This window comes from Umezawaea beigongshangensis (genome assembly GCF_016464305.1).
Classification (GTDB): domain Bacteria; phylum Actinomycetota; class Actinomycetes; order Mycobacteriales; family Pseudonocardiaceae; genus Umezawaea_A; species Umezawaea_A beigongshangensis.
Genome location: NZ_JAEIOJ010000007.1, coordinates 111,599 through 169,269 on the forward strand (window position 1 = coordinate 111,599; position 57,671 = coordinate 169,269).

General features: G+C 72.2%; 50 protein-coding genes and 3 tRNA genes (1 of these 53 cut by a window edge). 21 read left to right on the top strand and 32 right to left on the bottom strand.

The genetic code is table 11. The features are described 5' to 3' along the window. The first annotated feature begins 151 nt into the window (after nt 1–151). Nucleotides 152–2,443 (top strand): FdhF/YdeP family oxidoreductase, encoded by a 2,292-nt coding sequence (locus tag IMZ35_RS18520; protein WP_199442377.1) that lies wholly within the window; start codon nt 152–154, stop codon nt 2,441–2,443. Nucleotides 2,444–2,565: 122 nt separating this feature from the next. Here IMZ35_RS18520 and IMZ35_RS18525 read toward each other — a convergent pair whose 3' ends face one another. From IMZ35_RS18525 to IMZ35_RS18530, 3 genes are read right to left on the bottom strand one after another with little or no spacing between them, the layout of a single operon-like run. Continuing rightward, on the bottom strand, nt 2,566–4,125 hold the full coding sequence (locus tag IMZ35_RS18525; RefSeq protein ID WP_199442597.1) for a phytoene desaturase family protein: 1,560 nt from the start codon (nt 4,123–4,125) through the stop codon (nt 2,566–2,568). A 15-nt stretch (nt 4,126–4,140) separates the two neighbouring features. After that, entirely contained in the window at nt 4,141–4,257 is a 117-nt protein-coding gene (locus tag IMZ35_RS32270) for an MFS transporter small subunit (protein ID WP_438816883.1), read from the bottom strand. Next, nucleotides 4,254–5,654 (bottom strand): L-lactate MFS transporter, encoded by a 1,401-nt coding sequence (locus tag IMZ35_RS18530; RefSeq protein WP_199442378.1) that lies wholly within the window; start codon nt 5,652–5,654, stop codon nt 4,254–4,256. Before IMZ35_RS18530 ends, IMZ35_RS32270 begins: the two co-directional genes overlap by 4 nt. 101 nt (nt 5,655–5,755) lie before the next feature. Between IMZ35_RS18530 and fdhD the strand changes: the two genes are divergently transcribed. Next, nucleotides 5,756–6,580 (top strand): formate dehydrogenase accessory sulfurtransferase FdhD, encoded by an 825-nt coding sequence (fdhD, locus tag IMZ35_RS18535; RefSeq protein ID WP_199442379.1) that lies wholly within the window; start codon nt 5,756–5,758, stop codon nt 6,578–6,580. Between the two features lie 328 nt (nt 6,581–6,908). Continuing rightward, nucleotides 6,909–7,850, top strand: a complete 942-nt coding sequence (locus tag IMZ35_RS18540) for an alpha/beta hydrolase (RefSeq protein WP_199442380.1) — start codon at nt 6,909–6,911, stop codon at nt 7,848–7,850. Here IMZ35_RS18540 and IMZ35_RS18545 read toward each other — a convergent pair. The 7 genes from IMZ35_RS18545 to IMZ35_RS18575 form a co-directional block, all read right to left on the bottom strand. Continuing rightward, nucleotides 7,828–8,622 (bottom strand): class I SAM-dependent methyltransferase, encoded by a 795-nt coding sequence (locus tag IMZ35_RS18545; protein WP_199442381.1) that lies wholly within the window; start codon nt 8,620–8,622, stop codon nt 7,828–7,830. The two genes, IMZ35_RS18540 and IMZ35_RS18545, sit on opposite strands and share 23 nt — an antisense overlap. Before the next feature lie 19 nt (nt 8,623–8,641). After that, entirely contained in the window at nt 8,642–9,235 is a 594-nt protein-coding gene (locus IMZ35_RS18550) for an RBBP9/YdeN family alpha/beta hydrolase (RefSeq protein WP_199442382.1), read from the bottom strand. Between the two features lie 17 nt (nt 9,236–9,252). Continuing rightward, nucleotides 9,253–10,533 carry an ATP-dependent Clp protease ATP-binding subunit ClpX gene (gene clpX, locus IMZ35_RS18555; protein ID WP_199442383.1) on the bottom strand — a complete coding sequence of 427 codons (1,281 nt, stop codon included), beginning with the start codon at nt 10,531–10,533 and terminating at the stop codon, nt 9,253–9,255. A gap of 200 nt (nt 10,534–10,733) precedes the next feature. Further along, complete coding sequence (locus IMZ35_RS18560; RefSeq protein ID WP_199442384.1) at nt 10,734–11,363, bottom strand: ATP-dependent Clp protease proteolytic subunit; 630 nt, start codon at nt 11,361–11,363, stop codon at nt 10,734–10,736. Nucleotides 11,364–11,392: 29 nt separating this feature from the next. Next, the gene (locus tag IMZ35_RS18565) at nt 11,393–11,977 is read right to left on the bottom strand and encodes a ClpP family protease (protein WP_199442598.1); all 585 of its coding nucleotides are present in this window, start codon (nt 11,975–11,977) and stop codon (nt 11,393–11,395) included. Nucleotides 11,978–12,135: 158 nt separating this feature from the next. Then, nucleotides 12,136–13,536 (bottom strand): trigger factor, encoded by a 1,401-nt coding sequence (gene tig, locus IMZ35_RS18570; RefSeq protein ID WP_199442385.1) that lies wholly within the window; start codon nt 13,534–13,536, stop codon nt 12,136–12,138. A gap of 227 nt (nt 13,537–13,763) precedes the next feature. Further along, nucleotides 13,764–13,837, bottom strand: a tRNA-Pro gene (locus IMZ35_RS18575). Nucleotides 13,838–13,924: 87 nt separating this feature from the next. On the opposite strand from IMZ35_RS18575, the gene IMZ35_RS18580 reads away from it, so the two are divergent. After that, nucleotides 13,925–13,995, top strand: a tRNA-Gly gene (locus tag IMZ35_RS18580). A 214-nt stretch (nt 13,996–14,209) separates the two neighbouring features. Then, entirely contained in the window at nt 14,210–14,992 is a 783-nt protein-coding gene (locus IMZ35_RS18585) for a hypothetical protein (protein WP_199442386.1), read from the top strand. A 49-nt stretch (nt 14,993–15,041) separates the two neighbouring features. On the opposite strand, the gene IMZ35_RS18590 is transcribed toward IMZ35_RS18585, so the two are convergent. Next, entirely contained in the window at nt 15,042–15,851 is an 810-nt protein-coding gene (locus IMZ35_RS18590; protein ID WP_199442387.1) for an Fpg/Nei family DNA glycosylase, read from the bottom strand. Beyond that, nucleotides 15,851–16,324 carry a ribose-5-phosphate isomerase gene (locus IMZ35_RS18595; protein WP_199442388.1) on the bottom strand — a complete coding sequence of 158 codons (474 nt, stop codon included), beginning with the start codon at nt 16,322–16,324 and terminating at the stop codon, nt 15,851–15,853. Before IMZ35_RS18595 ends, IMZ35_RS18590 begins: the two co-directional genes overlap by 1 nt. A gap of 28 nt (nt 16,325–16,352) precedes the next feature. Between IMZ35_RS18595 and IMZ35_RS18600 the strand changes: the two genes are divergently transcribed. Genes IMZ35_RS18600 through IMZ35_RS18610 form a run of 3 tightly spaced genes read left to right on the top strand, consistent with a single transcriptional unit; the run spans nt 16,353 to nt 18,477 of the window. Further along, the gene (locus IMZ35_RS18600) at nt 16,353–17,033 is read left to right on the top strand and encodes a 2-phosphosulfolactate phosphatase (protein ID WP_199442389.1); all 681 of its coding nucleotides are present in this window, start codon (nt 16,353–16,355) and stop codon (nt 17,031–17,033) included. Continuing rightward, nucleotides 17,030–17,662, top strand: coding sequence for a DUF429 domain-containing protein (locus IMZ35_RS18605; protein WP_307868354.1), 633 nt, complete (start codon nt 17,030–17,032; stop codon nt 17,660–17,662). The genes IMZ35_RS18600 and IMZ35_RS18605 overlap by 4 nt, the downstream gene beginning before the upstream one ends. Further along, nucleotides 17,653–18,477 carry an MBL fold metallo-hydrolase gene (locus IMZ35_RS18610; protein WP_199442390.1) on the top strand — a complete coding sequence of 275 codons (825 nt, stop codon included), beginning with the start codon at nt 17,653–17,655 and terminating at the stop codon, nt 18,475–18,477. Before IMZ35_RS18605 ends, IMZ35_RS18610 begins: the two co-directional genes overlap by 10 nt. Here IMZ35_RS18610 and IMZ35_RS18615 read toward each other — a convergent pair. Both IMZ35_RS18615 and IMZ35_RS18620 read right to left on the bottom strand, forming a co-directional pair. Beyond that, a complete protein-coding gene (locus tag IMZ35_RS18615; RefSeq protein ID WP_307868357.1) occupies nt 18,449–19,804 on the bottom strand; it encodes an aldehyde dehydrogenase family protein in 1,356 nt (451 codons plus the stop codon). The two genes, IMZ35_RS18610 and IMZ35_RS18615, sit on opposite strands and share 29 nt — an antisense overlap. A 71-nt stretch (nt 19,805–19,875) precedes the next feature. Then, nucleotides 19,876–20,499, bottom strand: coding sequence for a mycothiol-dependent nitroreductase Rv2466c family protein (locus tag IMZ35_RS18620; RefSeq protein ID WP_199442392.1), 624 nt, complete (start codon nt 20,497–20,499; stop codon nt 19,876–19,878). Nucleotides 20,500–20,711: 212 nt separating this feature from the next. On the opposite strand from IMZ35_RS18620, the gene pepN reads away from it, so the two are divergent. Then, nucleotides 20,712–23,273 carry an aminopeptidase N gene (gene pepN, locus IMZ35_RS18625; RefSeq protein WP_199442393.1) on the top strand — a complete coding sequence of 854 codons (2,562 nt, stop codon included), beginning with the start codon at nt 20,712–20,714 and terminating at the stop codon, nt 23,271–23,273. A gap of 65 nt (nt 23,274–23,338) precedes the next feature. Here pepN and IMZ35_RS18630 read toward each other — a convergent pair whose 3' ends face one another. Next, on the bottom strand, nt 23,339–23,821 hold the full coding sequence (locus IMZ35_RS18630) for a DUF5130 family protein (protein ID WP_199442394.1): 483 nt from the start codon (nt 23,819–23,821) through the stop codon (nt 23,339–23,341). Next, nucleotides 23,808–24,059, bottom strand: coding sequence for an aa3-type cytochrome oxidase subunit CtaJ (ctaJ, locus tag IMZ35_RS18635; protein ID WP_199442395.1), 252 nt, complete (start codon nt 24,057–24,059; stop codon nt 23,808–23,810). Before ctaJ ends, IMZ35_RS18630 begins: the two co-directional genes overlap by 14 nt. A gap of 258 nt (nt 24,060–24,317) precedes the next feature. Between ctaJ and IMZ35_RS18640 the strand changes: the two genes are divergently transcribed. Continuing rightward, a complete protein-coding gene (locus tag IMZ35_RS18640; RefSeq protein ID WP_199442396.1) occupies nt 24,318–24,935 on the top strand; it encodes a DUF2345 domain-containing protein in 618 nt (205 codons plus the stop codon). Nucleotides 24,936–24,937: 2 nt separating this feature from the next. Here the strand turns inward: IMZ35_RS18640 and IMZ35_RS18645 are convergent, their stop codons facing one another. After that, nucleotides 24,938–25,606: an HNH endonuclease gene (locus tag IMZ35_RS18645; RefSeq protein WP_199442397.1), complete on the bottom strand. Its 669-nt coding sequence runs from the start codon at nt 25,604–25,606 to the stop codon at nt 24,938–24,940. Nucleotides 25,607–25,758: 152 nt separating this feature from the next. Here IMZ35_RS18645 and IMZ35_RS18650 point away from each other — a divergent pair, with 152 nt between their 5' ends. The 4 genes from IMZ35_RS18650 (at nt 25,759) to IMZ35_RS18665 (ending at nt 30,959) form a co-directional block, all read left to right on the top strand. Then, nucleotides 25,759–27,882 (top strand): prolyl oligopeptidase family serine peptidase, encoded by a 2,124-nt coding sequence (locus IMZ35_RS18650; RefSeq protein WP_199442398.1) that lies wholly within the window; start codon nt 25,759–25,761, stop codon nt 27,880–27,882. Nucleotides 27,883–27,906: 24 nt separating this feature from the next. Then, complete coding sequence (locus IMZ35_RS18655) at nt 27,907–28,782, top strand: mechanosensitive ion channel family protein (RefSeq protein WP_199442600.1); 876 nt, start codon at nt 27,907–27,909, stop codon at nt 28,780–28,782. 136 nt (nt 28,783–28,918) lie between these two features. After that, nucleotides 28,919–29,305, top strand: a complete 387-nt coding sequence (locus tag IMZ35_RS18660; RefSeq protein WP_199442399.1) for a globin — start codon at nt 28,919–28,921, stop codon at nt 29,303–29,305. 58 nt (nt 29,306–29,363) lie between these two features. Beyond that, on the top strand, nt 29,364–30,959 hold the full coding sequence (locus tag IMZ35_RS18665; protein ID WP_199442400.1) for a glycoside hydrolase family 13 protein: 1,596 nt from the start codon (nt 29,364–29,366) through the stop codon (nt 30,957–30,959). Nucleotides 30,960–31,148: 189 nt separating this feature from the next. Here IMZ35_RS18665 and IMZ35_RS30745 read toward each other — a convergent pair whose 3' ends face one another. After that, a complete protein-coding gene (locus tag IMZ35_RS30745) occupies nt 31,149–31,730 on the bottom strand; it encodes a CHAP domain-containing protein (RefSeq protein ID WP_199442401.1) in 582 nt (193 codons plus the stop codon). A 114-nt stretch (nt 31,731–31,844) separates the two neighbouring features. Here IMZ35_RS30745 and IMZ35_RS31795 point away from each other — a divergent pair, with 114 nt between their 5' ends. Then, complete coding sequence (locus IMZ35_RS31795) at nt 31,845–32,735, top strand: DMT family transporter (RefSeq protein WP_199442402.1); 891 nt, start codon at nt 31,845–31,847, stop codon at nt 32,733–32,735. A 46-nt stretch (nt 32,736–32,781) separates the two neighbouring features. On the opposite strand, the gene IMZ35_RS18680 is transcribed toward IMZ35_RS31795, so the two are convergent. From IMZ35_RS18680 to IMZ35_RS18695, 4 genes are all read right to left on the bottom strand, one after another. Next, nucleotides 32,782–33,351: a dihydrofolate reductase family protein gene (locus IMZ35_RS18680; protein WP_199442403.1), complete on the bottom strand. Its 570-nt coding sequence runs from the start codon at nt 33,349–33,351 to the stop codon at nt 32,782–32,784. Between the two features lie 168 nt (nt 33,352–33,519). Continuing rightward, the gene (locus tag IMZ35_RS18685) at nt 33,520–34,167 is read right to left on the bottom strand and encodes a DUF8185 domain-containing protein (RefSeq protein ID WP_199442404.1); all 648 of its coding nucleotides are present in this window, start codon (nt 34,165–34,167) and stop codon (nt 33,520–33,522) included. Continuing rightward, nucleotides 34,160–34,591 (bottom strand): acyl-CoA thioesterase, encoded by a 432-nt coding sequence (locus IMZ35_RS18690; RefSeq protein WP_199442405.1) that lies wholly within the window; start codon nt 34,589–34,591, stop codon nt 34,160–34,162. The genes IMZ35_RS18685 and IMZ35_RS18690 overlap by 8 nt, the downstream gene beginning before the upstream one ends. 100 nt (nt 34,592–34,691) lie before the next feature. Beyond that, nucleotides 34,692–35,717 (bottom strand): LacI family DNA-binding transcriptional regulator, encoded by a 1,026-nt coding sequence (locus tag IMZ35_RS18695; RefSeq protein WP_438816884.1) that lies wholly within the window; start codon nt 35,715–35,717, stop codon nt 34,692–34,694. Nucleotides 35,718–35,942: 225 nt separating this feature from the next. Here IMZ35_RS18695 and IMZ35_RS18700 point away from each other — a divergent pair, with 225 nt between their 5' ends. Beyond that, entirely contained in the window at nt 35,943–37,400 is a 1,458-nt protein-coding gene (locus tag IMZ35_RS18700; RefSeq protein ID WP_199442407.1) for an alpha-amylase, read from the top strand. A gap of 51 nt (nt 37,401–37,451) precedes the next feature. On the opposite strand, the gene IMZ35_RS18705 is transcribed toward IMZ35_RS18700, so the two are convergent. From IMZ35_RS18705 to IMZ35_RS18720, 4 genes are all read right to left on the bottom strand, one after another. Beyond that, nucleotides 37,452–42,446, bottom strand: coding sequence for an NAD-glutamate dehydrogenase (locus tag IMZ35_RS18705; protein ID WP_199442408.1), 4,995 nt, complete (start codon nt 42,444–42,446; stop codon nt 37,452–37,454). Nucleotides 42,447–42,648: 202 nt separating this feature from the next. Further along, nucleotides 42,649–45,918 (bottom strand): tetratricopeptide repeat protein, encoded by a 3,270-nt coding sequence (locus IMZ35_RS18710; RefSeq protein WP_199442409.1) that lies wholly within the window; start codon nt 45,916–45,918, stop codon nt 42,649–42,651. A 17-nt stretch (nt 45,919–45,935) separates the two neighbouring features. Then, nucleotides 45,936–47,612, bottom strand: a complete 1,677-nt coding sequence (ettA, locus tag IMZ35_RS18715; RefSeq protein WP_199442410.1) for an energy-dependent translational throttle protein EttA — start codon at nt 47,610–47,612, stop codon at nt 45,936–45,938. 459 nt (nt 47,613–48,071) lie between these two features. Further along, nucleotides 48,072–48,335 (bottom strand): single stranded DNA-binding domain-containing protein, encoded by a 264-nt coding sequence (locus IMZ35_RS18720; protein ID WP_199442411.1) that lies wholly within the window; start codon nt 48,333–48,335, stop codon nt 48,072–48,074. 231 nt (nt 48,336–48,566) lie between these two features. Here IMZ35_RS18720 and IMZ35_RS18725 point away from each other — a divergent pair, with 231 nt between their 5' ends. From IMZ35_RS18725 to IMZ35_RS18735, 3 genes are read left to right on the top strand one after another with little or no spacing between them, the layout of a single operon-like run. Continuing rightward, nucleotides 48,567–49,250: a TetR/AcrR family transcriptional regulator gene (locus IMZ35_RS18725; RefSeq protein WP_199442412.1), complete on the top strand. Its 684-nt coding sequence runs from the start codon at nt 48,567–48,569 to the stop codon at nt 49,248–49,250. Continuing rightward, on the top strand, nt 49,247–50,182 hold the full coding sequence (locus tag IMZ35_RS18730; RefSeq protein ID WP_199442413.1) for an ATP-binding cassette domain-containing protein: 936 nt from the start codon (nt 49,247–49,249) through the stop codon (nt 50,180–50,182). Before IMZ35_RS18725 ends, IMZ35_RS18730 begins: the two co-directional genes overlap by 4 nt. Nucleotides 50,183–50,198: 16 nt before the next feature. Continuing rightward, nucleotides 50,199–51,032, top strand: coding sequence for an ABC transporter permease (locus tag IMZ35_RS18735; RefSeq protein WP_307868362.1), 834 nt, complete (start codon nt 50,199–50,201; stop codon nt 51,030–51,032). A 7-nt stretch (nt 51,033–51,039) separates the two neighbouring features. Here the strand turns inward: IMZ35_RS18735 and IMZ35_RS18740 are convergent, their stop codons facing one another. The 4 genes from IMZ35_RS18740 to IMZ35_RS18755 form a co-directional block, all read right to left on the bottom strand. Continuing rightward, the gene (locus IMZ35_RS18740; protein ID WP_438816885.1) at nt 51,040–53,028 is read right to left on the bottom strand and encodes a bifunctional copper resistance protein CopD/cytochrome c oxidase assembly protein; all 1,989 of its coding nucleotides are present in this window, start codon (nt 53,026–53,028) and stop codon (nt 51,040–51,042) included. A gap of 88 nt (nt 53,029–53,116) precedes the next feature. After that, complete coding sequence (locus IMZ35_RS18745; protein ID WP_199442414.1) at nt 53,117–53,818, bottom strand: Crp/Fnr family transcriptional regulator; 702 nt, start codon at nt 53,816–53,818, stop codon at nt 53,117–53,119. Next, a complete protein-coding gene (locus tag IMZ35_RS18750; RefSeq protein ID WP_199442415.1) occupies nt 53,818–54,036 on the bottom strand; it encodes a hypothetical protein in 219 nt (72 codons plus the stop codon). The genes IMZ35_RS18745 and IMZ35_RS18750 overlap by 1 nt, the downstream gene beginning before the upstream one ends. An 80-nt stretch (nt 54,037–54,116) precedes the next feature. Then, nucleotides 54,117–55,298, bottom strand: coding sequence for an MFS transporter (locus IMZ35_RS18755; RefSeq protein WP_199442416.1), 1,182 nt, complete (start codon nt 55,296–55,298; stop codon nt 54,117–54,119). Nucleotides 55,299–55,439: 141 nt separating this feature from the next. Between IMZ35_RS18755 and IMZ35_RS18760 the strand changes: the two genes are divergently transcribed. Together IMZ35_RS18760 and IMZ35_RS18765 are read left to right on the top strand one after the other, a co-directional pair. Then, a complete protein-coding gene (locus IMZ35_RS18760; RefSeq protein ID WP_199442417.1) occupies nt 55,440–56,522 on the top strand; it encodes a LacI family DNA-binding transcriptional regulator in 1,083 nt (360 codons plus the stop codon). A 126-nt stretch (nt 56,523–56,648) separates the two neighbouring features. Further along, a tRNA-Arg gene (locus IMZ35_RS18765) sits at nt 56,649–56,721 on the top strand. An 86-nt stretch (nt 56,722–56,807) separates the two neighbouring features. Here IMZ35_RS18765 and IMZ35_RS18770 read toward each other — a convergent pair. Then, nucleotides 56,808–57,404, bottom strand: coding sequence for an NADPH-dependent F420 reductase (locus IMZ35_RS18770; RefSeq protein WP_199442418.1), 597 nt, complete (start codon nt 57,402–57,404; stop codon nt 56,808–56,810). A gap of 29 nt (nt 57,405–57,433) precedes the next feature. After that, on the bottom strand, nt 57,434–57,671 hold the end of the coding sequence (locus IMZ35_RS18775) for an inositol monophosphatase family protein (protein WP_199442419.1). Its footprint extends 575 nt past the window's final position; only the last 238 of its 813 coding nucleotides appear in the window; the start codon falls outside the window, past its right edge; it ends in the stop codon at nt 57,434–57,436.

A 57,671-nucleotide genomic window follows, 5' to 3' on the forward strand; every position in this document is an offset into this window, starting at 1 on the left:
CACGGACTCGGCACAACCCCTTGGGGCCCGTGGTGGCGCTCGCGCACCGGTCCACTGCCGTCGGCGCACTCGCGCGGGGTGCGCCGGCGGCACGGGCGCGCGAGGGGACGTCCCCCTGGCTCGAACGGGCGGTGAGGCGGAAGATGTCGTCATGACGACGAGGCCGCCTCGGCACGACGTGGACGAGTCACAGCTCGACGTGAGCACGCCGAAGCAGTGGGCCGCCGGCATACCCGGCGTGCTCGTGTCCCTCCAGCGCGGTGTCGAGCAGATGGGCGTCGCCCGCACGGCGAACACCCTGCGCCTGCTCAACCAGCGCGAGGGCTTCGACTGCCCCGGCTGCGCGTGGCCCGAGGGCCGGGGTCACCGCAAGATGGCCGAGTTCTGCGAGAACGGGGCCAAGGCGGTCGCCGAGGAGGCCACCCGCCGGCGCGTCGACCCCGAGTTCTTCGCCCGGCACCCGATCGCCGAGCTGGCCGGCAAGACCGACTACTGGCTGGGTCAGCAGGGCCGCATCACCCGGCCGATGGTGCTGCGCGAGGGCGCGACCCACTACGAGCCGATCGAGTGGGACGACGCGTTCGAGCTGATCGCGGGCGAGCTGCGCGCCCTGGCCGATCCGAACGAGGCGCTGTTCTACACCTCGGGGCGAACGAGCAACGAGGCAGCGTTCCTCTACCAGCTCCTGGTGCGCTCCTACGGCACGAACAACCTGCCCGACTGCTCCAACATGTGCCACGAGTCCTCGGGCGCGGCGCTGTCCGAGACGACCGGCATCGGCAAGGGCTCGGTGAGCATCACCGACATCCACGACGCCGACCTGATCGTCGTCGTGGGCCAGAACCCCGGCACCAACCACCCGCGGATGCTGTCCGCGCTGGAGGAGGCCAAGGGCAACGGCGCGAAGATCATCTCGGTGAACCCGCTGCCCGAGGCCGGGCTGATGCGGTTCAAGAACCCGCAGAACGTGCGCGGCCTCGTCGGCCGGGGCACCCAGCTGACCGACGAGTTCTGCCAGATCAAGATCGGTGGCGACCAGGCGTTCTTCCAGGCGATCGGCAACCTCCTGCTGGAGTGGGGCGCGGTCGACGAGGAGTTCGTCGCGCGGTACACCCACGGCTTCGCCGAGTACGCGGCGCACGTTCGCGAACTCGACTGGGACAGCGTGGACGAGGCCACCGGCCTGAGCCGCGAGCAGATCACCCGCGTGGCGCGGATGTTCGCCGACTCCGAGCGCACCATCGTGTGCTGGGCGATGGGCCTCACCCAGCACAAGCACTCGGTGCCGACGATCCGCGAGATCGCGAACGTCGTGCTGGCGCGCGGCATGATCGGCAAGCCGGGCGCCGGGCTGTGCCCCGTGCGCGGGCACTCCAACGTGCAGGGCGACCGCACGATGGGCATCTGGGAGAAGATGCCCGAGGAGTTCCTCGGAGCGCTGGAGCGCGAGTTCGGCATCCCGGTGCCCCGCGAGCACGGCCACGACACCGTGTCGGGCATCCGCGCCATGCGCGACGGGCGGGCGAAGGTGTTCGTGGCCGTCGGCGGCAACTTCGCCTCCGCCACGCCGGACACCGGGGTCACCGAGGCCGCGCTGCGCTCGTGCTCGCTGACCGTGCACGTGTCGACCAAGCTCAACCGCTCGCACGTCGTGACGGGCCGCACCGCGCTGGTGCTGCCCACGCTGGGTCGCACCGAGCGCGACCTCCAGGCGTCGGGCGAGCAGTTCGTGACCGTCGAGGACTCCATGTCGGTCGTGCACCGCTCGCGCGGTCGCGTCCAGCCCGCCTCCGAGCACCTGCTGTCGGAGATCGCGATCGTGTCGCGGCTGGCCCGCACGCTGCTCGGCCCCGAGCACCCCGTGCCGTGGGAGGAGTTCGAGAAGGACTACGACACGATCCGCGACCGGATCTCCCGCGTCGTCCCCGGCTGCGCGGACTACAACGAGCGGGTCCGCCTCCCGGACGGCTTCGTGCTGCCGCACGCGCCGCGCGACGCCCGCGAGTTCAAGGCCACGAAGACCGGGAAGGCCAACTTCACGGCCAACGAGCTGACCGTCCTGCGGGTCCCCGAGGGGCGTCTGCTGCTCCAGACGATGCGCAGCCACGACCAGTACAACACCACGATCTACGGCCTGGACGACCGCTACCGCGGCGTGAAGGACGGGCGGCGCGTGGTGCTGGTGAGCCCCGAGGACCTCGCGGCGCTGGGCTTCGCCGACGGCGAGGTGGTCGACCTGGTCAGCGAGTGGCCGGAGGACCCGACCGGGGTCACCGAGCGGCGAGCCGAGAGCTTCCGGATCGTGTCGTACCCGACCGCGCGGAGCTGCGCGGCGGCGTACTTCCCGGAGGCCAACTCGCTGGTCCCGCTGGACTCGACGGCGCAGACGTCGAACACCCCGACGTCGAAGTCGATCGTGATCCGCCTGGAGAAGCGCTCCTGACGGGCTCCGCGGGTGGTGGCGGGGCCAGGAGCCTCCGCCACCACCCGCGCCCCCGGCGCAGCCGCGCGACCGCGGCCTCCGCCAGCAGCTCGTCCTGCCGGTGACGCACCAGGGCCGCCGGCTCAGCGCTCCAGCACGGCCATCGCCGCGTTGTGGCCGCCGATGCCGCTCACCGCGCCGCCCCGGCGCGCGCCGCTGCCGCAGACCAGCAGGTTCGCCACCTCGGTCTCCACGCCCCAGCGGCCCACCTCCGCCTCGGACTCGGCGAACGGCCAGGCCAGGTCGCCGTGGAAGATGTTGCCGCGCGGCAGTCCCAGCTCGAACTCCAGGTCCAGCGGCGTGCGGGCCTCGATGCACGGCACGCCGTTGACGTCGCTCGCCAGCATCGACTCGATCGGCTCGGCCAGGTGCTCGTTCAGCGCGTGCAGGTAGCGGCCCGCCAACCGGCCGCGCAGGTCGTCGTTGCGGTCGTCGAACAGGGTGGCCGGCGTGTGCAGGCCGAAGAGGGTGAGCGTGTGCCAGCCGCGCTCCACCAGCTCCGGTCCGAGGATCGACGGGTCGGTCAGCGAGTGGCAGTACAGCTCGGCCGGGAGCACGCTCGGGACGCGACCCGCCGCGCTCTCCGCGTACGCCGTCTCCAGCTGCCGGTAGGACTCGTCCAGGTGGAACGTCCCGGCGAACGCGACGCGCGGGTCCACGCCGCTGCGCAGCCTCGGCAGCCCGGTGAGCAACATGTTGACCTTCAGCTGTGCACCCTCCGCCGAGGAGGACGCCCTCGCGCCGCGCAGCCGGTCCAGCACCGGCGGGGCGACACCAGAGAGCACGTACCGCGCCCCGGCGACCTCCTCACCCTCGTCGGTGGAGTACGTCACCTCGGCGGAACGGCCGTCGACGTCGACGCGGGTCACCTCGGCGCCGGTCACGATCGTCGCGCCCGCCGTGCGGGCCGCCCTGATCAGCTCGGCGGTGACCGCGCCCATGCCGCCGACGGGCACCCGCCACTCCCCCGTGCCGTTGCCGATCACGTGGTAGAGGAAGCAGCGGTTGGCGACGAGGTCGTCCGACCGCAGCGACGCGTGCGTGCCGATCAGCGCGTCGGTGGCGACGACACCGCGCACGAGGTCGTCGGTGAACAGCTCCTCCAGGGTCTCCCCCAGCGGACGCTCGAAGATCTGCTCCCACAGCCGGTACCTGGCCACCGAGTCGACGCGCAGCCGCGCGTGCTCCCGCGACAGCAGCGGCTCCAGCAGGGTGGGCGCGACGGCGCGGGCCAGCACGCCGAGGTCGTGGGTGAAGCGCAACCAGCGCTCGTGGTCCAGGCGCGATCCGGTGATCTCGCGGAAGGACGCCGCGGTGGCCTCGCCCGGCTCGCGCTCCACGAGCAGGCCGGAGGCCCGGTCGCCGTCCCTGACCGGCGTGTAGGACGACACGGCGCGGGACCTCAGGCTCAGCCGCAGGCCCAGGTCCGACACGATCCGGTCCGGCAGCAGGCTCACGAGGTAGGAGTAGCGCGACAACCGCGCCGAGATCCCGGCGAAGGGCTCGGCGCTGACCGCCGCGCCACCGACGTGGCCCAGCTTCTCCAGGACGAGCACCGATCGGCCCGCCCCGGCGAGGTAGGCGGCGGCGACGAGTGCGTTGTGCCCGCCGCCGACCACCACCACGTCGTGGTGCGTGTTGATCGTCACCGACCGAGATTAGCCCGAGAAGAGCGCCGTGGCCTTTCGCACGAGTTCCACCAGGCCGTAGAGCAGCGGAACACCCACCCACAGCCAGGCGATCACCAGGACGATCCGCTGCTTGTCCGCGCTCACTTCGACACCCCTTCCGCGCCGGCCCTCTCGGCGGCGGGCTCGTGGAACCTCGCGGCCACCGGACGCACGAGCTCGTTGGCGGCGAAGCCGACCACGAGCAGGCCGATCATGATGAACAGCGAGGTCGTGTAGAGGTCGGCTCCGGTCTTGCCGGCCTCCTTCTGGCCGTCGGCGATCCAGTTGACGATCAGCGGCCCGAGCACACCGGCGGTGGACCACGCGGTGAGCAGGCGGCCGTGGATGGCGCCGACCTGGTAGGTGCCGAACAGGTCCTTCAGGTAGGCGGGGATCGTGGCGAAGCCGCCGCCGTAGAAGGACAGGATGATCATCGCCGCGGCGACGAACACCGTCGTGGAACTGGTGCCCGCGAGCACGATGAGGAGGTACATCAGCGCGCCGACGCCCAGGTAGACCCGGTAGACGTTCTTGCGGCCCACGAGGTCGGAGGTCGACGACCAGACGAAGCGGCCGGCCATGTTCGCGAGCGACAGCAGGGCGACGAACCCGGCGGCGGCCGCGGCGGCCACCGGGGTGGCGCTGTCCGCGAAGAAGTCGACGATCATCGGCGCCGCCTTCTCCAGGATGCCGATGCCCGCGGTGACGTTGAAGCACAGCACGACCCACAGCAGCCAGAACTGCGGCGTCCTGATGGCGTTGCGCGCCGAGACGTTCGCCGTGGTGATCAGCTTCCCGGCGGCTGCCCCGGCCGGCTCCCACCCGGCGGGCCGCCAGCCCTCGGCCGGCACGCGGATCAGCAGCACGCCCAGCGTCATGAACGCCGCGTACACGACGCCGTGGACCAGGAACGACCGCGCGATGCCCGACTGGTCCCCGCCGAACGCGGAGAGCATCTCGCTGGACCAGGGTGACGCGATGAGCGCGCCGCCGCCGAAGCCCATGATGGCGATGCCGGTGGCCATGCCGGGGCGGTCCGGGAACCACTTGATCAGCGTGGAGACCGGCGAGATGTAGCCGATGCCCAGGCCGACGCCGCCCACGAAGCCGTAGCCGAGGACGATCAGCCAGAACTGGCCGGTCGACGCGCCCAGGGCGGAGATCAGGAAGCCGGAGGAGAAGCACACCAGCGAGACGAACATCGCCCAGCGCGGGCCGTTCTTCTCGACCAGGGTGCCGCCGAAGGCGGCCGACAGGCCGAGCATGACGATGGCGAGCTGGAAGGGCAGTGCGCTCTGCGTGCCGCTCAGCCCCAGCGCTTCCTGCAACGGCGTCTTGAAGACGCTCCAGGCGTACGCCTGGCCGATCGACAGGTGCACCGAGAGGGCCGCTGGCGGGATCAGCCAGCGGTTCCAGTCCGGCGGCGCCACCGTCCTGGAGCGGTCGAGGAACCCCACTGTCCGACACCTCCTGAAACGTGAAAATGATTTCGGAGGCAACATACGCAGTGATCATCCTAAGGAAGTGGCGCGAAGCGTGTTCTTCGCCGAACGAACACGTTTTCGCGACCAGTGGCAGGATCGTCTCGCAGGAGGTGAACGGCATGGGCAGGGTTACCGTGCGTCGTCCCGTGATCAAGTACACGGGCAAGGACGGGAAGCGGAAGGTGGACTCGCTCGCGGCCGAGGAGCCGCTGGAGATCCGCGTGAACGGGAAGGCGCTGGCCGTCACCATGCGCACTCCCGGCAAGGACGTGGAACTCGCCCACGGGTTCCTGCTCAGCGAGGGCGTGATCGGCTCGCCGGGAGACGTCTCGACGGCGCGGTTCTGCGAGGGCACCGGGCCGGACGGGGAGAACACCTACAACGTCCTCGACCTGGCGCTCGCACCCGGCGTGCCCGAGCCGGACCCCGGCGTGGAGCGGAACTTCTACACGACCTCGTCGTGCGGGGTGTGCGGCAAGGCGGCGCTGGACGCGGTGAAGCTCAAGACCCGCTTCTCCCCCTCCGGTGACGAGACGCGCGTGTCGGTGGACGTGCTGGCCGGGTTGCCGGACGCGTTGCGCGAGCAGCAGAGGGTGTTCGCCAGCACCGGCGGTCTGCACGCGGCCGGGCTGTTCACCGCGCGGGGCGAGCCGCTGGTGGTCCGCGAGGACGTGGGCAGGCACAACGCCGTGGACAAGGTGCTGGGCTGGGCCGTGCTGAACGACCGGGTGCCGCTGCCGGGCACCGTGCTCATGGTCTCCGGGCGCGCGTCGTTCGAGCTGGTGCAGAAGGCGTCGATGGCGGGCGTGCCGGTGCTGTCCGCGGTGTCCGCGCCGTCGTCGCTGGCCGCCGAGCTGGCCGAGGAGCAGGGCATGACGCTGATCGGGTTCCTGCGCGGCGACTCCATGAACGTCTACTCGGGCGCGCAGCGGATCGCCGGATGACGCCGCCCCCGGAGGGGTGCTCGTCGTCGGCCCGGCGCAGGCCGTGGCCGTGCCGCGCGCGACCCGGCCCGGTCCGGTTCGTGGGCGGCCGCCCGTGGACTCCGACGGGGTGGTCCTGGACGCCCGGCGCGGTGCCCGCCCCCGGTGAGCACACCGACGGGGTGCTGCGCTGGTTCGGGTGCTCCGAACAGGACGTCCGGGATCTTCGGGACGACGGTGTCACCGCGTGAACGTCACCGCGTGAACGTCACCGCGTGAACGTCACCGCGTGAAACGGGCACACCTCCGCGCGCGATGGTGAGGTGAGAGCACCGCGAAGGGGTGAGAAATGGACACGCGGAGCGCCCCCTCGGCCGGTCGCGTGTCCCGTCGGACGGTGCTCGCCGCGCTCGGTCTGGTGACGACCGGTGCCGCGGTCACCGCCTCCACCGGTCACCTGCCCGCGGGCCCGGTCCCGCCGGGGGTGCCCGGCGCGGTCGGCGCGACGCGGATCGGCACGTCGCCGGTCGTGCGGACCGAGCGCGTCCGCTCGCGGTCCCGCGGCCGGGTGGTCGACCTGGTGACCGTGCTGCCCGCGGGCGTTCCCGCGGCCGGGCTGCCGATGTCGCTGCTGCTGCACGGCCGCACCGGCTCGGCCCGTCACTCGATGGTGGGCAACATCCACGAGACGCTGAACTCGGCGGTCGCGCGCGGCTCCGTGCCGCCGTTCGGGCTGGTCGCGGTGGACGGCGGTGACCACTACTGGCACGAGAACGTGCCCGGCGACGACCCGATGGCGATGCTGCTGGACGAGGTGCCCGCGTGGCTGCGGGAACGCGGTCTGGGCGGCGCGGACGGCGTGCCGTTCGCCTGCGCCGGCGTGTCGATGGGCGGCTTCGGCGCCCTGCTCTACGGTCGGCGCCGCACCGAGCGCCGCCGTCCCGCCGACGCGGTCGCCGCGATCTCCCCCGCCCTCATCACCACGTGGCAGGAGATGAGCGAGCGCCGCGCGTTCACCAACTCGCTGGTGTGGGCGTCGCTGGACCCGCTGCGCCACGTCGACGCCCTCGTGGGCACCCCGGTGGGCGTGTGGGCCGGGAACCGCGACACGTTCGTCGAGGGCACCCGCCGGTTCGTCTCGGCCGCCCGGCCAGCCGTCGCGTCGATCACGCCCGGCACGCACGACGACGCGTTCTACCGCTCGGTCGTGGCGGACGTGGTGCGCTTCCTCGGCCGGCACGTGCCAGCGGCCTCCGCGCCGCTCGGCGCTACCGGGGCAGCCGGGCCGTGAGCAGCACCGACGTGAAGACCACCTCGACCGCGCCGTCCGGGCCGCGGTGCTCGCTCATCCGATCGGTGATGGCCCGTGCCGCCGCGGCCAGCACCTCCGGCGCGGCCGACGCGCTGCGCGGCAGCGCCGACAGGTGACCCGCTGCGTGCTCCGGCAGGTCCGGCAACCGGATCGTGCGCACGACGTCCTGCGCCTCCACCTCGGCGAACCCCGCCGCACCGGCCGACTCCACGAGCTGCCCGGCACCGGTGGAGAACGCCGCGAGAGCCCGCTCCGGCTCCACGCCCACGACGACGCGCAGGGCGTGGGTCAGGGCGTCCAGGTACGGCGAGCGCTGCACCGGAGCCCACACCGTGGCCGCGAGCCGTCCTCCCGGTCGCAGGACCCTGGCGGCCTCGCGCAGCGCCGCGGGCAGGTCGGGGAAGAACTGAGCGCCCTGCTGGCAGAGCACGACGTCGATCGAGTCGTCCGGCAGCGGCAGCGCGTCGGCCCGAGCGACGACCCACTCCACCCGGCCGTCGGCCGCGGACTCCACAGCGGCCTCGATCATCGCGGGGTCGGCGTCGACGCCCACCACCCGGCCGCCCGGCCCGACGTGCTCCGCCGCCGCGAGGGCGACGAAACCGGGTCCGCAGGCCAGGTCGAGCACCGAGGAGCCCTCGACCGCGCCACCGAACTGGACGAGGAGCTGCACGAACGGGGAGGAGATCGGCTCGACGTGCTCGCGGTACCGCCGCGCGGTCACCAGGTCGAACTCGTGGTCGCGGTTCACACGCCTCCGCTCGGCGTTTCTAGCGCGCCGTGAGCGGCACGCGGCCGGTGCGGACCCAGTCCAGGACGGCGGGCCACGGCCCGTACCCGGCCTCGGCGTCGAGGTGCCGGCCGCCGGGGACGACGTCCAGCTCGACCCGCAGCGCCCCGGCCAGGGCCTTCGCCTCGTGCAGCTCGCAGCGCGGGTCGCCGTCGCCGACGACCATCCGGGTCTCGCGCGCCACGCGGTGCGCCGTGGCGGGATCGAGCGGCACCGGCCGGAAGTCGCGGACCAGCGGCTCGTCGAACGAGGGGCCGAGCGGGGCGACCAGGAGCACCCGGTCGACCCGCAGCGCCGGTTCGGCGTCGACGTCGGCCTGCGCGCCGTGGTGCAGCCACAGCAGGCAGGCGAGCGAGTGGGCCACCACGACACGCTCGACGCCGCGTGGTGCGGCGTCGAGGTGCATCCGCAGCTCCGACAGCCAGACCTCCCGGTCCGGCGCGTCGGGCTCGGTGAACCAGGGCAGGTCCGCCTGGTCACCGTCGCGGGCCAGCTCGCTCGCCAGCCAGTTCTGCCAGTGCTCCTCGCCCGGTCCACCGAGACCGGGCAGGAGCAGCACGTACGGCGAAGCCACTGTCGTGCTGCCCCCGCCTAGGCGGACTTCTCCCGGCGCTCGCGGCGGCTGGGCTGCCGGGCCACGATCGTCGGGTTCACGTTCTCCTTGACCGTCTGCTCCGTGATGACGACCTTGGCGACGTCGGTGCGGCTCGGGATGTCGTACATCACCGGCAGCAGCACCTCCTCCATGATCGCGCGGAGCCCTCGGGCGCCGGTACCGCGCAGGATCGCCTGATCGGCGACGGCCTCCATGGCGGTCCTGGTGAACTCCAGCTCCACGCCGTCCATCTCGAAGAGCTTCTGGTACTGCTTGACCAGGGCGTTCTTCGGCTCGGTGAGGATCTTCACCAGGGACGGCTTGTCCAGGTTCGTGACGCTGGCGACCATCGGCAGACGGCCGATGAACTCCGGGATGAGCCCGAACTTGATCAGGTCCTCGGGCATGGAGTCGGCGAAGTAGTCCGCCGCGTCGACCTCGGCCTTCGTGCGGACCTCGGCGCCGAAGCCGAGACCGCGCTTGCCCACGCGGTCCTGGATGATCTTCTCCAGACCCGCGAACGCACCGGCCACGATGAACAGCACGTTCGTCGTGTCGATCTGGATGAACTCCTGGTGCGGGTGCTTGCGACCGCCCTGCGGCGGCACGCTCGCGGTGGTGCCCTCCAGGATCTTCAGCAGCGCCTGCTGCACGCCCTCGCCCGACACGTCGCGCGTGATGGACGGGTTTTCACTCTTCCGAGCGATTTTGTCGACCTCGTCGATGTAGATGATCCCGGTCTCGGCCCGCTTGACGTCGTAGTCCGCCGCCTGGATGAGCTTCAACAGGATGTTCTCGACGTCTTCGCCGACGTAGCCCGCCTCGGTCAGCGCGGTGGCGTCGGCGATGGCGAACGGCACGTTCAGCATCTTCGCCAGCGTCTGCGCGAGGTAGGTCTTGCCGCACCCGGTGGGACCGAGCATGAGGATGTTCGACTTCGCCAGTTCGACGCCGTCGTCCCTGCCCTCGCGCCCGCGGTCACCCGCCTGGATGCGCTTGTAGTGGTTGTAGACCGCCACCGACAGAGTCCGCTTGGCCTCGCTCTGACCGATGACGTACTGGTCGAGGAAGTCGTGGATCTCCGCGGGCTTCGGCAACTCATCGAGCTTGACGTCGCCCGCCTCGGCGAGCTCCTCCTCGATGATCTCGTTGCAGAGGTCGATGCACTCATCGCAGATGTAGACACCGGGTCCGGCGATGAGCTTCTTCACCTGCTTCTGGCTCTTCCCGCAGAAAGAACACTTCAGCAGGTCGCCGCCGTCACCGATACGCGCCATGACCGCTGACCTCTGTCCCCTCCGGCGCACTCGGACGTGGTGCGCCTGACCGACGTTCAACGTGCACCCGCTGGATGCGGGGGCCGCCTTCGTTCCCCTCGACGGTACCTGGCCGACCCGCCGTTGCGGGAGGACCAGCGTCCCCCCGACACGCCGAACGGACCAGCAATCCGGTCAGTTCGGCGTGTCGGGACCGAGGGTCATGCCTTGGCCGAGAGCTTCCGGTAGGGCAGGACCGTGTCGACGATCCCGTACTCCTTCGCGGCCTCGGCCGTGAGGATCTTGTCGCGCTCGACGTCGTCGCGCACCTGCTCCGGCGAGCGGCCGGTGTGGCGGGACAGCGTCGTCTCCATGAGGCGGCGGACGCGCTGGATCTCGTTGGACTGGATCTCCAGGTCGGAGACCTGACCGTAGACGCCCTCGGTGGACGGCTGGTGGATCAGGATGCGCGAGTTCGGCAGCGCGTGGCGCTTGCCGGGCGTTCCGGCGGCCAGCAGCACCGCGGCGGCCGAGGCGGCCTGGCCCAGGCAGTACGTCTGGATGTCCGGGCGCACGAACTGCATCGTGTCGTAGATGGCCATCAGCGAGGTGAACGAGCCACCCGGCGAGTTGATGTACATCAGGATGTCGCGGTCCGGGTCCTCGGACTCCAGGACGAGGAGCTGCGCCATCACGTCGTTGGCCGACGCGTCGTCGACCTGCACCCCGAGGAAGATGATGCGCTCCTCGAAGAGCTTGTTGTAGGGGTTGGACTCCTTGATCCCGTAGCTGGTGCGCTCGACGAACGACGGCAGCACGTACCGGGACTGAGGCGCGTGGAACTGGCTCACTGGATGTCTCCTGGGAAGTGCTTCGCCGGTCAGTTGCTGGTGGGGATCTGGCTGGCGCGACTGACGATCCGGTCGACGAAGCCGTACTCCAGCGCTTCCTTGGCCGTGAACCAGCGGTCGCGGTCCGAGTCGGCGACGATGCGCTCCACCGACTGACCGGTGTGCTCGGCGATCAGCTCGGCCATCTCGTGCTTCGTGCGGGTGAGCATGTCGGCCTGGATCGCGATGTCGGCGGCCGTGCCACCGACGCCGGCGGAGGGCTGGTGCATCAGGATCCGCGCGTGCGGGAGGCACGAGCGCTTGCCGGGCGTGCCCGCGGAGAGCAGGAACTGCCCCATCGAGGCCGCCAGGCCCATCGCCACGGTCGCCACGTCCGGCTCGATGAGCTGCATCGTGTCGAAGATGGCCATGCCCGCGGTCACCGAGCCGCCGGGCGAGTTGATGTAGAGGGTGATGTCCTTCTCGGGGTCCTCCGCGGCGAGCAGGAGGAGCTGGGCCGTGATCTGGTTGGCGATGCCCTCTTCGACCTGAGTGCCCAGCACGATGATCCGCTCGCGGAGAAGCCGCTCGTACACCGAGTCGTTGAGGTTCATCCCCGCGGAACCCGACCGCATCTCGGGTGCCGGGAAGGAGTGCTGCGTCACGTCTGCCTGCCTTACTCCAGGAGCGGTGAACAATCGCTCCGCAGTGGTCTTGAGCAAATCTCTGCAACCGACCTTAACGAAGGCGGGCGGCGTCGACTTCCCGACACCGCCCGCGTTCGCTCAGGGCTTCACTTCTCGTTGGATTCCTCAGTGGACTCGACGACGTCGCCCTCGACCACGTCGACGGCCGCGGTCTCGTCGTCCGCCTTCTGCTCGCCGAACAGCTCGTCCAGGTCGACCGCGTTGCCGGTGGCGTCCGTCACGGTCGCCTGGCGCACGACCGTCGCGAGGGCCTTGCCGCGGCGCACGTCGGCGAAGATCGCGCCGAGCTGGCCGGACTGCTGCGCGCGCTGGACGTACTCGTCCGGGCTGATGCCGAAGCGCTGGGCCTGGTAGACGATCCGCTCGGTCAGCTCCGAGTCGGACACCGTGACCTGCTCGGCGTCGGCGATCGTGTCGAGCACGAGCTGCGTGCGCACGGCCTTCTCGGCCGACTCGCGCAGCTCGGCGTCGAAGGCCTCCAGGGTCTGCCCCTGGCTCTCCAGGTACTCCCCGAACTTGGCCTCGTCGTGGTCGAACTCGTGCACGGCGTCGTGCTTCCGCGCGTCGATCTCGCCCTGGACGATGCTCTCGGGCAGCGGGACCTCGGTGGTCTCCAGCAGCGCGTCGAGGACCTTGTCGCGGGCCTGGACGCCCTGCTGCATCTTCTTGACGCGGGCCAGGCGCGTGCGCAGGTCGTCCTTCAGCTCGTCCAGCGTGTCGAACTCGCTGGCGAGCTGGGCGAACTCGTCGTCCAGCTCGGGGAGCTGACGCTCCTTGACGGTGTTCAGGACGACGCTGACCTCGGCCTCGCGACCGGAGTGCTCACCGGCGACCAGGGTCGTGGCGAAGGTCTTGGTCTCGCCCTCGGACGCGCCGATCAGCGCGTCGTCGATGCCCTCGACGAGCTGGCCGGAGCCGATCTCGTAGGACAGGCCGGCCGTGCGGGCCTCCTCGACCTCTTCGCCGTCGACCGTGGCGGACAGGTCGACGACCACGAAGTCGCCGTCCTGCGCCGGCCGCTGGACGCCGGTCAGGGTGCCGAAGCGCGCGCGGAGCTCATCGAGCTGCTCGTCGACATCGGCGTCGGTGACCTCCTGGTCGTCGACGCTGACGGACAGCTCACCGAAGGCGGGAACCGTGATCTCGGGACGGACGTCGACCTCGGCCGTGAAGGCCAGGGAGTCACCGTCCTCGATCTTGGTCACCTCGAAGTCGGGGCGGCCAAGGGCACGCACCTCGCCGCTGTTCACGGCCTCCAGGTACTTCGCCGGAACGGCCTCCTGCACGACCTCGTCCAGGACCGGGGCGCGCCCGATCCGGTTCTCCAGGACACGGGCGGGGGCCTTGCCGGGGCGGAAACCGGGGATGCGCACCTGCTTGGCGAGCTTCCGGTACGCGCGGTCGAAGCTCGGCTTGAGCTCGTCGAACGGCACCTCGACGTTGATCCGGACCCGCGTCGGGCTCAGGTGCTCGACGGTGCTCTTCAACGTGATCTCCTCGTAGCGAACATGACGTGCGGAACACCCGGATATCGCCACGTTCAGCGCCGGGATACCCGACGAGTCTAGGCGAGATGCCCTGCCCGACGACGTGGCGGGGTGGATTCGCCCCGTCGTGCGCACCGTCCGGGAGCACGAGGGACGCCCGGAACGCGAGAGCGCCCGCCGGGACGTGGTCGTCCGGGCGGGCGCTCCTCCGTGCAGATCCTCGACCGTCGGGGCGACAGGATTTGAACCTGCGACCCCTCGCTCCCAAAGCGAGTGCGCTACCAAGCTGCGCCACGCCCCGGTCGGCACGACCTCTCGGGGAGGTGGTGTGCGAGCAGCTTAGCGCGACGCGCTAAGCTGTTTCCGCGCCCTCCCCGCGAGGGTGCACGCGGGTGTAGCTCAATGGTAGAGCCCCAGCCTTCCAAGCTGGTCATGCCGGTTCGATCCCGGTCACCCGCTCAGGTCACACCTCGCAGGTCGGGAGGGGTGCTCCCCGCACGGGGAGCACCCCTCCCGTCGTTTCACCCGAGCGCGCTCGCGGACCGCGCCACGAGTCCGGCGACGACCGCCGGTCGGCCGCACGGCAGGTGCGCGGCACGCGGGAACCTCCGCAGGCGTGTCCTCGTTGTCCGGTTGTCGGAGGCAGGTGGCCACCGGCAGTACAGGAGGACCCGTGAGCGGCGCGATTCTCGTGCTCGTGCTGGTCGTCGCGGTGGCGGGCATCGGCTTCTACTTCGCCAGGAACCGCGCGGCGGCCAAGCAGCAGGAACTGGAAGACGCCAGGGCGGACGCACGCCGCTGGGTCGAGCGGCTCGGCGGGCAGGTCGTGAACCTGACGGGAAGCGACGTGGCGTCCCAGCAGGCGCTGGCCGACGCCTCCGAGCGCTTCACCGCGGCCGGATCTCAGATGGAGCAGGCCAAGACCGTCGAACAGGCGCGACTGGTGACGCAGACCGCCATGGAGGGCCTGTACTACGTCCGCGCCGCACGTCAGGCGATGGACATGGACCCCGGCCCGGAACTGCCGAACCTCGCCGGTCAGGGCCGTGCGGGCACGGTGTCCGAGCCGCGCGACGTCGACGTCGAGGGGCACAGCTACGCGGCCTCGCCGCGGCCCGGTTCGCGCACGCCGCACTACTACCCCGGTGGCGTGGTCGCCGGGCGGCCGGTGCCGCAGGGCTGGTACAGCGAGCCGTGGTGGAAGCCCGCGCTCGTGGCGGGCGCGTGGGGCTTCGGCTCGATGCTGCTGTTCAGCGCGATGTTCTCCGGCATGGTCGGTGTGCCCGCTGCGGTCGCGGCCCCCGAGGGCGACGGCGGCGACGGTGGTGACGGCGGCGGTGACGACGGCGGAGACGCGGGTGACGGCGGCGGCGGAGACGCGGGCGACACCGGTGGCGACTTCGGCGGCGGAGGGGACTTCGGCGGCGGCGGAGACTTCGGCGGCTTCGACTTCTAGCAGCGGGAACGGCGGGGCCGGTCGTGTCGACCGGCCCCGCCGTCGTGCGTCACTCCGCTTGGCAGACGGGACACCAGTAGAGGTTGCGCGAGGCCAGTTCCCTCGTGAGGACGGGCGTGCCGCACAGCAGGCACGGCTGCCCGGTGCGCCGGTAGACGTAGACCTCGCCGCCGTGCCGGTCCTCGCGCGGCGGACGCCCCGTGGCCTCGGGCAGGTCCTCGGGACGGACCGTGTCGATGCGGCCCACCCGCACGCCGTCCTCCATCAGGACCACCAGGTCGGCCCAGATCGCGTCCCACTGCTCGCGGGTGATCCGCACGCCCTGGACCAGCGGGTGCAGCCCCTGCCGGAACAGCACCTCGGCCCGGTAGACGTTGCCGACCCCGGAGATCACCGACTGGTCCATGAGCAGCACGCCGATCGGCGCGCGGGACCGCGACACGCGGGCCCAGGCGAGTTCGGGGTCGGCGTCGGCGCGCAGCGGGTCCGGTCCGATGCGGGCGCGCAGGGCGTCGACCTCGGCGTCGGTGAGCAGCTCGCACGCCGTGGGGCCGCGCAGGTCCGCGAAGTGGGTCGGCCCGACCATCCGCATCCTGACCAGGCCCACGGGCGGCGTGACCGGCAGTTCGTCGTCGGAGAACCTGCCGTAGAGCCCCAGGTGGACGTGGACCACCAGGTCGGGCCCGTAGACGTGCAGCAGGTGCTTGCCGAGGGCCTCGGCCCGCTCCAGCACGCGGCCGTCGACGAGCGCGGCGGACGCGGTGAAGCGCCCCTGCGGACTGGAGACGCCCACCGGGTTCCCCGCATAGCGCAGCTGGTGCAGGTCCGCGAGGCGGTGGAGCGTGTGGCCCTCCGGCATCAGGCGCCGGGCAGAGCGGGCGGCGTGCCGGTCTTCTCGTACTCGGTCAGCAGGCCGACGCGGCGGGCGTGCCTGGCCTCGCCGGAGAACGGGGTCGCGAGGAACGCCTCCACGATCTCGGTGGCCTCCTCGACCGTGTGCATGCGCGCGCCGACGCCGACGAGCTGGGCGTCGTTGTGCAGACGGGTGAGCTTCGCGGTCTCCACGCTCCAGGCGAGGCCGCAGCGGGCACCGGGGACCTTGTTGGCGGCGATCTGCTCGCCGTTGCCGGAACCACCGACGACGACCCCGAGGCTGCCCTCGTCCGCGACGACGCGGCGAGCCGCCTCGACGCAGAACGGCGGGTAGTCGTCCTCCGCGTCGTACACCGCGGGGCCGACGTCCACGACGTCGTGGCCCTGCTCGGCCAGGTGCTGGGCCAGGTGGGTCTTCAGCTCGAAGCCAGCGTGGTCGGAACCAAGGTAGACGCGCACGTCGAGCAAGTCTGCCAGGGTGAACACCGTGTTCGCTCAACAGGGGTCGGGGCTGCGCCTGGAGTGGGGTGCCGAAGGGGTGACCGCGCTCGGGGACGAGTGCGCGGTCCTGGTGGTCGTGGACGTGCTGGTGTTCACCACGTCGGTGGACCTCGTGACCGGCCGCGGTGGCGTCGTCCGGTTGCGGCCGTGGACCGCCGGCGCCCGGTCGGCGCGACCGGCCGACCTGGTCGCGACCGCGCCGGGCGAGGTCGTCGAGACGGGCTCGCCCAACGGGGCCGCGCTCTGCGCCGCGGCCGCCGCGACCGGCGCGGCCGTGCTGGCCGGGTGCCTGCGCAACGCCGCCGCCGTCGCGGCGCGCGCCGCGCAGATCGCCGACGGCCGGCCGATCGGCGTGGTCCCGGCCGGTGAGCGCTGGGGTGTGACGATCTCCGCCACCGCGCCGTCCGGACCGCTGCGGCCCTGCGTGGAGGACCTGCTCGGCGCGGGCGCGATCTGCGGGGAGCTGGCGGGGTGCGGGCCGGTGTCGGCCGAGGCCGCCCTGGCCGCGGCGGCGCACCGGGGCGCGGACGTGGCCACGGCGCTCGCGGGCTGCGTCTCCGGTCGGGAGCTGATCGCGGCCGGGCACGGGCGCGACGTGGGACTGGCCGCCGAGGCCGGGGTCAGCACGGCGGCTCCGCTGCTGGTGGAGGGGGTGTTCCGGGCGTGATCGCGGGAGTGGACGGGATGCGCGGCGGCTGGGTGGTCGCGCTGTGGGACGGGCCGGAGCGCGTGCGGTGGGAGTTCGCCGCCACGGCCGGCGAGGTGCTGGAGCTGACCGCGGAGTGCGAGCGGATCGGGGTGGACGTCCCGCTCGGGCTCGACGAGGACGGCTACCGCGCCTGCGACCTCGCGGCGCGGGAGTACCTGGGCGAGGCGCGGTCGTCGATCTTCCACGCGCCCGTCAGGGCGGTGCTCGACGCCGGTGACTACGCCGAGGCGTGCGCGATCTCCGAGCGGATCACCGGCCGGAAGATCAGCAAGCAGACATGGTTCATCACCGGCAAGGTCCAGCAGTGGGACGCCCTGCCCGCCGACGAGCGGGTGGTCGAGGTGCACCCGGAGTGCTCGTTCCGGGCGATGGGCGTGACCGCGTCGAAGAAGACCGCGACGGGCGTGGTCCAGCGGATCTGCGTGCTGGAGGGGTTCGTGGACCCGGTGCTGCCGCCGGACCTGCCGCGCGCGGCGACGATCGACGACGTCCTCGACGCGCTCGCGGCGGCCTGGTCGGCCCTGCGGCACGTGGAGGGCGGGGCGCTGCCGCTGGGGCCGGGGCCGAGACCGACGATATGGGTGTGACGGACCGCTGGATCGAGATCGCCGAGGGGCTCCTCGTGCGCCGGCACGCCGAGCTGGACCTGTCGCTGGGCCTGGTCGTGGGCGACGGCGAGTGCCTGGTCGTGGACACCGGCGGCGACGCCCACCGGGGCGCGGAGTTCGCCGCGGCCGTGCGGGAGGTGACGCCGCACCCGTGGCGCGTGGTGCTGACCCACTCGCACTTCGACCACAGCTTCGGCACGGAGGCGTTCGGGCCGTGCGAGGTGTGGGCGCAGCGGGGCTGCCGGGCCGCCCTCGTGGCGGACGGCGCGACGCAGCGGGCGAGGTGGGCCGCGCACTACCGCGAGGAGGGCAGGCCGGACGTGGCCGAGCGCGTCGAGCGGGTGAACCCGGTGCTGCCGGACCGGCTCGTGGACGCGCGCGCGGAGCTGTCGGTGGGCGGGCGGCGCGTGGACCTGCTGCACCTCGGACCGGGGCACACCGGTCACGACCTGGTGGTGCACGTCCCGGACGCGAGCGCGGTGTTCGCCGGTGACCTGGTGGAGCAGGGCGCGCCGCCGCAGTTCCACGACGCCGACCCGCCGGGCTGGCCGGTCGCGCTGGACGCCCTGCTGAGCCTGGGCGCCGCGGTGGTGCTGCCCGGTCACGGCGACCCGGTCGACCGGGACCTCGTGCGCGAGCAGCGCCGCGAGATCGCGGACGTGGCCGCGCTGTGCGCCGCGGTGGCGGCGGGTGAGCTGGGCGTCGCCGAGGCGCTCGCCCGCTCGCCCTACCCCGAGGAGTTCACCCGGCCCGCCCTGGCCCGCGTCACGTCTGGACGGACTTCACCTCCGTGAACTCGTCCAGGCCGTAGCGGCCGAACTCGCGGCCGTTGCCGGACTGGCGGTAGCCGCCGAAGGGCGCCGCCGTGTTGAACGCCGCGCCGTTGACGTCGACCTGTCCCGTGCGCAAGCGCTTGGCGACGGCCAGCGCGCGGTCGGTGTCGGCGGAGAACACCCCGCCGCCGAGTCCGTAGACCGTGGAGTTGGCGATGCGGACGGCGTCGTCGTCACCGGCGTGCGGCAGCACGGACAGCACCGGCCCGAAGATCTCCTCCTGCGCGACGGTCATCTCCGGCCTCACGTTCCCGAACACCGTCGGCAGCACGTGGAAACCGCGCTCCAGCGGCGCGTCCGGTCCGCCGAGGGCGAGCGTCGCGCCCTCGGCGACCCCGGTGCGGACGTACCCGACGACGCGCTCGCGCTGCTGGGCCGACACGGCGGGCCCGAGGCGCGTCTCCGGCAGGGCGGGATCGCCCGGCACGTACTTCGACGCCGCCGCGACGGCCAGTTCCAGCGCCTCGTCGTGGCGGTCGGCCGGGACGACGAGGCGCGTCCACGCGCTGCACGCCTGCCCGTTGTTCATGAACGCGTTGGCGACGCCGATCTTCACGGCGCGGGAGAGGTCGGCGTCGTCCAGGACCACGCACGCCGACTTGCCGCCCAGTTCCAGCGCGACCCGCTTCACCGTCTCCGCGGCGAGCGCCGACACGCGACGGCCCGCCCGCGTCGACCCGGTGAACGACACGGCGTCCACGCGCGGGTGCGCCACGAGCGCCTCGCCCACGACGGCCCCGGTGCCGTGGACGATCGCGAACACGCCGTCGGGGACGCCGGCGGCCGCGACGACCTCGGCGAGCAGGTTCGCGGTGAGCGGGGCCAGTTCGCTGGGCTTGAGCACGACCGCGTTGCCCGCCACGAGCGCGGGGACGACCTTGGCGACCATCTGCTGGAGCGGGAAGTTCCACGGCGTGACGGCGGCGACGACGCCGACCGGTTCGCGCAGCACGAGGGAGTTGCCGATCCGCTCGTCGTCGAAGTAGCCGCTCTCGACCACGTCGGCCACGGCGTTCGCTATGCCGATCGGGTTGGGGACCTGCACCCTCGTCGCGAAGGTGAGGGGCGTGCCCATCTCGGTGGTCATCGTGGAGGCGAACTCGGCGGCGCGCGCGGCGATGCCGTCGGCGACGCGCCGGGCGGTCGTCACGCGCTCGTCGAGCGGGGTGCCCGCCCAGCCGGGGAACGCCTCGGCCGCCGCCGTGACGGCCCGGTCGACGTCGGCGGGCGTGCTCTCCGCGACGGAGGCCACGACCTCCTCGGTGGCGGGGTTGACGACCTCGATCACGCGAACCTCCACTGATGTGACACCCGGACGCACTTTCTGCCCCCAGGGTGTCACATCGGTGGAGTTCTGCGTCAGGAGAAGTCGAGGTCACCCGTGCGGGTGCGCTTCAGCTCGAAGAAGTGCGGGAAGCCCGCGAGCAGCCGAGCGCCGTCGAAGACCCTCCCGGCCTCCTCGCCGCGCGGGATCTTCGTCAGCACCGGGCCGAAGAACGCCACGCCGTCCACGTGCAGGGTCGGCGTGCCGACGTCCGTGCCCACCGGGTCCATGCCGCGGTGGTGGCTGGCCTTGAGCTGCTCGTCGTACTCGGTGGAGTCGGCGGCCCCGGCCAGCTCCGCGGGGAGACCGGCCTCTTCCAGCGCCAGCTTCACGGCCGCGTCCCAGTCCTTGTTCCCCTCGTTGTGGATGCGCGTGCCCACGGCCGTGTAGAAGTCCCGCAGCACGCCGTTGCCGTGCTTCTCCTCGGCCGCGACGGCCACCCTGACCGGCCCCCACGCCCGGTCCATCATGTCGCGGTACTCCTGCGGCAGGTCCCGGCCCTCGTTGAGCACGGCCAGGCTCATCACGTGGAACGACAGGTCGATGTCCCGGATCTTCTCGACCTCCAGGATCCACCGCGAGGTGATCCAGGCGAACGGACAGATCGGGTCGAAGTAGAAGTCGACCTTCGTCGTGCCAGTGGACTGCTCGTCAGCCATGCGTGTCCTCCACGTCGTTCGTCCGGACCGGCGGTGCCCGCCACTCCCGGTGGCTGCAACCACACGACGGCGTCAGGTCTTCCCGGCGGCCGTGTTCTCCCCACCGTCGCGCGCGCGCACGTGATTGGATTGCGACGGTCGTGTCCACACGCACGACACTTCCTGTTCCGACGACGTCAGCCCACTGAGAACGCTGACAGACGAGGTGACCAGTGGCGGCACCCAACCTGACCCGCGACCAGGCGCAGCAGCGCGCGCAACTGCTGGAGGTCGACTCCTACCGGATCGCGCTGGACCTCACCGACGGTGGCGGCAAGCCCGGCTCGGAGACCTTCCGGTCCACGACCGAGGTCGCCTTCCGCAGCCGGGAGACCGGCGCGTCGACCTGGATCGACCTCGTGGCCGCGACGGTGCACCGCGCCGTGCTGAACGGCGTCGAGCTGGACGTGTCCGGCTACCGCGAGGAGGACGGGATCGCACTGCCGGACCTCGCGGAGGTCAACGAGCTCGTCGTCGACGCCGACTGCCGGTACACGAACACCGGCGAGGGCCTGCACCGGTTCGTCGACCCCGTCGACGGCGGCGTCTACCTGTACTCGCAGTTCGAGACCGCCGACGCGAAGCGCATGTTCGCCTGCTTCGACCAGCCGGACCTCAAGTCCGTCTACGACCTGACCGCGGTCGCGCCCAGCGACTGGAAGGTCGTCTCCAACAGCGAGATCACCTCCACCGACGAGGCCCCCGGTGGCGGCGCGCGGCACGTCTTCGCGACGACGAAGCCCATGTCGACCTACCTCGTGGCGGTCGTCGCCGGGCCGTACGCCGAGTGGCGCGACGAGTTCAGCGACGGGGAGACCACGATCCCGCTCGGCATCTACTGCCGCGCGTCGCTGGCCCCGCACATGGACCACGAACGGCTGTTCGCCGAGACCAAGCAGGGGTTCGGCTTCTACCACGGCGCCTTCGGCGTGGCGTACCCGTTCGGCAAGTACGACCAGTGCTTCGTGCCCGAGTTCAACGCGGGCGCCATGGAGAACGCCGGGTGCGTGACGTTCCTGGAGGACTACGTCTTCCGCAGCCGCGTCACCCGCTACCTCTACGAGCGGCGCGCGGAGACCCTGCTGCACGAGATGGCGCACATGTGGTTCGGCGACCTCGTCACCATGCGCTGGTGGGACGACCTGTGGCTGAACGAGTCGTTCGCGACCTGGGCGAGCGTGCTGGCGCAGGCCGAGGCGACCGAGTACCGGCACGCCTGGACCACGTTCGCGAAGATCGAGAAGTCGTGGGCGTACCGGCAGGACCAGCTCCCGTCGACGCACCCCGTGGCCGCCGACATCCCCGACCTCCAGGCCGTGGAGGTCAACTTCGACGGCATCACCTACGCCAAGGGCGCGAGCGTGCTCAAGCAGCTCGTGGCGTACGTGGGCCTGGACAACTTCCTCGCGGGCCTGCGGCTGTACTTCGGCAAGCACGCCTGGGGCAACGCGACGCTGAACGACCTGCTGAGCGCGCTGGAGGAGGCGTCGGGCCGCGACCTGTCGTGGTGGAGCGCGCAGTGGCTGGAGACCACCGGCCTGAACCTGCTGCGGCCGAGGTTCAGCACCGACGCCGAGGGTCGGTTCACCGAGTTCGCGGTGCTCCAGGGCGGCGCGCGTCCCGGCGCCGGCGAGCTGCGCACGCACCGGCTGGCCGTCGGCGTCTACGACGACGACGAGAACGGCAAGCTCGTCCGCACGCACCGCGTGGAGCTGGACGTCACCGGCGAGCGCACCGAGGTCCCCGACCTGGTGGGCGTGCCGCGCGGCAAGCTCGTGCTGGTCAACGACGACGACCTGACCTACTGCACGATGCGGCTGGACCCCGACTCGCTGGTCGCGCTGATCGACCGGATCTCCGACATCACCGAGCCGCTCGCACGGACCCTGTGCTGGTCGGCGGTGTGGGAGATGACCCGCGAAGCCGAGTTGAAGGCCCGCGACTTCGTGAACCTCGTGCTGGGCGGCCTGCACTCGGAGACCGAGGTCGGCGTCGTGCAGCGGCTGCTGGTCCAGGCGCAGACCGCGCTGTCGTCCTACAGCGACGCCTCGTGGCGCGACGAGGGCTGGCTCCGGTTCACCACCACGGTGCTCGAACTCGCCCGCGCCGCGGAGCCGGGTTCGGACCACCAGCTCGCGTTCGTCAACTCGCTCACCAGCTCGGTGGCCGACGCCGAACTGCTGAGGGTGCTGCGCGGCTGGTTCGACGGGTCGGCGCCGCTGCCGGGCCTCGACGTCGACACCGACCTGCGCTGGCGGTTGCTGACGGCGCTCGTCGCGCACGGCGAGGCGGGCCTGGACGAGATCGCGGCCGAGGAGGAGCGCGACCCGACCGCCACCGGCCACCGCCGTGCGGAGTCCGCGCGGGCGATCCGCCCGACGACCGAGGCCAAGGACGAGGCGTGGGACCGCGCCGTCAACGACGACGAGCTGCCCAACGCGGTCAGCGAGGCGATCATCGGCGGCATCCACCACCCCGGCCAGAAGGAGCTGCTCCAGCCGTACGTCGAGCGCTACTTCGCCGACGTCGCGAACGTGTGGGACCGGCGGTCCAGCGAGCGCGCCCAGTCCGTCGTCGTGGGGCTGTTCCCGTCCTGGTCGGTCGCGCGGAGCACCGTGGAGGCGGCGGACGAGTGGCTGGCGCAGGAGCGCCCGCCCGCGTTGCGCCGGCTGGTCTCGGAGGGTCGCGCCGGGATCGTGCGCGCCCTGGCCGCGCAGGAGTTCGACCGCTCCTGATCTCCCGCCGAGAAGCGGACGGGCCCGTGACGCCGATGCGTCACGGGCCCGTCGCGTTCGGGAGGTCAGGACCGCGCAGCGGGTCCCGCCTGGTCGGTGAGCATCCGCAGACCGCCGATGATGCCGCCCGCCAGGTCGCCCTCCTTGAAGGAGGCGACCATGCTCATCACGGCGAGCTTGGCACCGCGGTCGGACAACCGCCGGTGCGACTCGTCGCCCGTCACGACCTCCACGACGCGCTGCCCCGGCGACACCGCGACGAGCACGGCGTGCGCGGGGCGCGGGGTGGACGCGTGCAGGCGCTCCGCGTGCTCCCTGGTGTCGGAGTCCAGCGCGCCGAGGTGGACGCTGAAGTCCAGCCCGGTGCTGCGGCTGGCCAGCGTCAGCGCCTCGTCGATGCTGGCGAGCTGCACCGGCCTGAACGGCAGCGACGGGGAGTGCGGCGTGTACATGCGCGCCGCGGAGATCCGGCCGCTGTTGGTCACGGCCTCCCCCATGGCCAGCTGGGACTCGTCGACGTCGCGGCGGACGATCTCACCAGTTGCCACGGGCACCTCCCCTTGCGGTCTTCACGCCGTCCCCGACCGGAGCCGTGTCGGCGGTGCGGTGATCGGCGGCCAGCCCGGCGGGGTTGGCGCTCCACCACACGGGAGCGAATCCCCACTCCTGCCCCGGACGGTACCGGGGAGCACGGGTGGCCCTCTTCCTCAGCGTCAGTAGCGTGATCACGCCGTAGATGGCCAGCGGGATCAGCGCGAAGACGGTCACGGTCTCCACGATGGTCACGGCCGTACGTTAACCGATGTCGCGCGACCAGGCGCTTTCAGGTGCGATCACAGGCCCTCGCGATGCCCGCAGCGGTGTCGTACCCCCGTACGGGTGAGCAGAGTGCCTCCCCTGGACTGTCCCCCGATCAGCGGTTGAAACCGGACGTTTTGGCGTCTTGCGACCCCCTGGGGCAGCCCATAGATTTTCACCTGTACGGCCCTTGCACTCCGGTGATCTTCATTCATCCGGCCATTTTCTCGTCCCGAAGGACACATCATGTATGCATCCGCGCTGTCCACTCGTTCAATTTTCACTCTTTCGCACTACAGCCGAACGGCGCAGCACGTGACCTCTGTTCGGTCCAGTGACAGCGTGCGGATCACGGCGCACGACGAGAGCGTGCGCATCACCGCGCACGAGGATTCCGCACGCGTCACGGCCACCGACGACTCGGTCAGGATCACCGCGAACGATTCCGTCCGCATCACGGCGACCGACGACTCTGTGCGCATCACCGCACACGACGACTCCGTCCGCATCACGGCCACCGACGACTCGGTCAGGATCACCGCGAACGATTCGGTCCGCATCACGGCGACCGACGACTCCGTGCGCATCACCGCACACGACGACTCCGTCCGCATCACGGCCACCGACGACTCGGTCAGGATCACCGCGAACGATTCGGTCCGCATCACGGCGACCGACGACTCCGTGCGCATCACCGCACACGACGACTCCGTCCGCATCACGGCGACCGACGACTCCGTGCGCATCACCGCCACCGACGATTCCGTCCGCATCACGGCGACCGACGACTCGGTCCGCATCACCGCACACGACGGCTCCGTGCGCATCACGGCGAGCCGGTCGCGGTACGCGCTCGCCGGATGACGTCAGGCTGCGGGTTCTCCGAGGTAGGGCAGCCAGAGCGGGTCGGCGTCGGTGACGCCGGCGAGCAGTCTCCAGTGCGGCCCGCGCGGGGCGGTGGGCACCACCCTGAGCCGCCACCCGAGTTCCGAGAGCAGCTTGTCCGCCTTGCGGTGGTTGCACTTCGCGCAGCACGCCACGCAGTTCTGCCAGGTGTGGGGGCCACCCCGGCTGCGCGGGACCACGTGGTCGATGGTCTCGGCACGGCCGCCGCAGTACGCGCAGCGGTAGCGGTCCCGGTGCATCAGTCCGGCGCGGGTCAGCGGAACGCGCCCGCGGTAGGGCACGCGGACGTAGCTGCTGAGCCGGATCACCGAGGGAACGACCACTTCGGACGTCGACGAGTGCACGACGCTCCCCGCCGGGTCGCCGTGGACGACCTCGGCCTTGCCGCACACGACGAGAACGACCGCGCGGCGCAGCGGCAGCGCGGTCAGGGGCTCGAACGTGGCGTTGAGCAGGAGCACTTTTCTCCTGCCCCAGGGGAAGATCACCGCGCTCGCGCCGGCAGTTCCCCCTTCGGGTTCCCCGTCCTGAACCGCCCGAACAGCGGGCTGTTTTTGGCCAGACGGGGCCGACGGCGCGTGCCCGGCGTTCGCCAGGGCGCCGATCGGGGTCGGTTGTCGGTCTGGCACGCGACCACCTCCACCGGTGCAGCCATAGCACACCACAGATCACCCCCAGAACGCACGTGTGATCCGCAACCGGTCCGCGAGCCGTGACCGGCGCGGGCACCGCCGCGACGCCTAACGGTGATCATTTTCATTCGGTCGCTATTCTTCGGCGGGTGACCCAGGCACCCTCCGCAGCTCTGCCTGCGACGCCCTACCCCGCCGCCGAGCGGCTCGACCTCGTCGAAGACCTCCACGGCAGGTCCGTGGCCGACCCCTACCGGTGGCTGGAGGACGCGAGCGACCAGCGCACCGAGCAGTGGTCCGCGGCCCAGGACGCGTTGACCCGTTCGTGGCTGGACGCGCTGCCCGGCCGGGAGGCGCTGGGCGAGCGGGTGCGCGGGCTGACGCGCACCGGCTCGGTGTCCACGCCGCGCTGGCGGGCCGGACGCGCGTTCTTCACCCGTCGCGGCCCCGACCAGGACTTCCCCGTCGTCTGGCTGCGCGAGGCCGACGGCTCCGAGCGCGTGCTGCTGGACGTGACGGTGCTGGACCCGTCCGGCCGGACCACCCTGGACGCCTGGTCGCCCAGTCGCGAGGGCACGCTGCTGGCCTACCAGGTGTCGGTGGGCGGCGACGAGCACTCGCTGCTGCACGTCGTCGACGTCGACTCGGGCGAGCTGGTCGACGGACCGATCGACCGCTGCCGCTACTCCCCCGTGGGCTGGCTGCCCGGCGGCGAGGAGTTCTTCTACGTCCGGCAGCTCGACCCGGCCGACCTGCCGGAGGACGAGCGGCTGTTCCACCGCCGGGTGTGGCGCCACCGCGTCGGTTCCGACGCCGCGACGGACCTGCTGGTGCACGGAGACGGCCTCGACCACACCTACTTCTACGGCCTGACGGTGTCCGAGGACGGGCGGTGGCTGGTCGTCAACGGCGCACCGGGCACCGTGCGCCGCGACTCGATCTGGATCGCCGACCTGCACGCCGCCGTGGACCGGGTGCCGGAGTTCACTCAGGTCGTCTCGGCCGACGCGGGCGCGCAGTGCAGCGCGTGGGTCGAGCGGGACGGCCGGCTCTACGTGCACACGTCGCTGGATGCGCCGCGGTTCCGGCTGTGCGTGGCCGATCCGGCCCGCCCGCAGGTCGAGCACTGGGAGGAGCTGGTCGCCGAGCAGGAGGACTCCGTCCTGGACGGCGCGCACTGGCTCGACGGGTCGCTGGTCCTGCTGCGCACCAGGCACGCCGTGTCCGAGCTGCACCTGCACGACCCGGCGACCGGCGAGCACCGGGGCGAGGTCCCGCTGCCCGGCACCGGTTCGGTGCACGGTCTGTCCACCCTGGACGAGGCCACCGACGGGGAGCGCGGGTCGCTGTGGATCGGGTGGACGGACTTCGTCACGCCGCTGTCGGTGCTCCGCCACTCCACCAGCACGGGCCGCACCGAGCTGGCCGAGGCCGCTCCCGGCGCCGTCGACCTGCCGCCGATCACGACCCAGCAGGTCGCCTACACCTCCGCCGACGGCACGACCGTGCGCATGTTCGTCGTCTCCGGCGAACGGGAGCCGGACCTGCCGAGGCCCGCGCTGCTGACCGGCTACGGCGGCTTCGCGCTCGGCCGCGGTCCCGGCTACAGCGCCAGCACGCTGGCGTGGGTGCTGGCGGGCGGCGTGTGGGCGCTCGCCTCGCTGCGCGGTGGCGACGAGGAGGGCGAGGAGTGGCACCGGGCGGGGATGCGCGAGCACAAGCAGAACGTGTTCGACGACTTCCACGCCGCGGCGGAGCGGCTGATCGCCGCCGGGTGGACCACGCCGGAGCAGCTGGCGATCACCGGCGGCTCCAACGGCGGCCTGCTCGTGGGAGCCGCGCTGACCCAGCGGCCGGAGCTGTACGCGGCGGTGGTGTGCTCCGCGCCACTGCTGGACATGGTGCGCTACGAGAAGTTCCTGCTGGGGCGGCTGTGGGCCGAGGAGTACGGCAGCGCGAGCGACCCCCGCGAGCTGGACTGGCTGCTGTCCTACTCGCCGTACCACCGGGTGCGTCCCGGTGTTGAGTACCCTTCGGTGCTGTTCACGGTGTTCGAGTCGGACAGCAGGGTCGACCCGAACCACGCCCGCAAGATGTGCGCAGCGTTGCAGCACGCCACGGCCGGCGACCCGGGCAAGCGTCCGGTGCTCGTGCGTCGTGAGACCGAGGTCGGGCACGCGGGGCGTTCGGTGAGCCGCTCGGTGGCGCTGACCGTGGACCAGCTGACCTTCCTCGGCAACGCGACAGGACTGGACTTCACGGAGGAGCAGTAGGTGGATCACGCGCAGGTGCAGTCGATGCTGGCGATCGACTGGTGGGCCGAGCACGGGCCCACCCTCATCGGCAAGGCGGGCAAGATCGCCGCGATCCTGCTGATCGCGATCATCGTGCGCTGGTTGCTCCGCCGGCTGATCGACCGGCTCACCAAGGGCGCCGACGTCGGCAAGAAGCCCGGCCTGCTGAAGCCGCTCAAGGAGCGTGCCCCCCAGGCGCTGGGCGGCCTGGTGTCGGCCAGGCGCGAGCAGCGCGCGAAGACCATCGGCTCGGTGCTGAAGTCGGTGGTCTCGATGATGGTGTTCGGGATCGCCTTCCTCCAGGTGCTGACCGAGCTGACGTTCAACGTCGCGCCGCTGCTGACCTCGGCCGGCATCCTGGGCGTGGCGATCGGTTTCGGCTCGCAGAACCTGGTCAAGGACTTCCTGTCCGGCATGTTCATGATGCTGGAGGACCAGTACGGCGTCGGCGACGTGGTGGACCTCGGTCCCGCCACGGGCACCGTGGAGGCGGTCGGCCTGCGCACCACGACGATCCGCGACGGCAACGGCACCGTCTGGTACGTGCGCAACGGCGAGATCATGCGGGTCGGCAACTCCAGCCAGGGCTTCGCGGTCGCGGTGGTCGACCTGCCGCTGAGCTTCGGCACGAACCTGCGCAAGGCGAACGACATCCTGGCCACCGTCTCGGCCGAGGCCGTGGCCGAGGAGCCGCTGTCGAAGGACGTCATCGACAAGCCCGAGGTGCTGGGCGTGGAGAAGGTGACGCCGGAGAGCATCACCCTGCGCGTGACGGTGAAGGTGCGTCCCGGCCGCCAGTGGGCGGTCCAGCGCGAACTGCGCGCGAGGCTCGTCCCGGCGCTGGAGGACGCGGGAGTCCCGGCCAAGACCGACGCCTGACCACGGACGACGGGGGTCGTCCCCACCGGATCTCCTCCGGTGGGGACGACCCCCGTCGCCGCTCCGGGCGCAGGTGTGCGGAGACGTACACCGGGGTGGCCTCCCGCGGCGCGCGGTCGTGAGTCAGGATGGTGGGGTGGGCAACCCGGAGAACTTCTACGAAGCGGTGGGCGGGTACGAGACGTTCCGCGGCATCGTCGCGCGCTTCTACCAGGAGGTCGCGACCGACGAGGTGCTCCGGCCGATGTACCCGGAGGAGGACCTGGGACCGGCCGAGGAGCGCTTCCGCCACTTCCTCGTGCAGTACTGGGGCGGTCCGCACACGTACTCGGAGCAGCGCGGCCACCCCCGGCTGCGGATGCGCCACGCGCCCTTCCAGATCGGCCCGGTCCAGCGCGACGCCTGGCTGCGCTGCATGAAGGTCGCCGTCGACGAGGCGGACCTGACCCCGGAGCAGCGCCAGCAGCTGTGGGCGTACCTGGAGATGGCGGCGAACAGCCTCGTCAACGCCGCCTGGGTCTGAGCGCGGACTCCGGCCGACAGGGCTGCACAACGAACATCGAATGGCAGGATGACCCCCTGTGCGACGATCCTCCGACCTCCAACCAGAGATCGCCGACGAGTCCGCCTGGTGGCGCGACGCCGTCTTCTACCAGGTGTACGTCCGCTCCTTCGCCGACTCCGACGGCGACGGCGTGGGCGACCTCGACGGCATCCGCTCCCGACTCGGTTACCTCGAACTGCTCGGCGTCGACGCACTGTGGCTGACGCCGTTCTACCGCTCCCCGATGGCCGACCACGGCTACGACGTGTCCGACCCGCGCGACGTGGACCCGCTCTTCGGCGACCTCGCCTCGTTCGACGCCCTCGTGTCCGAGGCGCACCAGCACAACCTGAAGGTGACCGTCGACCTGGTGCCGAACCACACCAGCGACGCGCACCCGTGGTTCGTGGAGGCCCTGCGCGCCGGTCCCGGCAGCCGTGAGCGGGCTCGCTACGTCTTCCGCGACGGCCGCGGCCACGACGGCTCCCAGCCGCCGAACAACTGGACGTCCCTCTTCGGCGGCCCGGCGTGGACGCGCGTCGCCGACGGCCAGTGGTACCTGCACCTGTTCGCGCCCGAGCAGCCCGACCTGAACTGGGACGACCCCGAGGTCCAGGCCGATCTCCAGCAGACGCTGCGGTTCTGGCTGGACCGGGGCGTCGACGGGTTCCGCATCGACGTGGCGCACGGCATGGCCAAGCCGTTCGACCTGCCCGACATGGACCCGCGCGCCGCGCACGCGTCCGCGGTGCTCCAGAACGACGTGCACGACCCGCGGTTCGACAACGAGGGCGTGCACGAGATCCACCGGATGATCCGCAAGGTCGTGGACGAGTACCCCGGCCGCATGGCGGTCGGCGAGATCTGGGTGACCGACGACGAGCGGTTCGCCGCCTACGTCCGCCCCGACGAACTGCACCTGGGCTTCAACTTCCGCCTGGTCGAGGCCGAGTTCGACGCGGACGCGGTGCGCACGGCGATCCAGCACTCGCTGGCGGCCGTCGCGCAGCTCGACACGCCTCCGACGTGGACGCTGTCCAACCACGACGTCGTGCGGCACGTGACGCGCTACGGCGGCGGGGCGCTCGGCAGGAAGCGGGCGCGGGCGATGGCGCTCGTCGAGCTGGCGCTGCCCGGCGTCGTGTACCTCTACAACGGCGAGGAGCTGGGGCTGCCGAACGTGGAGCTGCCCGACTGGGCGTTGCAGGACCCGACGTGGAAGCGGTCGGGTCACACCGATCGCGGGCGCGACGGGTGCCGGGTGCCGATCCCGTGGGAGGGCACGCTGCCGCCGTTCGGGTTCTCCGAGAGCGCGAACACCTGGCTGCCGATGCCGCTCGAGTGGAGCGAGCTGACCGCGGAGGCGGAACTGGAGGACTCCGGGTCCGTGCTGTCGCTGTACCGGCAGGCGCTGGAGCTGCGCAAGACCCACCCGTCGCTCACCGGTGACGAGCTGGAGTGGTACGGCGCTCCCCCCGGCTGCTTCGCGTTCCGCCGCAAGGGCGGCGGGCTGATCTGCGCCCTGAACACCTCCGGCGCTCCGGTGCCGCTGCCGCCGGGCGAGATCCTGGTGTCCAGCGGTCCGATGGCGGGCGAACACCTGCCGCCCGACACGGCGGTCTGGCTGAAGTAGTCCTCCCGCACGTCCCCGGCCTGCGGCACCACACCGCGGGCCGGGGACGTCCCGGAGTGCCGAGCGGTGCGGTGCGGACCCCTCGACCACACCGTCCACGAAGAGCAGGACGTTCGAGAGGTCTTCGCGTTCCACGCGGGGTGGACCAGCAGCCGGTCCGGCGCGTCGAGGACGCGCCGCGAGCCGGGGTCAGCCGCTGACGCGCACCCGGCCGACCGGGCTGACGAAGGCGCTGATCCGCTGACCGGCGACGACCTCGCCGACCACGGCCGGTCCCGTCTCCTCCGCCACGGTCGACGTGGTCGTGGTGCCGCCGGAGTTGCCGTTGATCGTCGTCATCGTGCCGTTCTCGACGCTGTCGACGAGCGCCACGTGCTCGGCCCACCCGTTGCGGTACTCGAAGACCACCGCGTCGCCGACCTGCGGCACGTAGCCCGGATCGGTGTGCAGGGTGCCGTTGCGCTGGCCGTAGCGGTAGAAGCTGGCCGCCGCCGACGTGAGCTTGTCGGTCCGCAGCCCGGCCCGCTTCCACACCCAGGTGGCGAAGTCGGCGCACCACGCGTGCTTCGTGCGGCAGCTCGACAGGTACCCGGTGCCGCCGAGGCTGTTCTTGCCGCAGACGGTGGTGCCGAGGTTGTCCCGCGCCAGGTCGGAGACGATCGTCCTGCCGTCGGCCTGCGCGGCCGGGGCGCCGGCGAGGGCGACGACCGGAGCGATGATCGCGGTGGCGAGGCAGGCGTTCAGGGCGCGGCGGGCGGCGGTGCTCGGCACGGGTGCTCCTTCGGTTGCGCTTCTCCTCGCCACCGTACGGGGTGATCACCCCCCGGCGGCACCCCCGGAAGAACCCGCGGGCACTTCGTCCGTCCCGTGCCGGAGGATGGGCCGGTGTCCGGTGCACGGCCTCGCGCCACCCTCGCCGTCCTCGCCTCCGCCGTCCTGTTCGGCACGACCGGCACCGCCCAGGCGCTCGGACCGGCCGGGCTCGACCCGCTGGCCGTCGGCGCGGTCCGCGTCGTGCTCGCCGGGAGCGTCCTGGCGCTGCTCGCCCTCGCGCTGGGCGCCTACCGCGGGACCCGCCCCGCCTGGCCGCCGGTGCTCGTCGGCGCGATCGGCGTGGTGGTCTACCAGCTCGGCTTCTTCACCGGCGTCCGGTGGAGCGGCGTCGCCGCGGGCACGGTGGTGGCGCTGGGATCGGGCCCGGTGTGGGCGGGGCTGGTGGAGTGGCTGGTGACCCGGCGGACGCCCGGCCGCACCTGGACCGCGGCGACGGCGCTCGCCGTGCTCGGCGTGGTCGTGCTGGTGCTGGCCGGTGGCGGGGACGACGGCGGTTCCGCGCTCGGCCTGCTCGCCGCGCTCGCGGCGGGGCTCGGCTACGGGGTCTACACGGTCACCGGCGCGCGTCTGATCAGCGACGGGCAGCGGTCCAGCGGCGCGATGGGGCTGATGTTCGGCGCCGGTGCGGTGCTGCTGCTGCCGCTGCTGGTGCTGCGGTGGCCCGGCGGACTGGACGGCCCCGGCGGCCTGACCGTGGCGCTGTACCTGGCCCTGGTGCCCACGGTGTTCGGCTACCTGCTCTTCGGCGCGGGCCTGCGGGTGCTGCCCGCGGCGACCGTGGCGACGCTGACGCTGGCCGAGCCGGTCGTGGCGACCCTGCTGGGCGTGCTGGTGCTGGGCGAGCGGATCACTCCCGGCGGCGCGGCGGGCGCGCTGCTCGTGCTGGGCGGGCTGAGCCTGCTGGCGCTGCCGGACACGCGCGTCGCGGCGCGGAGGGGGTGACGTGCGTTCCGCTCGGCCGCGACCGCCGCGGCGAGATCCGGCGCCGTCAGCCGGGCCGGCGGGACTGCTCGCGGACGCGGAAGCGGAGGATGGTGGAGTCGCCCGACCGCGTGCTGCTGATCGGTTCCAGGTCCGTCCTGGCGAGGCCGGGGGCCGAGAAGCGGACGCCGTCGCCGAGCAGGACCGGAAGCACGTACACCAGGATCTCGTCGACGAGCCCCCGCTGCACGCACTGGCCCGCCACGTCGGCGCCGAGCACTTCGAGGTTCTTGCCGCCGGCGGCGTCCAGCGCCGTGGCGACCGCTTCACCGATGTCGCCGGCGAGGATCGTGACGTTCGGGTCCGGCGGCACCAGCGGCCTGCGGGTGAGGAGGAACACGGGTCCGGAGAAGGGGTAGTCGCCGCTGTCCGGTTCCTCCGCCTTCATCCGGGCGCCCACCTCCCAGGTCCTGCGGCCGACGAGCACGGCGCCGGTGGCCGCCGCGACCTGCGCGACGTCGTCCGGTGCCACGAAGTCGGCGAGAGCCCGGCCGTTCCCCCAGTCCATGGAGTGGCCAGGACCGGCGATGAAGCCGTCCAGCGACATGCACCGGTTCACGACGACCTTGCCGCTCATCCCACGACCGTCCTTCCGATTCGTCACCGCACGTCCGCGAGACCTCGGCGCGCGCCGTCCAGATCCTTCCGCGATCGGGGCGGTCGGGGAAGTGCCCCTCTCGCACGTCCACGCGTGACGCCCCGGCCGGGCAGCGGCGAGCGCCGCGCGGCACGGCAGCGCACCCGGTCAGACCAGCAGGGGCAGCATCGAGTGGCGGCGGCGCACCACCGCGCCGAAGCGGGCGTCGATGCGCAGCCACGAGTCGGTGGCGGTCACCCGCACCTCCTCGTCCTGCGCCGAGCCGAGGAAACCCATGCCGGACAGGGCGAACAGGCACCGCAGCGGCACCTTCACGTCCAGCCCGGACCCGCTCACCGTGAGCACGGTCTGGTCGAGCAGGGAAGCGGGCGGTGTGCCGTGCGGCCCCTGGTTCTCCCGCGCCACCGCCACACCCTCGTCGGCCAGCTGGGACACCACGCTCGTGGGCAGCCGGTCCACCGGCAGCCAGCCGGAGAGCGGGGGCAGCGCCGAGCGCCACATCAGGTCCTTGGGCGCACCGGGGTCGATCCGCTCGCCGCGCATCACGGCCAGGCCGGTGAGCAGCTCGTTGCCGGCCACGGTCACGTCGCCGGGGTCGACCCGACCGGCGACCGTGCGGGTGGCGAGGGTGTCGAACGGGGTCGCGACCCAGGCGTCCAGCAGGCCGCCGGGGTGATCGGCGGACTCGCGGTTGCGCAGTCGCACCACCGACGACGCCTCCAGGCGCACCGCGCGCGCGACGAACGCGCCCAGGTCGTCCCGCTCCGCCGCGTCGGCCAGCACCAGTTCAGCCACCACTACCTCCAGCACGCCAGCCCGCGAGGAAGTCCCGCTCGGCGTCGGTCAGCCGACGGGGTCGGCCCGCGGCCACGTTGTAGGGCACCATCAGCGTCTCGGCCGTGGTGACGACGGCGCTGTCCGGCGCGCGGCCGTCGCGCACGACGTAGTCCAGGGTGAAGGACGCGGACCGCAGTTCGCGAACGGACATCTCCACCAGCACGTCGTCACCGCTGGCCACCAGCGGCGCCACGTAGTCCACCGAGAGCTTCGCGACGACCACACCGGCCGCCATCTCGGTCAGTCCGTGCCTCGTCGCCTCGACGAACAGCAGGGAGACCCTGGCCTCTTCGAGCAGCGTCACGGTACTGGCGTGGTTGACGTGGCCGTAGGCGTCCATGTCGGACCAGCGCGGACGGACTCCCGTGACGAACACACCCAAGGGAACGCGCCTCCTGCGGTAGACGGGTGAACGCGGTTGACCCTATCGAGCGCCGTGGACGGGTCGAGACCGACTCCGCTCGGGTGCGTCGGCCGGGGTCTCACCGGGCGAGTCGCGGGGCCGACCCCGTGGAGCCGCGCACCACCAGCTCGGGCAGGAACACGAACTCCGCGTGCGGCGCCGGCGTGCCGGCGATCTCCTCCAGCAGCGCGTGCACGGCGGCCTGCCCCATCGCGTCCACCGGCTGCCGCAGCGTGGTCAGCGGCGGGTCGGCGAACACGATCAGCGGCGAGTCGTCGAAGCCGACCACCGACACGTCCTGCGGCACGGACAGCCCGCGCTGCCTGGCCGCGCGGATGGCCCCGAACGCCATGAGGTCGCTGCCGCACACGATCGCCGTGCAGCCCCTGTCCAGCAGGGCGTGCCCGGCCGCCTGCCCGCCCTCGACGGTGAACAGCGAGTGCTGCACCAGCTCCTCCGCCTGCTCGGCGGTGCGGGGCAGCACCGTGCGCACGTGCTGCACGAAGCCCTCGATCTTGCGCAGCACCGGGACGTAGCGGCGCGGGCCGACGGCCAGGCCGATCCGCTCGTGCCCCAGCTCCACGAGGTGCGACACGGCCAGCCGCATCGCCGCGCGGTCGTCGGTGGAGACGAACGGCGCGGACACCTCCTCGGTGTAGCCGTTGATCATCACGAACGGCACGCCGCGACCGGCGAGCTTCACGTAGCGGTCGGTGTCCGCGGTGGAGTCGGCGTGCAGGCCGGAGACGAAGATGATGCCGGTGACGCCCCGGTCGACCAGCATCTCGGTGAGCTGGTCCTCGGTCGAGCCGCCGGGTGTCTGCGTGCACAGCACGGGCGTGTAGCCCTCGCGCGTCAGCACCTGCTCCACGACCTGGGCCAGCGCGGGAAAGATGGGGTTGCTGAGTTCGGGCGTGATCAGGCCGACGAGTCCCGCGCTGCGCTGCCGGAGCTTCGGGGGGCGCTCGTAGCCGAGCAGGTCCATGGCGGCGACGACCGTCTGGCGCGTCGCCGTCGACACACCCGCTTTGCCGTTGACCACACGGCTCACCGTCGCCTCGCTGACGCCGGCCTGCACTGCGATGTCACTGAGGCGAGCCGTCACACCGGGCAACTCTAGCTCTCCCACCACACGACGGTGGCGTCACCGCTGGCGGCTGCAAGAGTTTTCCGCAAGGGGACGTCGTCGCTGAAAGCCGTGTGCGGAGAGTGTTGACGCGCTCACGGCGGCGGTCCTACGGTCAGCGAGCCGGAGGTCCCCCGGAAGTCCTCTCCCGTCGCAGAAGCGGTGCGGCACCTCCTGCGCCCCCTGCCTGCCCGAGGAGACACCGTGGTTTCTTCAGCAGTACGCGCCCGGCGCGGAGCGACGGCAGCCGCCGCCGCGGTCGCGCTCACCGTCGCGGGGCTCGCCGCCCTCGCCCCGTCCCCGGAGGCCGCGGCCTCCCCACCCGGTGTCGAGGACGTCACCGCCACCCTGTTCCAGTGGCGCTTCGACTCCGTCGCCCGCGAGTGCACCACCGTGCTCGGCCCCGAGGGCTACGGCTTCGTCGAGGTCTCGCCCGCGACGGAGCACGTCCGGGGCGGCCAGTGGTGGACGTCCTACCAACCCGTCAGCTACCGGATCGCCGGCCGGCTCGGTGACCGGGCCGCGTTCCGGAACATGGTCGACACCTGCCACGCGGCGGGGGTGAAGGTCGTCGCCGACGCCGTCGTCAACCACATGTCGGCCGGGTCCGGCACCGGAACCGGGGGTTCGCCGTACAGCAAGTACGACTACCCCGGCCACTACCAGAACCAGGACTTCCACACCTGCCGCACACCGATCAGCGACTACCGCGACCGCGGCGACGTGCAGAACTGCGAACTGGTCGGCCTGGCGGACCTGAACACCGGCAGCGAGTACGTGCGCGGCGAGATCGCCGAGCACCTCGACGACCTGCTCTCGCTGGGTGTGGACGGCTTCCGCATCGACGCCGCCAAGCACGTCGCGGCCGCCGACCTGGCCGCGATCAAGTCGAAGCTGTCCGACCCCGGCGCGTTCTGGGTGCAGGAGGTGATCCACGGCGCCGGTGAGGCCGTCCAGCCGGGTGAGTACACCGGATCGGGCGACGTCGACGAGTTCCGCTACGCCACCGACGTCAAGCGGATCTTCGCGAACGAGAGGCTGTCCTACCTCAGCACCTTCGGCCAGTCCTGGGGCTACCTCCCCGGCGACCGGGCGAGGTCGTTCGTCGACAACTGGGACACCGAGCGCAACGGCTCCACGCTGAGCTACAAGGACGGTTCGACCTACACGCTGGCCAACGTCTTCATGCTGGCTCATCCGTACGGCGCACCGAACGTGTACTCCGGCTACGAGTGGTCGGACAGGGACGCCGGTCCGCCGAACGGGGGCGCCGTGCACGCCTGCTACAGCGGCGGCTGGAAGTGCACGCACAGGTGGCCGCAGGTCGCGAACATGGTGGGTTTCCGCAACGCGGTCCGCGGCACGGCGGTCGTGAACTGGTGGGACAACGGCAACGACGCCATCGCCTTCGGGCGCGGCGACCGGGGTTACGTGGTCGTCAACCGCGAGACGTCGGCGATCACCCGGACGTTCCAGACCTCGCTGCCCGCCGGGAACTACTGCGACGTCCAGCACGGTGAGCCGGGGGCCGGGTGCGGCGGTGGCACCAGCTACACCGTGGGGTCGGACGGGAGGTTCACCGCCACGGTCGGCGCGGGTGACGCCGTGGCGCTGCACGTCGGCGCCCGCGGCGGGCGGGGCACGGCGACGGCGCGGTCCTGATCCGTCCTCGCGGGTGGTGGAGGGGTCCACCACCCGCGAGGCGCCCGGTCGCTACCGGACCATGCTGCGGATCTGCCTGGCCGCCACCGACAGGGTGGCGAGGTCCAGGCGGTTGGCGCGCGTGAGGTCCTCCAGAGAGGCCCGCGCCCGCGCCAGCCGGGAGGAGTTGATCTCCTCCCACTTCTCGATCTTCTCCTCCGGCGAGTCGCCGGGGTCGCTGCCGCGCAGCACGTCCAGCGTGATCGCCCGCAGCGACGAGTAGAAGTCGTCGCGCAGGGCGAGCCGCGCCAGCGCGTGCCAGCGGTTCACCCGCTCCAGGCCGCTCACCGACACCAGCATCCGGTCGATGCCCAGGTGGTCGGACAGCGCGTAGTACACCTCGGCGGTCTCCCGGTAGGACCGCTCCGGCCCGACGCCACCGCCACCGGCCTCGCGCTCGGCCAGCTCGGCGACCTCGCGCACGTCGAACAGGCCGTAGGTGTAGAGCAGCGACGCGACCCGGTCGGCCAGCTCCCGCGGCACACCGGAGGCGGCCAGCCGCTCCGCGTGATCGGCGACCGTCCGGTGCTCGTCACCGCGCAGCAGCTCCATCGACCGCGGCGCCAGCTCGCCCACGACCTCGGCGAAGCGGCTGATCGTGGAGTTCACCGCCAGCGGCTGCGGCCGGTTCGTCAGCAGCCACCGCGACGCCCGGTCGAGCAGGCGCCTGGTCTCCAGGACCATCTCGTCGGCGACGTCCGTCGGCACCACGTTGTCCAGCTCGCGGATCTGCTGCCACAGCGACGGCAGGTCCCACACGGCCGTGACGACGGCGTAGGCGCGCACCGCGTCCGTGGGGGACGCGCTGATCTCCTCGGCCAGCCGGAACGGGTAGGAGATGCCGGCGCCGTCCACGACCTCGTTGACCACGACGGTCGTGATGATCTGCTTGGACAGCGGATGGTTGCCGATCACGTCGCCGAAGCGCTCCCGCAGCAGGCTGGGGAAGTAGCCGGGGAGCTTGCGCGCGAACGCCTCGCCCGAGGGCAGCTCGCTCGCCAGCACCTCCTCCTTGAGCTGGAGCTTGACGTGCGCGAGCAGCGTCGCGAGCTCGGGGGACGTCAGGCCGGAGCCGGACTTCTCCATGTCGCGGAACTGCTTCGCGGTCGGCAGCGCCTCCAGCTCGCGGTCCAGCCCGGCCCGCTTCTCCAGGTCCGCCACCAGGCGCGCGTGCACCGGCAGCATCTGCGACGCGTGCGCCCGGCTCACGCCGAGCACCGCGTTCTGCGAGTAGTTGTCGGCCAGCACCAGGTCACCGACCTCGTCGGTCATCTGGCCCAGCACCTCGTCGCGCTGCTGCCGGTCCAGCGCGCCGTCGCGCACCAGCTCGTCCAGGAGGATCTTGATGTTGACCTCGTGGTCGGAGCAGTCGACACCGGCCGAGTTGTCCAGCGCGTCGGTGTTGACCTTGCCGCCGGTGCGGGCGAACTCGATGCGGCCCCGCTGGGTCAGCCCGAGGTTGCCGCCCTCGCCGACGACCTTCGCCCGCAGGTCGGAGCCGTTGACCCGCACGGGGTCGTTGGCCTTGTCGCCGACCTCGGCGTTCGTCTCGGTGCTCGCCTTGACGTAGGTGCCGATGCCGCCGTTCCACAGCAGGTCGGCCGGGGCCAGCAGGATCGCCCTCATCAGGTCCTGCGGCGACAGCTTCGCCACGCCGTCGGCGATGCCCAGCGCGGCCCGCACCTGCGGGCTGATCGGGATCGACTTGGCCGTGCGCGGCCAGATCCCGCCGCCCTCGCTGATCAGCGAGCGGTCGTAGTCGTCCCACGACGAGCGCGGCAGCGCGAACAGCCGGGCGCGCTCGGCGAACGACGTCTCGGCGACCGGGTCCGGGTCGACGAACACGTGGCGGTGGTCGAACGCGGCCACCAGGCGGATGTGCTCGGACAGCAGCATGCCGTTGCCGAAGACGTCACCGGACATGTCGCCGACGCCGACGACGGTGAACTCCTGCGACTGCGTGTCCAGGCCCAGCTCGCGGAAGTGCCGCTTCACGCTCTCCCAGGCGCCCTTGGCCGTGATGCCCATGGCCTTGTGGTCGTAGCCGACCGAACCACCGGAGGCGAAGGCGTCGCCCAGCCAGAAGCCGTAGCTCGCGGCGACCTCGTTGGCGATGTCGGAGAACGACGCGGTGCCCTTGTCCGCGGCGACGACCAGGTAGGTGTCGTCGGCGTCGTAGCGCACGACCTGCGGCGCGGGGACGACCTCGCCGGCGACGAGGTTGTCGGTCAGGTCCAGCAGGCCGGAGATGAACATGCGGTAGCAGCGGATGCCCTCGGCGAGGAACGCCTCGCGGTCCGCGCCGGAGTCGCCCGTGGGGCTGGGCGGCAGCTTGACGACGAAACCGCCCTTCGCGCCGACCGGCACGATCACGGCGTTCTTCACCGCCTGAGCCTTGACCAGACCCAGGATCTCCGTGCGGAAGTCCTCCCGCCGGTCGGACCAGCGCAGACCGCCGCGCGCGACCGAGCCGAAGCGCAGGTGCACGCCCTCGACGCTCGGCGAGTACACGAAGATCTCGAAGCGCGGACGCGGCTGCGGCAGGTCGGGGATCGACGTCGGGTCGAGCTTGACGGCCAGGTACGGCCGCGGCTCGCCGTTCGCGTCGCGGAAGAAGTAGTTGGTCCGCAGCGTGGCCTTGACCAGCGTCAGCAGGCTGCGCAGGATGCGGTCCGCGTCGAGGCTCGTGACGTCGTCGATGAGCGCCGCGATCTCGCCCTCCAGCGACTCCGCCGCGTCGCGGCGCTCGTCCGCCGTCCGCGACGGGTCGAACCGGGCCTCGAACAGCCGCACCAGCGCCGTGGCGACCGCGCGGTGCCCGAGGACGGCGTCCTCGATGTAGTTCTGGCTGTAGGTCGTGCCGGCCTGCCGCAGGTACTTCGCGTAGGCGCGCAGCATCGCCGCCTGCTGCCAGGTCAGACCGGCCCGCAGGACCAGGGTGTTGAAGCGGTCGACCTCGGCGTCACCGCGCCACGCCGCCGCGAACGCGTCCTGGAAGCGGACCCTCACCGACTGCGCGGCGCCCGCCGGGTCCTCGTCCAGGACCCCCAGCGACTTCTGCTCGACGCGCAGGCCGAAGTCGTAGATCCAGCACTGCACGCCGTCCTCGCGCAGCAGGCGGTACGGGCGCTCGTCCACGACCACCACGCCCATGCTCTGCAGCATCGGCAGCACCTGGGACAGGGTGATCCGCTCACCGGCCAGGAACAGCCTGAAGCGCCGGTCACCCGCCTCGGCGTTCTCCGGCACGTAGAACACCATGTCGAGGTCGCCCTCGGACAGCGCCTCGATGCGCCGGTGGTCGGCCAGCCCGTCCGCTGCGGAGAAGTCCTCCTTGTACGCCTCGGGGAACGCGGCGGCGAAGCGCTGACCCTGCTCCGAGGCGGACTCGGCGACCAGGCCGCCGGACTGCGCGCCCGCGGACTGCTCGGCCAGCACCGCCTCGACCATCAGGTCGTCCCAGCTGCGCACCGCCGTGGCCAGGCGCTGCTGGATCGCACCGGCGTCCAGGTCGGAGTCGACCGGCCGCGACCGGTCGGTGTGCACGGTGAAGTGCACGCGGGCGAGCGCCGACTCGCCGACGCGCGCGCTGTACTCCAGGTTGACGCCGCCCAGTTCCTCCAGCAGCACCTCCTGCATCGCCAGTCGCGAGGTCGTCGTGTAGCGGTCGCGCGGCAGGTAGACCAGGGCGGAGAAGAAGCGCCCGTAGGGATCGCGGCGCAGGAACAGCCGCAGCCTGCGGCGCTCGGCCAGGGCGATCACGCCGGTCGTCGTGGAGTACAGCCAGTCCGCGTCGACCGAGAACAGCTCGGTGCGCGGGTAGTTCTGGATGACCTCCAGCATCCGCTGCCCCGAGTAGGACTGGAGCGGGAAACCGGCCCGGTGGATGACGTCGCGAACGCGGCGCCGCACCACCGGGATGTCCAGGACGCTGTCGTGCAGCGCGCTGGTGTTGAACACGCCGAGGAACCGGTGCTCGCCGGTGACCTCGCCGTCGTCGCCGAAGGTCTTGACACCCACGTAGTACGGGTAGACGGAGCGGTGCACGCTGGACTGCGCGCTCGCCTGCGTCAGCACCAGCAGCTCCCGCGACAGCGCCTGCGCACCGGCGTCGGGGCCGGCGGTCAGGCTGCGCGCGGCCAAGCTGTCCTGGCGCAGCACGCCCAGCCCGGACGCCAGCACGGCGCGCAGGGCGGGCTCGCCACCCGTCGCCGGGTCGTCGCGGACCAGCTCGTACTGGCGGTAGCCGAGGAAGGTGAAGTGGTCGTCGGCGAGCCAGCGCAGCAGCTCCGCGCCCTCGGAGACCTCCTCACCGGGCAGCGACGGCGGAGCCGTCTCCAGCAGCTCGGCGAGGTGCAGCGCCGTGCCGGCCATCCGGTCGGTGTCCTCGACGACCTCGCGGACGTCGTTCAGCACGGCGTGGAGCTTCGTCTCCAGCTCGCTCGCGCGGGCGGGGTCGGTGACGAGGTCGACCTCGACGTTCATCCACGACTCGGCGAGCGCGTCCTGCGGCGGGTTCGCCGGGTCTGCGTTCGGCAGGACCTCGCGCAGCTCACCGGTGACCGGGTCGCGGCGCACGACGACGATGGGGTGCACCACCCGCTGCACCTGCACGCCGCTGCGGGTCAGCTCGGAGGCCACCGAGTCGACCAGGTACGGCATGTCGTCGGTGACGACCTGCACGACCGTGACCGGACACGTCCAGCCGTCGTCGTCGCGGGTCGGGTTGAGCACGCGCACGGCCGGTCGGCCGGGTGCGCGCGTCTCCGCGAGCTCGTGGTTCGAGCGCACCGCGCCCACGAGGTCCACCGGGTCGTCGTCGATGACCTCCTCCGGTGGCACGTGCCGGTAGTACAGGCGGATCAGGTCGGCGAGTTCCGGGGCGTTCGCCGTGGCCCGCTCGATCAGTTCGTCGCGGAACTGTTCGGGACTAGCCGCGGCACCCTCGCCCGCTTCTGGGGAAGCGGTGGCGAACTCAGGTCGGGACGGGGCTCCGGTCGAGGTCATCTTCAGGCGACTCCACGCTATCCGGTACTTCTGTGTACCGGGTCCGAGCCCACTATTTCACGGCGCTCGACGACCCGGTGAATGGGCTGGGACCTGAATCGAAACACTTGCGATCAGCGCGGTAAAGGGTGTGCCAACGCATGATCTGGGCATTTCGTCCAACGCCCGTGTTACCGACGGGAAACCTTATTAAAACCTCAAATCAATCAGTGGTGCGATCCCACTGTTCGGGCATTCGCCACGACCGGAACGGCGAGGGATCGGGCTCGGCGACCCGCATGATGGGAAGAGTCGTCTCGTTGTCGCCCTCCGGTGGCACGACGGGACGGAACGACCCCGTCCGGTCCGCTTCGGCCGCGGGAGGGAGGTCGGTGATCTCCGACACAGGAGCGGAGTGCGGGGCCGCCTCGACCGCCGACAGCCAGTCGACGGCGTCGGCCACCTCGCCACCGCCGGGAGACTCGTCGTCCTGCTCGCCGAAGGCGGACTCGCTGCGGCGACCGGTCTCGTAGGCGACGAGCGCCTCGGCCAGGAGTTCCGCCATCGTGAGGTCCTTGGTGGCGCGCAGCGACACCTGCTCACCGGCCGGATCGCCCACCACGATGTCGACCACGCGCGGCTTGCCGTCCGGAGCGAGGTCGAACACGTCGGCGGTCCCCGTCCCCTCCGCAGCGGGAGGTGGCGGGAGCTCCTGGTCCGGTTCGGCCGCCGGGGGAACCGGACCGGGCTCGGACACGTCCGGAACCAGGCTCGGCTCCGGCACGTCCGGGATCTGGGCGGGTTCGGGCACGTCCGGCACGGGATCGGGCAGCGGCGGCAACTCGTCGGGCTCCGGCCACTGCGGCGCTTCCGGCACCCGGTGCGTCCGCGATCCGCTCGCGCCCGGCCCGTCCGGGCCGGTGGTGTCCGGCAGGGCGGGCAGCAGGGGCAGGCCGTCGGGGCCGAGGCGCGGGTACAGGGTCGTGGGCGCGTCGGCCGGATCGGCACGCGGCGGGATCGGCGGTGGGGGCGGCAGGACCATGGCCGGTTCGTCCGGCTCGGGAGCGGCCGGGGCGAACGGCGCCGGACGGGACACCGGCTGCTCGGGCGCGGAGGCCGGGGAGTCCGCACGCAGGTGTGGTGGCGCCTCGACCCGCCACCGGGACGCGTCGTTCCGCTCGATCTGCGGTTCCGGGGTGCTGCTGGGCCACGGCCGCTGCTCCGGCGCGGGGGCGACGGCCTCGGCCGGGGTGGAGGGGGTGTCGTCGTCTCCCGAGTCGCGCATGCGCCGACGCCCGCCGGAGCGCTGCCCCTGGAGCAGCCCGGCCGCCTTCAGCGCGTCGAGCACGCCGGGGCCGTCAGCGGTCTCCGCGGTGCCCTCGGGCGGGTTCTCCGTCGACTCGCGCGCGGCCCGCCTGCGCCCGCTGCGCACGGCACCGGCGGCGGCGATCAGTCCGATCGCGGGCAGGGTGCCCGTGGCGGGTCCGTCGCTCCTGAACGGCAGGGGAGGCAGCGGCGGCAGGCCGTCGGCGGTGTTCTGCGCCGGAGCGGGTCGTCCCTGCTCGGCCTGCGGCGCGGGGCGGTGCTGCACCGGCTGCTGCGGGGTCGGCTGCTGCTGCACGGGCTGCTGCGGAGCGGACGGGTGCTGAGTCGGCTGCTGCCCGGACTGGTGCTGGCCCGACTGGTGCTGGCCCGACTGGTGCTGGCCCGACTGCGGCTGAGCGGACTGGTGCTGCCCCGGCTGCGGCTGGGCCGACTGGTGCTGGGCTGCCTGGTACTGGGCTGCCTGGTGCTGCCCCGGCTGCTGGGGGGTGGCCTGCGGCGGTGTGGTCGCGTCCTGAGCGGCGGGCTGCTGGGCCGCCTGCCGCTGTGCGGGTTGCTGCTGGGCCGGTTGCTGCTGGGCCGGTTGCTGCTGCACCGGCGGGAGCGCGGCCGGAGCCGGGGCGGCGTGCGACGGGAGCGTGTGCGGTGCGGCGGTGTGCTCGGCCCGGCTCTGCTCGGGCTGGTGCTGCTCGGACCGGGACGGCTCCTGCTGGTCGCTGCGGGGCGCTCCGGCCGCCGGACGGTCCTCCGCCCTGCGGCGGCCACCGCGCTGCTCCTCCGGCGGCTCGGCCGCGGGGGCCGAGTCGGACCGGGCGGGGTCGTCGCCGAACGGCTGCACCATCCGCCAGCGGTCGGCGGCGTGGGCACGGGCCGCCGAGAGGCCCTCGACGGTCATGTCCTCGGCCGCGCGGCGCCCGCGCTTGGCGCGTGCGCTCTCCGCGCTCGGCAGCGGCACCGGTCGCCGCGAGCGGGACTGCTGCTGGGCGGCCGCGCCCTGCGAGGCGTCGGCCGCAGGTTCGGGCCGCTCGGCGGGTATCGCCGACACCGGTGCCGCGTACTGCCTGCCCAGCAGCACGGCGAGCTGGTCGTGCAGGTTGATCGGCTGGCGGGGCACGCCGGAGAACTCGGCGGCGAGCCTCGCCCGCACCGCGTAGACCGCACGGGCGCGCTTGCGCTCCGAGGCGTGCGCGGAGCGCAGCGCCTCCAGCGCGTCGCCCAGCTCACCCGCCAGCTCGTGGATGTGCGCCAGTGCGAGCAGGCTCTCGGCGTGCAGCGAGTCGAGCTGGTGCCGCTCGGCGGCGGCGGCGGCGTCCTGCAACAGCGTGCGGGCCTCGTCGACCCGTCCGGCCGGCAGGTGCAGCCGCGTGGCCAGCGCGAGGCGCAGCCACCCGAGACCGTTCGCCGAGGGTGCTCGCACGGGCAGGTCGAGCAGCGGCGCGGCCACCTCGGAGGCGTCGCGCATCTTCTCGGAGTCCATCAGGGCGCACGCGAGTTCGAGGGTCAGCTCGGCGCGGACCTGTCCGCTGTCCGCGGCCCGGTCCCGCATCTGGTCGAGCAGCCCGAGGCCCTCGCGGGCCGCGCTGATCGCGCCGCCCACGTCGCCCCAGCGGCGGTGCTGGGCCGCCGCGGACGCCTTCTGCAGGCCGCGCAGCAGCAGCCTGGTGTCCTCGTCCAGCACGGGGTCGTTCGACACCAGGTCGTCGGCCTCGACGAACGCGCGCAGCAGCGCGTCACCCCGTCCGACCGTCACCAGGCACTCGCTGGCCTGCACCAGGGCCGCCGCCCGCACCGCGTACGGCACGCCGTCGGCCTGGAGCACCGGGCGCACGGCGGCGAACCCGGTGAGGGGAGCACCGACCGCCCTGGCGGAGGAGGCCAGTTCGACCCGCAACCGCCAGGCGGTCTCGTGCTCCGCCGCGGAGTCGGCCGCCTTCAGGGCGTCGAGCGCCCGGTTGGTGATGCCGACCCCGCGACCCAGCCGGTTGTGGGCGAAGACGACGAGCGACTCCGCCCGCAACCGGTCCACCTCGTCACGGCGGGCAGCGGCGAGCGCGACGGCTCGCTCTCCGAGCACCAGAGCGAGCTCCGGTGCCTGCCAACGCAACCGCCAGGCGGGCACGACCAGCGTGCTCACCTCGACGTCCGCCTGCGCTTCGCCCCTGGCCGCCACGACGTGGATGTCCCTGCTCAGTCTCGTGTGAGCTTGCGATGAGTGACGCGGTGAGGCCGGGCGGCCTCAGCGCCGAGACGCTCCAGCTTGTTCTTCTCGTAGCCCTCGAAGTTGCCCTCGAACCAGAACCACTTCGCCGGATTCTCGTCCGTACCCTCCCACGCCAGGATGTGCGTGGCGACGCGGTCCAGGAACCACCGGTCGTGCGAGATGACCACGGCGCAACCGGGGAACTGCTCCAGCGCGTTCTCCAGCGAACCGAGCGTCTCGACGTCCAGGTCGTTCGTCGGCTCGTCGAGCAGGATCAGGTTTCCACCCTGCTTGAGGGTCATGGCCAGGTTCAGCCGGTTGCGCTCTCCGCCGGAGAGCACGCCCGCGGGCTTCTGCTGGTCGGGCCCCTTGAAGCCGAACGCGCTGACGTAGGCCCGCGACGGCATCTCGGTGTTGCCGACGTGGATGTAGTCCAGCCCGTCGGACACGACCTCCCAGACGTTCTTCTTGGGGTCGATGCCCGAGCGGTTCTGGTCCACGTACGACAGCAGGACCGTCTCGCCGACCTTCACCTTGCCGGTGTCGGGCTCTTCGAGCCCCACGATCGTCTTGAACAGCGTGGTCTTTCCGACGCCGTTCGGGCCGATGACGCCGACGATGCCGTTGCGCGGCAGGTCGAAGGACAGGCCGTCGATGAGGACGCGGTCGCCGAAGCCCTTCTTGAGGCCGGAGACCTCGACCACGACGCTGCCCAGACGCGGGCCCGCCGGGATCTGGATCTCCTCGAAGTCGAGCTTGCGGTGCTTCTCCGCCTCCGCGGCCATCTCCTCGTAGCGGTCGAGACGGGCCTTGGACTTGGCCTGGCGGGCCTTGGCCCCGGAGCGCACCCACTCCAGCTCGTCCCGCAGCCGCTTCTGGAGCTTCTGGTCCTTCTTGCCCTGCACCGCGAGGCGCTCGGCCTTCTTCTCCAGGTACGTGGAGTAGTTGCCCTCGTAGGGGTGGGTCTTGCCGCGGTCGATCTCCAGGATCCACTCGGCGAGGTTGTCCAGGAAGTACCTGTCGTGGGTCACGGCGAGCACGGCGCCGGGGTAGGACGCCAGGTGCTGCTCCAGCCACAGGACGCTCTCCGCGTCCAGGTGGTTGGTGGGCTCGTCGAGCAGGAGCAGGTCGGGCTTGCTCAGCAGCAACTTGCACAGCGCCACGCGGCGGCGCTCACCACCGGACAGGGTCGTCACCTCGGCGTCCGGCGGCGGACACCGGAGAGCGTCCATCGCCTGCTCCAGCTGGGAGTCGAGGTCCCACGCGTCGGCGTGGTCCAGCTCCTCCTGGAGCTGCCCCATCTCCTCCATCAGCTCGTCGGAGTAGTCGACGGCCATCTTCTCGGCGATCTCGTTGTACCTGTCCAGCTTGACCTTGATCTCACCGAGGCCCTCCTGGACGTTGCCCAGGACGGTCTTGTCCTCGTTCAGCGGCGGCTCCTGCTGGAGGATGCCGACGGTGTAGCCGGGCGACAGGAACGCTTCGCCGTTGCCCGGCGTGTCGAGTCCGGCCATGATCTTGAGCACGCTGGACTTGCCGGCGCCGTTCGGACCGACGACGCCGATCTTGGCACCGGGGTAGAACTGGATGGTGACGTCATCAAGGATGACCTTGTCCCCGTGCGCCTTGCGCACCTTCTTCATGGTGTAGATGAACTCGGCCATGGCGGCGATCGTAGAGCGGTGCCGATCGGGCAAGAACCGCGGTTGGCCGCTCGGTCCTGATCGACGCGAAAGAGTTAGCGCGGACGGGGGTCACCCACACCTGTCACAGCGTGATGGGGACTCCCGCAGCTGATGACCGCGCAACGCCGTGACCTGGCGGTCCTCGACCACGCTCGGCCGTTCACCGGTGTCAGGGCTCCGGCGTGCGCTGCACGACTCCTCCACGGACCAGTTCTCGCAGCGGCCGACGCGGTCGCCCGTGGCGCCGACGTCCGACCTTCCCTCCCTCTCGCTCGTGGTGGCGATCCGGCCGGCCCCGGCGGCCCGTCCCGATCGCGCTGCTCTTCCATCATCCTGGCGTCCGCGACCCCGTCGTCGAACACCTCTGGACACTTCCGGGCTCCTCGGTCCCGGACGTGCCCCGAACGGCGGCAGTTCAACCCCGTCCCGCCCCGGAGATCACCCGCCCGGTGACACCGCCTCGACGGGGCGTGGTCCGGCGCGGGGAGCCACGACGCCGGGCGGGACGTGGCGGCGGCGCGGCTCGGCGGAGCACCGGTCGAGGAGCCGGTCACCGTCCACCCGCTCCCGCGTCTCGCGGTCGAAGCGGTGCTCGGCCGTCCCGGCCCGGAGGCCGACGACGCCGGTGCCGTCGACCGCGGGCCTGCGCGTCGGATCGCCGACCACGTTTCCAACGACCGCGGCGTGCGTGTGATTCCCCATCCGCTCTCCCCCTCACCCGCTCCGGACACCTTCTCGTGCGTCCACGATGCGACCCTCCGAGCTGCGACGGAAGGGCGGTCCGCCGATCTGTGGACAACTCGGGAGCTGTGGACTACTCGGCCCGTTCCGCTCGTCGGCGACACGGGGGGTCGGTGGGTCGTGCTAGGCGGGAATTCGTGAGTGAGGACTCACTCCTTGACGTGAGTGAGTCCTCACTCATACTGTGGCGGCATGCCCGAAGAGAACACCCCGCCTCGCCGCAGGCGCGCTCCGGCGATGAGCCAGGAGGCCCGTCGCGAGGCGATCGTCCGCGTCACCGTCCCGCTGCTCTACGAGCACGGCGCGAACGTCACGACCAGCCAGATCGCGAAGGCGGCCGGGATCGCCGAGGGCACGGTGTTCCGGGCGTTCAAGGACAAGCAGGACCTGCTCACCACGTGCGTGCGGACCGCCCTGGCCTCGCGGCCCGAGGTCGAGGTCGTCGAGGCCATCGACCTCGGTGCTCCCCTGCCCGAGCGGCTGCTGGCGGCGATCACCGCCGTCAGCGGCTACCTCGACCGCGTGTGGGGGCTGATGAGCACGCTGCGCGACTCCGGCTACGACCCGCGCGACGGGCACGACGGGCACGACCGGCACGGCGAGGACCACCGCAAGGACCACGGCGGGCCGCCGCAGGAGATGCAGCGCGTCCTCGTGCGGATCGCCGCGCTCTTCGAGCCGGAGGCCGACCGGCTGGCCGTGCAGCCCGTGCTGGCGGCACGCCTGCTGATGGGAATCGTCTTCACGAACCGGATGCGGGGCGAGGGCTTCGGAGACGAGGTCGCCGAGCCGTCGCAGCTCGTCGACCTGTTCCTGCACGGCGTCCTGGGCACGGGACGGGCGGCAGCACACGCACCAGAGGGGGAAGCGCGATGACCGGGACCATGATCGAGGCGCGGGACGTCGGCAAGACGTTCGGCGAGGTGAAGGCGCTCGACGGCGTGAGCCTGTCGGTGCCGCGGGGGACCGTGCTCGGCCTGCTGGGGCACAACGGCGCGGGCAAGACGACGCTGGTCAACGTCCTGACGACACTGCTGCCGCCGGACAGCGGCAGCGCGCGCGTCGCCGGGTTCGACGTCGTGGCCGACGCGCACGGCGTCCGCAGCCGGATCGGGCTGACGGGCCAGTTCGCCGCCGTCGACGAGCAGCTGTCCGGCACCGACAACCTCGTGCTGATCGCCCGGCTGCTGGGCGCGACCTCGCGCGAGGCGAAGGCCCGCGCGGCCGAACTGGTGGAGCTGTTCGACCTGGTCGACGCCGCGAAGCGCCCGTCGCGCACCTACTCCGGCGGCATGCGCAGGCGGCTCGACCTGGCCGCGAGCCTCGTCGGCCGCCCGGACGTGATCTTCCTGGACGAGCCGACGACGGGTCTCGACCCGGCCAGCAGGCTGCGCATGTGGGAGATCGTGGAAGAACTCGTCTCCGAGGGCACGACGGTGCTGCTGACCACGCAGTACCTCGACGAGGCCGATCGGCTGGCCGACTCCATCACCGTCCTGTCGGCCGGGGCCGTGGTCGCCTCAGGCACGAGCGCCGAGCTGAAGGCGCAGGTGGGCCAGCGCACGGTGACCGTGACCATGGCGTCCTCGTCGGACGTCGCTCCCGCGCGCGCCGCGCTGGAGCGCGTCGGGCTCGCGCCGCAGTTCGACCCGAAGCACGGCTCGCTGACCACGCCCGTGACCGCCTCCCGCGACCTCGCCGTCGTGGTGCGCGCCCTGGACGACGCGGGGCTGGAGGCCGCCGAGCTGGCCCTCGGCGAACCCACCCTCGACGACGTCTACCTCACCCTCGCCGCTCGTGCGGCCTGACCACCGGAGCGACACCGTGACCACACCGACCGTCCTGGCGACCGGTCCCGCGCCGGTGCCCACCACGAGCTGGCGCGGGAGCAGCTTCGGCACCCAGGTGCTCGTCCTCACCACCAGATCGCTGCGGGCGCTCGTCCGCGATCCGCGCCTGGTGATCTTCAGCCTGCTCCAGCCGCTGATCATGCTGACCCTGTTCAGCCAGATCTTCAGCAGCATCGCGAACACGCCGGGCTTCCCGCGGGGCGTGAGCTACATCGACTACCTGATGCCGGCGATCCTGGTGAACACGGCGATGCAGTCCGCGCTCCAGGTGGGCGTCGGGCTCGTCACCGACATGAAGAACGGCGTGCTGGCCCGGTTCCGCTCGCTGCCGATCCGGCTGGCGTCGGTGCTCATCGCCCGCAGCCTGTCCGACCTGGTCCGCAGCGCCGTGCAGCTGACGGTGATGCTCGTGCTGGCCGTGGCGGTGTTCGGCTTCGCCCCGGCGGGCGGCGTGCCCGGTGTCGTCGGCGCGCTGGTGCTGGCGCTGCTCGTGGGCTGGGGCCTGGGCTGGGTGTTCCTGGCCATCGCGTCCTGGGTGCGCAACGCCGAGCTGATGCAGACCGTCGGCTTCCTGGCGATGTTCCCGCTGATGTTCGCCTCCAGCGCCTACGTGCCGATCAGCGGGCTGCCGGGGTGGTTGCAGGCGTTCGCCGACGTCAACCCGCTCACCCACGCGGTCGACGCGGCGCGCTCGCTCGCGCTGGCCCAGCCCGTCACGGGACTGGTGGGAGCGGTGCTGGCGAGCGTCGTCCTCGCCGGAGCGGGCGGGGTGCTGGCGATCAGGGGCTTCCGCCGCCCCGCGCAGTGAGCCCGGCTCAGCGCTCGCGCTCGGACATCGTGCGCAGCATGGCGTTGTAGGCGGTGAGTTCCTCGTCCCCGTCGGAGTCGGCCCTGCGGTCGCTCCGGCGGGCGTCGCGGCCGTCGGAGCGCGCCCACTGCACCATCAGCGCGATCATCACGACGAGCAGCGGAACCTCCCCCGCCGCCCACGCGATGCCGCCTCCCAGCCGCTGGTCGTCGATCAGGCTCGGCACCCAGTCCAGCGACAGCTTGCGGTAGAAGTTCGAGCCGATGACGGTCTGCGAGCTCATCAGGATGACGCCGAAGAACGCGTGGAACGGCAGCGACGCGAACAGCAGGCCGAGCTTGGCCAGCGGAGGCAGCCGCCTCGGAGCCGGGTCGATGCCGATCACGGGCCAGTAGAAGACGTAGCCCACGAGGATGAAGTGGGCGTTCATCGCGAGGTGCGCCCAGTGGTGCTCCAGCGCGGCGTCGAACAGCCCGGAGAAGTACAGGCCGTAGAACGACCCGACGAACAGCACCAGCGCCACGACCGGGTTGGTGAGGACCCCCGCCAGCGGGGAGTGCACGAACGCCAGCAGCCACTCGCGCGGCCCGGGAGCGCCGTCGCGTCCCGCGGTGGGCAGGGCGCGCAGCGCGAGCGTCACGGGGCCGCCGAGGACCAGCAGGATCGGCGCGAGCATGGAGAGCACCATGTGCGCCTCCATGTGCACGCTGAACATCGCGGGCGCGTAGCGGCCCAGCCCGGACGACGTGGCGAACAGGATCGACGCGCACCCCAGCACCCAGGCCACCGTGCGCCCGACCGGCCACGCGTCGCCGCGCAGGCGCAGCCGCCGCACACCGAGCAGGTACAGCGCGGCGAGGACGAGCGAGGCCGTGCCGAAGATCAGGTCGAAGCGCCAGTCGAGGAACGTCCGCACGAGCGTGGGCGGCCCGACGAGGTCGTAGCCGATGAGCAGCTCCACCGTGCTCGGCCTGGCCACGCCCTCGACGGGCGGCGGCGTGCGGCTCAGCGCGACGGCGAGGCCGATGGTGACGAACATGATCAGCACCTCGACCCCGGCGAGGCGCAGCAGCGCGGAGCCCGACCCCGTCTCCACGACCTGCCGGACGCCGCGCTCGCGCTGGAGGTAGCCGATGACGCCCAGCACGACCAGCGCGGCGACCTTGCCGGCGACCAGGATGCCGTAGGAGGTGCTGAACAGGGCGCTCAGCGGCAGCCGCACGAGCGCGTTGACCGTGCCGGAGACGGCCATCACGATCCAGCAGACCAGCGCCAGGCGCGAGAAGCGGGTCGTGGCGAGCGCGAGGTGGTCGCCGCGACGACGGCCGTGGGCGAGCAGCGCGATCAGGCCGCCGACCCACAGGGCGGCGGCGATCAGGTGGAAGAGCAGGCTGTTGGTGGCGACGTCGTGCGCGCCACCGCTGGAGGAGTGCCCCGTCACGGCGACCGGCACCAGCGCGAACAGGGCGACGAAGAACAGCACCGTCGTCCAGCCCCACGTCAGCACCAACCGGCAGCCCAGCGCCACCAGCGCCACCAGCACGGCCGTGATCGCCCACGCCTCGGCCTGCTCGACGGCCCCGGCGACCCTGATCAGCCGCTCGGGCTCGAAGTACCAGGTCACGGGCTGGCCGACGGCGTCGGCGACGGTGAAGGGCACGGAGAGCACCGCTCCCAGCAGCCACAGCAGGGAGGCCCACCCCGCGGTCCGCAGGGCGGCGTACCCGTCGACGGCGAGCGTCCCGGAGCGCTGCGGCGGAACCAGGAACGCGGCCAGCAGCAGCGACCCGATGCACACCACGGCACCGGCCTCGGTGAGCACGCGCACGATCAGGATCGCCCCGGCTCCGTCGCCGAGGAGGACGTTCAGACCGGCCGCCAGCAGTGCCGCGACGGCGACGCCGATCACGAGGAGCGGAACCAGACCGGTCCGGTTCCGGCCCCCGCCCTGCGGGGCGGGCTCTGGCTGCACGGGAGCGGGCGCTTCGGACGACACAGCACGAGGGTATGCGCTGTCACGGCCACCGGACACCGCCCCCGGTGCGCACTTCCGCGGGCTCGTGACGCTCGTCTCGCCCGGTGGTTCAGGTCGCGGCGTCGAACGCGGCGAGAGTCCGCAGCGCGGCGGGATCGACGAGGTCGATCCGCCGGTAGCTGGTCGTGACGAGGCCGCGCTCCTCCAGTTCCCGCACCACGCGGTTGAGCGTCGGACGGGAGGAGCCGACCATCGAGGCGAGCGCGCCCTGCGTCACGTTCAGCACGCCGCCGCGCGCCTCCAGCAGCAGGGTCCGCGCGGTCCGCGCCCGCACGTCCACGTCGAGGGCGCCCGCCAGCCTGGTCCAGCTCTCCAGGAGCCGGGTCGCGAGCCCGGACAGGCACCAGCGGATCACCGCCGGGTACGCGGCGAGCAGTTCGCCGAAGTCGTGCGCGCTCACGAAGAGACACGGCACGAAGGTGGCAGCCCGGGGACGGCACGGCGTGCACCGGCCGGTGACGACGTGCTCCAGTCCGTAGACGTCGCCCCGGCAGAGCGTCTGCACCACCCTGCCGGGGTCGGGTCCCGCGGTCAGCTCGACCAGGCCGTCCTGCACGATCCACACCCCGTCCGGGACGCGGCCGCTCTCGCACAGCGCCTCACCGCGCCGGGCGAACCGCTGCACCAGCAGCGGCGCGAGCGCGTCGACCAGCACCTGGTCCTCGTCGTCGCCGTCGAGGCAGCGGATCACCCAGGACGCGTTCTCCCTGGCCGGTGGCGCCGGTGCGGCGACCGCCGTCCGGTCGTCCACTAGTTCGCCGTGCGAGGGAGGGGCACGAACGCCCTCTCACATCCCTCCTCCGCCTTCAGCCCGAGGGCTTCCAGCAGCTCGACGAGATCGTCCGCGTCGTGGGCGTAGCTGCCCGCGAGCGCACGGACGGCACGCCTGCGCACCTCCACGCTCACCACCGGGTCGCTGCTGCCTGCGTGGCGGACGTTCGTGTGCGTGCGTCCTCGGATCGCTGTCACCGCTACCTCCACGTGGACCAGATCTGTCGCACGTACATAACCGCTGGCAGAGGCTTCAAACGCCGTGTCGCTCCACAGTGTCAGGCGTCGATCCGCTCCCGCTCCCGCTCCCCCGCACTCGCGCGTGCGGCGAACCACACGGCCGGCAGGGTCGCGGCGACGACGACCGCCACCACGCCCAGGGCGACCGACAGGTTCGTGGCGTGGGCGATGCCCCCGACGAGCGGCGGCCCGGCGAGGAAGCCCGTGTAGGCGATCGTGGTGACCAGCCCCAACTCCCGCTCGCCACCGGTCCCGTCGGCACGCCGGCCGGCCGCGCCCGCGAGGTCCATGACGACGGGGAACGCGAACGCGAGGCCCAGTCCGGTCAGCGCGAAGCCCGCGTACCCGGCGGCGGCGAGCGGCACCGCCACCACGAGGACCAGCCCGAAGAACGCGACCAGCGCGCCACCGGCGAGCAGCCGGTGCGGGCCCCAGCGCCGCTGCACCGGCTCGCCCAGGAGCCGCGCGGTGGCCATGGCGACGGAGAACCCCGCGTACGCGGCGGCCGCGGCCGCCTGGTCCGTCCCGCGCTCGCCGACCAGGAACAGGGCGGACCAGTCGGCCGACGCGCCCTCGGCGATGGCCGAGCAGAACGCGACGGCGGCCAGCAGCCACAGCAGGGGGCGACGCAGGACCGGCGCCTGATCGGTGACGGCCTCGCGGTGCCGCTCGCCGGTGGCGCCCGGCAGGTTCCGTCCCACGAGCGCGAGGAGCAGCAGGCCGAGGACCGCGACGAGGAGGAAGTGCCGCAGCGGTGTCCAGCTCGCGGCGGCGGCTCCCGCCGCGCCGAGCGAACCGAGCAGGCCGCCCACGCTGAACCCGGCGTGGAACTGCGGCATGAGCGGCCGGTCCAGCACCCGCAGCACCTCGACGGCGCCGACGTTCATCGACACGTCGAGCGCCGCGTTGGACGAGCCGACCAGGAAGAGCACGAGTCCGAGTTGCAGCGGTGAGGTCGCGAGGCCGAGCAGCGGCAGCACGAGGGCGATCACCACGACGCTGGCGATCACGACGACGCGCGCGCCGTGCGCGGCGACGACCCGCGCGGCCAGCGGCGCGGTCAGCGCGAGACCGGCGCTGGCGCCGAGCAGGGTCAGGCCGAGGACGCCCTCGTGCGCGCCGATCCGCTCGGCCAGCGCGGGCACCCGCGCGGCCCACGAGCTGAAGAAGACGCCGTTCGCGACGAAGGCCGCGAACACGGCGAAGCGTGGGGTGGGCATGGACACTTCCCTTCCGGAGCGGTCTCCCCAGCATGACTGAAGCGCTTCAGAGACGTCCAGCGGGTATGTCCGCACTCCAGGATTCGAACACGTGACGTCGAGATGACCGGTCCACGACCCGGACGTCGATATCCTCGCCGGATGGAGCCGGACCGACCTCGCAGGCCGACGCTGGACACCGTCGCCGCGGCGGTGGGGGTGTCCAGGGCGACCGTGAGCAACGCCTACAACCGGCCGGACCAGCTCTCGGCGGCCCTGCGCGAGCGCGTCCTCGACACGGCCCGCGCGCTCGGGTACGGCGGACCAGATCCCGTCGCCCGCAGTCTCGCGACCCGGCGCAGCGCGGCCGTGGCGCTCCTGCTGTGCGACGACCTGCCCTCCTCGTTCGCCGATCCCGCGCTGTCCGTGCTGCTCGACGGCCTGGCGCAGACGGTGGACGGGCACGACCACTGGCTGGTCCTGATGCCGGGGGCCGGCTGCAACGGCCCGCGCCCCGAGATGGTGACGAGGGCGCAGGCGGACGTCGTCGTGGCCTACTCGCTGCCCGAGGACTCACCCGCGCTGGCCGCCGTGCGGGCGCGGGGCCTGCCGCTGGTGCTGATCGACCAGCCGGTGCTGCCCGGCGCAGCCGTCGTGGCGGTCGACGACGAGGGCGGGGCCGGCGCGGCCGCACGGCACCTGCTGGACCTGGGGCACCGCGACTTCGGCGTCATCACCTTCTCCTTGCACAGCGACGGCCTGTCCGGTCCGATGTCACTGGAACGCCGACGCGCCCACGCGCCCTTCCCGGTGACGCGCGACCGCCTGAACGGCTACCTGACCGCGCTCGCCGACGCGGGCGTCGACCCGGACGCGGTGCCCGTGTGGGAGGCGCCGGGCAGCGAACGCGAACTGGGCCGCGTCGGCGGCCGGTGGCTCCTGGAGCGCTCCCCCCGGCCGACCGCGCTGCTGTGCGCGTCGGACGAACTGGCGTTCGGCGCCCTCCAGGCCGTGCGGGACCTCGACCTGACGGTGCCGGACGACGTGTCGGTGGTCGGTTTCGACGACGTCCCCGCCGCACACCGCGCGGACCCACCGTTGACCACGGTGCGTCAACCCCTGATCGAGAAGGGGCGTCGAGCGGGCGAACTGGCGCTGCGCCTGCTCGACGGCGAGAGGCCCGGAACACCCGTTCGGCTCCCCGCCGACCTCGTCGTGAGAGCGTCGACTGGGCCGATCGAGTGATCCCCACCACAAACAGCCGTCTTGATCACTCTTCTGGGCGCAGACCGGAAACGGTCAAACGTCTTGGAGCGATGTGCTCGGTGGGGCCAGCTACTCTGCTACGGCGAGTGGTCGCCAGCCCCTTCAGCCTCCGTAGCTCAGTGGAGAGAGCGAGGGACTTCTAATCCCGAGGTCGCAGGTTCGAATCCTGCCGGGGGCGCCTCACTGACCGGCGTGACGAGCTGTTCAGAACGGTGTGAGGGCCGGTCCGCGAGTCGGACCGGCCCTCACACCGTTCTGGGGTCGTCAGCGGGTGAGGGAGATGGCGAAGGGTGCGAACCCGCTGGCGCGGATCACGTGCGGGACGAACAGCACGGCGGCTTCGGTGGCGCGTGCGGTGGTGATGCCGCCGAGGTCGACGATCTGCTCCTGCTGCCAGCCCAGGTCGGCCAGCAGTGCGCGCACGGTCTGCTTGGCCTCCGGGTTCTCGCCGGACAGGAACGCGGTCGGGGCCCCGGTGAGCGAGGCGGGGGCGGTCATGACGGAGAACAGCATCGTGTTCAGGGTCTTCACGACGTGGGTGTCCGGCAGGGCCTGCTGCAACTGCTCGGCGAGGCTGGACGCGGGGTAGAGCAGGTCGGCGGGCAGGCCGTCGGGTCCGTCGGTGGTGGCGTTGGAGACGTCGACGAGGATCTTGCCGCGCAGCTGTTCGCGCAGCGCGGCCAGTCGCCCCAGTGATCCCGCGCCGGGAGTGGCGTTGACGACGACCTGCGCCGGCGCCGCGGCGCGAGCGGCGGCACCGGGGGTGCGGTCGGCGACGGCGACCCGGTGTCCGGCGGTGGTCAGGGCGTTGGCGAGGGTGCCGCCGACGCGGCCGTTTCCCAGAATCGCGATCGTGGTCACGGTGGTGTGCTCCTTCGGGTGGTGGACGGTCAGCGGGTGAGGGTGGCGACGGCGGCGGTGTGCACGCCGGGGGCCGCGGCCAGGAAGCCGTCGCTGGCCGGGGTCCACGGGCGGCCAGCGGTGTCGGTGACGCGTCCGCCCGCCTCGGTGACCAGCAGTGCGCCGGGCAGCAGGTCGGCGCGCGCACCGGCGAACTGCCAGAACGCGTCCACGCGCCCGGCGGCCACGTCGATCAGGTGCAGGGTCGCGGGCACGGAGGTGCGCACC

What these genes read in the sequence shown, in the direction of transcription:
- IMZ35_RS18640 (WP_199442396.1), top strand. Translation starts at nt 24,318, where the DNA reads ATGTATGCATCCGCGCTGTCCACTCGTTCAATTTTCACTCTTTCGCAC.
- IMZ35_RS18530 (WP_199442378.1), bottom strand. Translation starts at nt 5,654, where the DNA reads ATGTTGCCTCCGAAATCATTTTCACGTTTCAGGAGGTGTCGGACAGTG.
- IMZ35_RS18610 (WP_199442390.1), top strand. Translation starts at nt 17,653, where the DNA reads ATGGGTGTGACGGACCGCTGGATCGAGATCGCCGAGGGGCTCCTCGTG.
- IMZ35_RS18590 (WP_199442387.1), bottom strand. Translation starts at nt 15,851, where the DNA reads ATGCCGGAGGGCCACACGCTCCACCGCCTCGCGGACCTGCACCAGCTG.
- ettA (WP_199442410.1), bottom strand. Translation starts at nt 47,612, where the DNA reads ATGGCCGAGTTCATCTACACCATGAAGAAGGTGCGCAAGGCGCACGGG.
- IMZ35_RS18620 (WP_199442392.1), bottom strand. Translation starts at nt 20,499, where the DNA reads ATGGCTGACGAGCAGTCCACTGGCACGACGAAGGTCGACTTCTACTTC.
- clpX (WP_199442383.1), bottom strand. Translation starts at nt 10,533, where the DNA reads ATGGCGCGTATCGGTGACGGCGGCGACCTGCTGAAGTGTTCTTTCTGC.
- IMZ35_RS18655 (WP_199442600.1), top strand. Translation starts at nt 27,907, where the DNA reads ATGCTGGCGATCGACTGGTGGGCCGAGCACGGGCCCACCCTCATCGGC.
- IMZ35_RS18705 (WP_199442408.1), bottom strand. Translation starts at nt 42,446, where the DNA reads ATGACCTCGACCGGAGCCCCGTCCCGACCTGAGTTCGCCACCGCTTCC.
- IMZ35_RS18755 (WP_199442416.1), bottom strand. Translation starts at nt 55,298, where the DNA reads ATGCCCACCCCACGCTTCGCCGTGTTCGCGGCCTTCGTCGCGAACGGC.
- IMZ35_RS18540 (WP_199442380.1), top strand. Translation starts at nt 6,909, where the DNA reads ATGGACACGCGGAGCGCCCCCTCGGCCGGTCGCGTGTCCCGTCGGACG.
- IMZ35_RS18680 (WP_199442403.1), bottom strand. Translation starts at nt 33,351, where the DNA reads ATGAGCGGCAAGGTCGTCGTGAACCGGTGCATGTCGCTGGACGGCTTC.
- IMZ35_RS18565 (WP_199442598.1), bottom strand. Translation starts at nt 11,977, where the DNA reads ATGCGGTCGGGTTCCGCGGGGATGAACCTCAACGACTCGGTGTACGAG.
- IMZ35_RS18760 (WP_199442417.1), top strand. Translation starts at nt 55,440, where the DNA reads ATGGAGCCGGACCGACCTCGCAGGCCGACGCTGGACACCGTCGCCGCG.
- fdhD (WP_199442379.1), top strand. Translation starts at nt 5,756, where the DNA reads ATGGGCAGGGTTACCGTGCGTCGTCCCGTGATCAAGTACACGGGCAAG.
- IMZ35_RS18730 (WP_199442413.1), top strand. Translation starts at nt 49,247, where the DNA reads ATGACCGGGACCATGATCGAGGCGCGGGACGTCGGCAAGACGTTCGGC.
- IMZ35_RS18720 (WP_199442411.1), bottom strand. Translation starts at nt 48,335, where the DNA reads ATGGGGAATCACACGCACGCCGCGGTCGTTGGAAACGTGGTCGGCGAT.
- IMZ35_RS18725 (WP_199442412.1), top strand. Translation starts at nt 48,567, where the DNA reads ATGCCCGAAGAGAACACCCCGCCTCGCCGCAGGCGCGCTCCGGCGATG.
- IMZ35_RS18520 (WP_199442377.1), top strand. Translation starts at nt 152, where the DNA reads ATGACGACGAGGCCGCCTCGGCACGACGTGGACGAGTCACAGCTCGAC.